A 42,428-nucleotide genomic window follows, 5' to 3' on the forward strand; every position below is an offset into this window, starting at 1 on the left:
AGTGACATGAAAAGAGGCTTAAGCCTCTTTTTTTATTTTGTTGAGCGCGTTTTTTCTAGAGTGAAAATATTCAATGCGATCAAAACAAACCCACAGGAGCAATAACCCAATCAGATGAGGCTGTGTTAGCCTGCAATACCATAACGCGGATTATTGGCCAGGTCTTCCTGTTTTAAGCCTGCATGTTCAACTGCTGCGATAGCCGTGTTATAAGCATACATGGCACAGACACCCATAAAGCGTTTCAGTTTACGGTCGATTCCATCGAAATCCTGTTCAGCAGCTGCACTGACATGGCTTTTAAAATTCAGTTCGGCATAAGTCGGGTTAAAACGTGTTCCTGAAATCCCGTTTTGTAAAGAATGGTTTACATCCTCTAATGTATTACCGATGCACGAGTTAATACCCATACCAGTGATGACAACACGTTTCATCTACAGATCCTTATAGTTTATCTCTGGGTCAGAGGGAGATATTTGGCCTTGTAAAAACAGCGAAATATGGCGCTGACACCTGTTTCACGATGGTGAACATCATAGCAGAAAGGTTTTTGAAATCTTATGGCAAATGTTATGCCGTGTGACAGTGAATTGAGTTCATAAAGTGTTGAGTGGGGCTTTTACCAAATGAAACAGAATAAGGTTGAGATAAATGCTGACTACACCTAGTATTTATACCAAATACAAGCACGTGCATGCTGAGGTGGAAAATGGGAAATGCTAATAATAAATCATCTAATGGTCTGATTTCGAATGCGTTTGGAGTGGCGAAAAAGTTCAGCTCAACAGGATTGGATCTGTTACATCATGTCGCACCTGATTCGGTTACTAAAGTCGGTAAAGTTTTAAATAATAATTCTATAATTGAGGGTTCAGCCAAAGTGAAAAGTCCGTTTACAGCAAAAAAATATGAAAATCCAAAGCAGATGTTGCGTGAGCATCTCCCGAATGTTTCCCGTCAGTTATTGGGCCGTCGCTTTAATACCGTCAATAACGTGGCACATTTTGTTTCTCCGCAGCTTACTGAAAAAGTATCGGATTATTTCTTTGACCATTTAAATCATTTCAGTAACCAGATGAGTTCAGTTGATGCCATTCTGGATGAAGCAGGTGCACGAGAGCTGGAAGAGCTGACTCAGGACATAGACCGCTCAAAGCGTCTTTCTCAGGCTTTTGGCGAACAGAATAAATGGATTGCCACGCTACAGGGTGCAGTGACTGGTACCACAGGTGTCGTGGGAACGGCAATTGATATTCCCGCGTCGTTATTACTGGCTTTACGTACCATTTATCAGGTTGGCCGTTCTTATGGTTTTGACCTGAGTAAAGAAGATGATCAAGAAATCGTCCAGCATATTTTTAAACAGATTGATCTCAGCCTGATTGCAGAAAAACAGACCTTGCTGCTTGGTCTGAAAGCCATCAGCAATACCCTTAAAACTCATGATCTTTCTCAATTACAGAACATGCTGGGCTCGGATAATGATATCGAGGCTCTGAAAAAATGGCTCAGTAAAGAAGATGGCAGCATGAAATGGGACTGGATGAACCATATGTCGAAGTTTTCTATTCTAGAGCAGTTAACCAGGCTGACTCCACTGGCTGGTGCGGGAATTGGTGCAGTATATAGCCATCGTTTTGTGGATGATGTGAATCAAAAAGCTCAGGACGTTTTCTCGCATGCGCGTCAGTATCTGTTACAGCATCAGGATACCAGTTTATCGCCATATTCAGCTTATGAAAAAGCGATGAGTCTGTTAGAGCAGGCTGCACCGAAATTACTGGAAAAAAATGATGCGGAGGAGGTTACTCCTGCCCCAGACAAGCCAGTTTTAGATAAAGAAATTACGCTTGAAGGAAATGATCATATCACTCAGGTGAAGCTGGTTAAAAAACAACAACAGGATTTGAGTCCTGAAGATGCTGAAGTGAAAGAAGATGAAAAAGTCAGAGAAGGGCTGGATAAACTAACAGATCAATTGGTTGAGCCGGTAGCAGATAAACACATGCAGCAGCCTGCAATTCCTAAAGATGCTTTTGATGCGGATGCCGCCTTGGACGAAGAGTTGGGCCTGCCATCAGAAAATACTGAAAGTATTGAAACTGTTACTACAGCAGAAAATATCAATGCGGCGGAACAGAAGGATCAGGCAGTGGAGGCTGAGCAGCCGCAAGCTACCGAGAAAGCTGAAGATGTTACAAAAAATACCGCTAAAAAATCAAAAAACAAGCAGTAAATGATGCTGTAATGAATAGTGTAAGTCTTGAACTTATCGGACTTTGTCTGGCACAGATATATTGACCGATTTTCCATCTTGACTTACAATTGCATGCCCTCAAAAAGTAGTAGTTTTTTGGGGCTTTTTATTAACGGGAGAATTGCCACATGGCAACAACAAATCAGTTGATCCGCAAGGGTCGTACGACTTTAGTTGAAAAATCTAAAGTTCCTGCGTTAAAGGCTTGTCCACAACGCCGTGGTGTTTGTACACGTGTTTACACAACTACACCTAAAAAACCTAACTCAGCAATGCGTAAAGTTTGCCGTGTTCGCTTAACTTCAGGTTTTGAAGTTTCTAGCTACATCGGTGGTGAAGGCCATAACCTACAAGAGCACAGTGTTGTTCTGATCCGTGGTGGTCGTGTTAAAGATTTACCAGGTGTACGTTACCATACCGTTCGTGGTTCTTTAGACTGTGCTGGTGTTAAAGATCGTAACCAGTCTCGCTCTAAATACGGTACTAAACGTCCTAAGAAATAATTGTTTAAGAACAATTTTCTAAGACTGTAGAACCGTAATCCTTTATCGTCTCGCTTGTCTGATTTCTTCATTTAATTTTGTGAAAATTCAAGCGACGTGTAGTAAGGCCAGCGAATGCACATGACACTTTGTGCTACTGCTGGATTAACCTGAAGTGTCATATATATAGGTAGTTTAAAATGCCAAGACGTCGCGTAGTTGCTGCTCGTGAAATCCTTCCGGATCCTAAGTTCAGCAGCCAAACAATCGCTAAATTCATGAACCACGTAATGCAAGATGGTAAAAAATCTATTGCTGAAAGTATCGTTTACGGTGCTTTAGAACGCGTTCAAGAAAAATCTAAAGTAGACCCGGTTGAGTTTTTTGAAGCTACGCTTGAAAAAGTTCGTCCTATGGTCGAAGTAAAAGCACGCCGTGTTGGTGGTGCTACTTATCAAGTTCCTATGGAAGTACGCCCATCCCGTCGTACTGCTCTAGCGATGCGTTGGTTGGTAGATGCTGCTGCTAAGCGTTCTGAAAAAACTATGGCTTTACGTCTTGCTGGCGAGTTGCTTGATGCATCTGAAGGCAAAGGCGCAGCGGTTAAAAAACGTGAAGATGTGCATCGTATGGCTGAAGCCAACAAAGCCTTCTCTCACTACCGTTTCTAAGCACATAAAACAGGCCCTAATCAGGAAGATGGCAACACTGCTTTCACGCAATTGTCATCAAAGCGCTTTAAGTTGCTAGCAGCTTAAAGCGTCCTGTTTTAAACAACAAAATTTAGGAATGCTAGAAATCATGGCACGTCAAACCCCAATTTCTCGTTACCGTAACATTGGTATTTCTGCGCACATCGACGCAGGTAAAACAACTACCTCTGAACGTATTTTGTTCTATACAGGTGAGAGCCACAAACTAGGTGAAACTCACGAAGGTTCAGCAACGACTGACTGGATGGAACAAGAGCAAGAACGTGGTATTACCATTACCTCAGCAGCTGTAACATGCTTCTGGAAAGGTATGGCTAACCAGTTCGACCAACACCGTATTAACGTAATTGACACCCCGGGACACGTTGACTTCACGATTGAAGTTGAGCGTTCTATGCGTGTTCTTGACGGTGCGTGTATGGTTTACTGTGCTGTAGGTGGTGTACAGCCTCAGTCTGAAACTGTATGGCGTCAAGCAAACAAATATGGCGTTCCACGTCTTGCATTTATCAACAAGATGGACCGTACTGGCGCGAACTTTTTCCGCGTTATCGAGCAAATGAAAACTCGTCTTGGTGCGAATCCAGTACCAGTCGTTGTTCCAGTGGGCGCAGAAGAAAACTTCACTGGTGTTGTTGACTTGATTGAAATGAAGTCAATCATCTGGGATGAAGCTTCTCAAGGTATGAAGTTTGAATACGGCGAGATTCCTGCTGAACTTCAGGCGACTGCTGAAGAGTGGCGTACTAACATGGTTGAAGCTGCTGCTGAAGCATCAGAAGAACTCATGGATAAATACCTGGAAGAAGGTGATCTTTCTAAAGAAGACATCGTTGCAGGTTTACGTACTCGTACATTAGCTTGTGAAATTCAACCGGCAATGTGTGGTTCAGCATTCAAAAACAAAGGTGTTCAACGTATGTTGGACGCGGTGATTGAATTCTTGCCAGCACCGACTGACGTTGCAGCGATTAAGGGTATCCTTAACGACAAAGACGAAACTGAAGCGTCTCGTGAAGCGTCTGATGATGCACCGTTCTCTGCGCTTGCGTTCAAAATCATGAACGACAAATTCGTAGGTAACTTAACCTTCGTACGTGTTTACTCTGGTGTTCTAAAAGCGGGTAGCCCGTGTTATAACCCGGTGAAAATGAAGCGTGAACGTGTAGGCCGTATCGTACAGATGCACGCAAACGATCGTCAGGATATCGAAGAAATTCGTGCAGGCGATATCGCAGCGTGTGTAGGTCTTAAAGATACAACGACTGGTGATACGCTGTGTGATGAAAATGCAGTGATTACACTTGAGCGTATGGAATTCCCAGAGCCAGTAATTGCACTTGCAGTTGAGCCTAAAACTAAAGCTGACCAAGAAAAAATGTCTGTTGCTTTAGGCCGTTTGGCAAAAGAAGATCCATCATTTCGTGTACGTACTGATGAAGAATCTGGCCAAACCATTATTGCTGGTATGGGTGAGCTTCACTTGGACATTATTGTTGACCGTATGAAGCGTGAATTCGGTGTGGAAGCAAACATTGGTAAACCAATGGTTTCTTACCGTGAAACGATCAAAAAATCGGTTGAACAAGAAGGTAAATTCGTACGTCAAACTGGTGGTAAAGGTAAATTCGGTCACGTATACGTACGTTTAGAACCGCTTGCTGAAGATGCTGGTAAAGATTACGAATTCGCTGAAGAAGTTGTAGGTGGTGTAGTACCTAAAGAGTTCTTCGGTGCGGTTGATAAAGGTATCCAAGAACGTATGAAGAATGGTGTCCTTGCTGGTTATCCAGTAGTTGGCATCAAAGCGACATTGTTCGACGGTTCTTACCACGATGTCGACTCTGACGAATTGTCGTTCAAAATGGCAGGTTCTTATGCCTTCCGTGATGGTTTCATGAAAGCGGATCCTATCCTTCTTGAGCCAATCATGAAAGTTGAAGTAGAAACGCCAGAAGACTATATGGGCGATATCATGGGTGACCTTAACCGTCGTCGTGGTATGGTTCAAGGTATGGACGATCTGCCTGGCGGTACTAAAGCCATTCGCGCTGAAGTTCCACTGGCTGAGATGTTTGGTTACGCAACTCAAATGCGCTCTATGTCTCAAGGTCGTGCGACTTACTCTATGGAATTTTCTAAATATGCTGAAACTCCACGTAACGTGGCGGAAGGCATTATTGCTAAATTCCAGTCTGGCGGTAAAAAAGGTGACGACGAGTAATCTTTGGATTACTATAAGCCCAAACTAATTTATAGTTAAAAACCAAGTGCTCATGCAGCGATCCTGCATGAGTAATTCAAAAAGGAAGATCTCATGGCTAAGGCTAAGTTTGAACGTAATAAGCCACACGTTAACGTGGGCACAATCGGTCACGTTGACCATGGTAAAACAACTTTAACAGCTGCGATTGCAACTGTATGTGCGAAGAAATTCGGTGGTGAAGCTCGTGACTACGCTGCAATTGACTCTGCACCAGAAGAAAAAGCACGTGGTATTACTATTAATACTTCACACGTAGAATACGATTCTCCAACTCGTCACTACGCTCACGTCGACTGCCCAGGTCACGCCGACTATGTTAAAAACATGATTACTGGTGCGGCTCAAATGGATGGCGCGATCCTGGTATGTTCAGCGACTGATGGCCCTATGCCACAAACTCGTGAACACATCCTGCTTTCTCGTCAGGTTGGTGTTCCATACATCATCGTATTCCTGAACAAATGTGACATCGTTGATGACGAAGAGCTGATCGAACTGGTAGAAATGGAAGTTCGTGAACTTCTTTCTACATACGACTTCCCGGGTGACGACACTCCGGTAATCCGTGGTTCTGCTCTTGCTGCACTGAACGGTGAATCTGGCCAGTACGGCGAAGATGCTGTAGTTGCACTTGTTGAAGCGCTTGATACTTACATCCCAGAGCCAGTACGTGCAATCGATCAAGCATTCTTGATGCCAATTGAAGACGTATTCTCTATTTCTGGTCGTGGTACAGTAGTAACTGGTCGTGTTGAGACTGGTGTTGTACGCGTTGGTGAAGAAGTTGAAATCGTAGGTATCAAAGACACCGTTAAAACAACTGTAACTGGTGTTGAGATGTTCCGTAAGCTTCTAGACGAAGGTCGTGCGGGCGAGAACTGTGGTGTTCTTCTTCGTGGTACTAAGCGTGAAGACGTACAACGTGGTCAAGTATTGGCTAAACCAGGTTCAATCAAGCCACACACTAAATTCGATGCGGAAGTATACGTACTTTCTAAAGAAGAAGGTGGTCGTCACACTCCATTCCTGAACGGTTACCGTCCACAGTTCTATTTCCGTACAACTGACGTAACTGGTGCGATCCAGTTGAAAGAAGGTGTGGAAATGGTTATGCCTGGCGACAACGTTGAGATGTCAGTAGAACTGATCCACCCAATCGCAATGGACCCAGGTCTGCGTTTTGCGATCCGTGAAGGTGGTCGTACAGTAGGTGCTGGTGTAGTTGCTAAAGTAACTGCATAATCACTGATTGTGTCAAAAAAGCGCTCCTGTGGAGCGCTTTTTTTATCTTTATATTCATAAAATTCAGCCTTAATCTCCAGCTTAAATTGTCTGACAGTTTATTAAAAAGCTGTCCTTAAGTGATATTTTACTGACCTTAACTGCACTTATGAGAAAAATTCCACGCAGTAAGATAAATCTAAGAATTCCAAGATTATATTTTCAGGTCTAAAAGCACTTGAATGGAGAAGGGCATGAACGCTAAAGTAAAAATTACCAATCGGGCTGGTGCAAGCTTTCCAGTACGCCAGATGAATTTTGAGTTTGAACAGGTCCCAGAATATTGGATGAGTGGTTCGGCAGGTCTGACCCACTTTATGACAGCACTCTCGGCATTATTTCCAGCAGGTGAAAAATTTTTTATTGATTCGGTTCGTGCTGTACGCCAGCATCCCGCCATTAAAGACAATGAAGCCCTCCAAAAAGAAATTTCTGCTTTTATTGGTCAAGAAGCCATGCATACTCAAGAGCATGTCGGGTTTAATGCGTCGGCTCAGCGTTATGGTCATGATGTTGATGCGCTTGATCGTCAGACAGACCGGGTGATTCAAACAGTACGTAAGTTTTTTGCTGTACTTGGTAAGCCATTTGGGATTAGTCAGGAAATGGTTGATCTGACCGCAACTACGGCTCTTGAGCATTTTACTGCAACAATTGCCTCCCAGTTGCTGAGTAATGAGCATATTCAGGAGCTGATGAAAGATGAGACCATGAAAACCATGTGGCTGTGGCATGCGATTGAGGAAAATGAGCATAAGGCCGTGGCCTATGATGTATTCGAGGGTGTTTTTGGTAAAGGTTCTAAATCCTATCTATTGCGTACCAGTTCCTTAGTGGCTGCGATGGTGACTTTATTTTTTGTACATAGCTATTTTATCTTGCGCTTATTAAAAGAAGATCAGCATCTGAATATATCGGCATTGAAAGATATTTATATTTTTGGTTATAGCCCATCCAAAGGAATTATTGCGGGTATGACCAAAGAAATGCTGATGTATTTTAAACCGGGATTTCATCCTAATGACCTGGATAGCCGGAGTTTACTGAGTAGTTGGAAGCAGAAACTCGGTTTATAGAGTGAAAAGCTGAAGAGCGATTGAGATCGCTCTTTTTTTTACTCGATTTTTTAAATAAAGTTTCTATAATGCGGAGGTTGATTTTATATAAGATGAACGAAGATGATTCGTTTAATGCAAGTTGCTGATCTGGAGCGCGTTAGCCAGATCGAAAGTCTGGTTCAGTCGCACCCTTGGACTTTCAATCAATTCAAAGAAGCAGTCAGGGCCTATCAAAGTACTGTGATTGAGCAGGCAGGACAAGTGGTAGGCTTTTGTATTTTGCAGCCGGTTGTGGATGAAGCCAATCTGCTGTTGATGGCAATTGATCCTGCACAGCAGGGCAAAGGCCTGGGTTTTGAGTTATTAGACCAGTCGATTGCTTTGCTGAAAAATAATCCGGTACAGATTTTTTTAGAAGTTCGTGAGCGTAATGTCGCTGCCATCAAGCTGTATGAAAAGTCTGGTTTTCATCAGATTGATTTAAGAAAAAATTATTACCCAAATCCAGATGGCACACGTGAGCATGCAATTATCATGGTCAAAGCCTGTACGGATGACTTTGCCAGTCTATTTAAATCATAACAGCAAAAAAGATACTATTTAATGATCTGATGATTCCATCCGCTGGGCAAAGTCGTCATCAAGGAGTTTCCCAAGTGTTCGATTTCTGTAGCACTTAATGGGCGATTCAGGCGACGCCATTGCCCATCAATCAGCAACTCTAAAGGCAGATAACGGGACTTATAATTCATTTTATAAGAATGTGGCACCCAATAGCCCAGATAAATAAATCGCAATCCGATTTTTTTTGCATGTTCAATTTGTTTCAGAATAGCAAATACACCGAGAGAGCGGCGGTTTTCATCGGGATCAAAGAAGGTATACACTGCTGAAATTCCATCATCCAGCAGATCACAGGCGGATACCGCGATCAGGTGTTCACCTTGCCATAGTTCCAGAAAGAAGCTCTCTGCGCAGCTTTGCAGCAGAAACTTTTCAAACTGGTCTCGACTTGGTGGATACATGTCGCCATCAGCATGGCGCTCATGAATGTAGCGTTCGTATAAAGCATAGTGGAGATCGCTGGCCTGATCGGGGCTGGTAATTCGCATGCTCAGATCTTGATTACGTTTCCAGGCCTTTTTTTGAGAACTATTCATCTCGAATTCATGCACAGGAACGCGACAAGACAAACATTGACGGCATAGATGGCATTCGGGCCGATAAACAAAATCACCACTGCGACGGAAGCCGGTACGCGAGAGTTCAGACAAGGTCAGGACGTCAATGCGGTGCGAAGGATCGAGAAAAACCATGCGTGCTGATTTATTTGGTAAATAGCTGCAATCGTGTGGCGGCGTAATATAATACTGTAAATCGTTCAGTAGGGACTTAGGGTGATAAGAGTTCATGGCAAGTACCCTCTGTTTATTTTCATTCGATTAAGCGCGCGTTCTGCGCTATTGTTTTACTTGAAAATACACCTTCCTGATAGCTTTTCCAATTGACTGCTGGCTGTTTGATTACATCTTGTAACGATTTAAGGTATGTCTGGCGAGAAATTGTACAGGCACCCAAGCTTAGCAGATGATCGTTGACCAGTTGGCAGTCGATCCAAGGCAGCTGGTTTTCCTGTCCGATCAGCATCAGGGTGTAAAAAGCCATTTTCGATACATCGGTTTGGGTACTAAACATAGATTCCCCAAAACAGCCTTGACCGATGGTCACGCCATATAAGCCGCCAACCAACTGTGTCTCATCCCAGACTTCAATACTATAAGCATAGCCGGCGGTAAACATCTGACAATAGCCTTGAATAATGTCTTCACTGATCCAGGTCTCATTGGCATAGCTGCGTGGTAAAGCGCAGGCCCGAATGACTTTTTCAAAGGCCTGATTGATGCTAATCCGATAATCCTTTTTTTTCATGCTACGAATCAGGGATTTACTCGGGTGATAATCCTGCGGACGAATAATGCAGCGCGGTTCCGGGCTCCACCAGCAAATTGGATCGCCTTCAGAAAACCAAGGAAATAAGCCATGACTATAGGCTTCATATAAGGTAGCAGGGGAGAGATCAGCACCAATACAGATCAGGCCTTCGCCTTCAGGATCAACTTCTACCGGATCGGGAAAAACAAACTGTGAAGGTATAAGGTAATGCATGCAAACACCTGATTTTAAAATAGTCTATTTTTATCATACATAAAAAAGCCGCCCAAGATGGACGGCTTTTGATTTTCTCATGGGTTAGGCTAGTTTGCCCATCGCATCGAGATATTTTTCTGCATCGAGGGCCGCCATACAGCCTGAACCCGCAGACGTGATTGCCTGACGATAAACGCTGTCTGCAATATCACCTGCTGCAAATACACCTGGAACCGAAGTCTGGGTCGCATTTCCAGCAGTACCGCTTTGTACCTGAATATAACCATCACGAAGCTCTAATTGGCCTTCAAACATGGTGCTATTGGGCTTATGACCAATCGCTACAAACATACCCGTCACATCAACGTTTTGAGTAGAATCATCTTGGGTTGATTTAAGACGAACTGAGGTCACACCAGATTGCGCATCACCTAGAACTTCATCGACCTGATGATTCCAGATAATGCTGATCTTGCCTTCTTTCTCTTTTTCAAAAAGTTGCGATTGGAGGATTTTTTCTGCACGTAGGCTGTCACGGCGGTGTACCAGCGTGACATGTGAAGCAATATTGGAAAGATACAGGGCTTCTTCAACCGCAGTATTTCCTCCACCGACTACCATCACTTTCTGGTTTTTATAGAAGAAACCATCACAGGTCGCGCAGGCGCTTACACCCTGACCCATAAAGGCTGCTTCTGATTCCAGACCTAAATATTGTGCTGTTGCACCTGTACAGATGATCAGTGCATCACAGGTGAACTCTTCCATATCACCTTTGAGAACAAATGGACGCTGACTCAGATCGACTTCATTAATATGATCATAGACAATTTCGGTCCCAAAACGTTCTGCATGGGCTTGCATACGTTCCATTAATGCTGGACCTGTCAGGCCTTCAGGATCCCCAGGCCAGTTATCGACTTCAGTCGTAGTGGTCAGTTGGCCGCCAAGTTGCAGTCCTGCGATTAAGGTCGGCTTTAAATTAGCACGCGCTGCGTAGACAGCTGCGCTATAACCTGCAGGGCCAGAACCTAAAATAATCAGTCGTGAGTGACGTGCGCTCATCAGCCGTATCCTTTTTTTATTTAGAAATTTATTGAATTATACGTGAAACTGTATAAAAGTTGTGTGAGATTAAAGTCGATATTGTTGATCAGTGAAATCGATTGGGGCTATATCGCGCTATAAAGAAGAGCTACACAATAATGCATCTTTTTTCACAGAACAGGTGCATAATATACATTTTATTGCGAAGCTTTTTTTCAAGCATAGAAGCAAAAGAATATTCATGAAGAATTGGTTACAGGACAGTATATGACAGCGGTGTCGAGTGCCTATGCACAGCGCTTAGTAATGACATTATTTTTAGTCTCATTTGGGATTTATCTGTTTCTTGCAACAGTGACCTATACGCCATTTGATCCGGGATGGATGCATATCTCTAGCGATACGCAGACCGTTTCCAATGCAAGTGGCGTTGCTGGAGCCTGGATTTCAGATCTGTTATTCGGCTTTCTCGGCTGGGCCAGTTTGCTGCTCCCTGTCTATCTGTTTGTGGAGGCAATACAGGTCTGGTGGCCGCACAGCTTCCTGAATCGTCCATTCCGCTATGCTGCCCAGTTCTTCCTGTTATTGACCAGTTCTGCGCTGCTGTTTCTATTCTGGCAAGTTCCTGCGGATACACTGGATAACTCTTCAGGCGGAATTATCGGCTACGAACTGGGTCAGAGCCTTGAGCAGTTGCTCACTGTTTATGGTGCTACATTCTTCCTGCTGGTGCTTTGGGTGGTGCTATTTACGCTGGCTTTTGGCGTGAAGTGGAACAAGACCTGGAGCAGTCTGAAAGCAACGCCTGCCTATTTGCAGGATCTCTTTTATCGCAATGTGCCAGAAGGCATGTCAGACTTTGACCGTACAGCGCCGGTCATCAAAAAAGAAGCTACCAAAACTGCTGCCCAGAAAGTCAGCGTGCCTGTGACTGCTGCACCGGAACATAAACTGGTTGACGTTGATCCTGTGGTGCGTGATCAGGTGGCGGAACGTTTATTTGATGATTTTGCACATAAAGAAGCGCAGCAGATACAGACAGAAGAAGTTCAAGCTGAAGCGCCGGTACTGCAGCCAGAACATGATGTTGCAATACCAGTTCCCCAGCATTCCGACCGTGTGGTCGCAACAGGGGAGGTGTGGCGTGCCTTGAATTCAAATGAAGACCAGCGCCATGCGCAGGATATTGATGCCTTGCTTAAAGCGGCAGAAGAAGAGCAACATCAGCCCGCGTTTGAAGCCCCGCATGCTTCTGCTTCTGGACAGCCAAGCCCGGCGCATCCTCATAAAACAGGGCTGGACTGGGATGATAACGCGATTTTTGATGAATTGCTGGCTGCTGTGCCTCAAGGGAAAACAGCAAGCGATGTACATAGCCCGTTTACGGCAGCAAGTAGCAATAAAACGTTAAGAGTGGTTGAGAATACACCGGGCACCGCTGCACCTGTAGCTACATCAATCAGCGGTGCCCGTCGCGTTGAAAATACTGCGCTGGACGTGGATTTTGATGATCTGGATGATTTGCTGGTTGCAGAAGATGAACCCAAACCAGTACGTGCATCCAGCTATGCACAATCTTCTGCCTTTGTGCAGGCACCGATTCAACGTGCAGAGTCCGTAGTCAGCTCTGCGGCAACAAATGCTGCAGTGCATGAGGCATTGTCTAAGGAAGAGTTTATCGATGCTTGGCAGGAAACTGCTGGAAAGCCGCAAGATGAAGACGAATTTGACTTTGATGCACCTCTGACCGATGCTGCCGGCCGTCCGATGTCACGCGCCATGCATGTGGCCGAACGCCGTAAAGATTTATCACCTTTGCCGGGTCTGGATTTGCTGGATGAGGTCGACCCTAACAAGAAAGTGAATTTTACCGAAGAACAGTTGTCGCGTTTATCCGAGTTACTGGAAATCAAGCTACAGGAATTTAATGTCAAGGCCAAAGTGGTGGAGGCTCAGCCAGGCCCAGTCGTCACCCGTTTTGAGCTGGATCTTGCTCCGGGCGTGAAAGCCTCTAAAGTCACGAATATTTCCCGTGATCTGGCACGTTCGATGTCCATGGCCTCCGTACGTGTGGTCGAAGTCATTCCGGGCAAGCCGTATATCGGCATTGAAGTACCGAACAGTACCCGTGAAATGGTACGTTTAATTGAGCTTTTGACCATTCCTGCCTTTACAGATCCGAACAGCATTCTTTCGATGGCAATGGGCAAGGATATTTCTGGCAATCCGGTGATTGCCGATCTAGGGAAAGCACCGCATATGCTGGTCGCAGGTACGACCGGTTCAGGTAAATCGGTAGCAGTGAACTCGATGATTCTATCGATGCTGCTCAAATATACGCCTGACCAGTTACGCCTGATTCTGATTGATCCGAAGCAGCTGGAACTGGCCAACTATAATGATATTCCCCATCTATTAACGCCAGTGGTGACGGATATGAAAGATGCGGTGAGTGCATTGAACTGGTGTGTTAATGAGATGGAACGCCGTTACAAACTGATGTCTTTCCTGAAAATCCGTAAGCTGAGTGACTATAACCGCAAGGTCGAAGAAGCAATTGCCAATGGTGAAGAGCTATTTGACCCAACCTGGAAAGCCAGTGAATCGGTCGCAGGAGAGCGCGCACCGCGCTTAATGCCATTGCCTTCAATTGTGATTGTCGCAGATGAATTCGCAGATATGATCATGCAGGTCGGTAAAAAAGCCGAAGAAATGATCACACGACTGGCGCAGAAATCCCGTGCTGCCGGTATTCACCTGTTGTTGGCTACCCAGCGTCCATCGGTGGATGTTATTACTGGTCTGATTAAGGCCAACATTCCAACCCGGGTTGCGTTACGGGTGAACTCCAAGATTGACTCACGTACCATTCTGGATGCAGGTGGTGCAGAAGATTTACTTGGTCATGGTGATATGCTGTTTCTTGGTCCCGGTAAAATCGAGCCGGAGCGTGTGCATGGTGCCTTTATTGCTGATGATGAGGTGAACCGGATCTGTGATGCCTGGCGTGAACGGGGTGCACCGAACTATGTGGATGAAATTCTGACGCCTTATGATGAAGAACCATCCAGCCGTGGCTTTGAAGATGGAGGCGAAGGTGGTTCTGATCGGGATGCCCTATATGACCAGTGTGTAGCCTTTGTACTGGAAACCCGTAAAGCTTCCACCTCTTCCTTGCAGCGCAAATTTAGTTTGGGTTATAACCGTGCTGCCCGCATTATTGACCAGATGGAGGAAAATGGCATTGTCAGCTCTATGGGTGCCAATGGTAAGCGTGAGATTCTGGTGTAAATCTGAAATGCTCAAGTACATAAAAAAAGCCTGCTTTAAAGCAGGCTTTTTTATTTATTATTCACATCAGGCAAATTTTTCTAAGACTGCCAGAAATTCGGCGCTTTGACGCGGAAAAGTTGCAATCACATCATGAATACGCTGACCTTCAGGATTCGTGGCATTAATATCACGACCATCAGCGACAAACTTGGTCAACAAGCGCTCATAGTCCAAAGGGCGCATATGTTTGAAGGCATGATAAAGCACATGAAAATCTGCATGAACACCCGCAGGAGGAAGCTGATTCAGGTAGGCAAATACACGCTCATCTGACCATTCTTCGTTAAAGGTCGCAGGTTGAGATAATGCCATCGCAATCTCCTCGATTTAATTCTTCGGCATGAAAAAGGCAAAATATTGAAGGCAGGGAAAAGCCATATTTTTCTGCCTGCCGCATATTCTGCCTTGAATCAATTTGCTTGACCAATCAAAAATCAGATTATCGCTCTTCAGGTAAATTGATATTCATTTCAAGCATTTCAATATTGGCCTCAGAGCGAACCTGCATTTGAATATGATTCTCATCCACGCCACGGACGTAGCGATTGACTACCTGCATGATTTCCGTTTTCATCTGGTCAATTTTGTCCTGACTTAAACGGCGTCCTAGACCCTGTTCAGATGCCACGATCACCTTTAAACGATCCTTGGCAGTCTGTGCGCTTGGGGCTTTTTCCTCGCTACTAAAAAGTTTACTCCAGAATCCTGCCATGTTTACGCTCCAAATAATCGTGCTAACCAGCCCTTCGGTTTTACCTCAATATGACGGTAAGGACGCTCTTCACCGAGGAAGCGAGCAACCAGATCATCATAAGCCTGACCTGCAGCAGACTCAGTGAAGTGAATCACAGGTTTACCTTCGTTAGACGCTTGTAATACGCTTGGGCACTCAGGAATCACGCCTAAGGTTGGTACACGTAAAATATCTTTTGAGATGTCATCAATCGTCAGCATTTCCTGTTTATCAGCACGTTCCGGGTTGAAACGGGTAATACATAGATGCTTACGGATACGACCTTCGTTTTGTTCTACTTTTTTAGTTTTACTGTCGAGCATGCCAATGATACGGTCAGAGTCACGTACTGATGAAATCTCAGGATTTGTCACAATGATGGCTTCATCTGCATGATACATGGCCAGAATCGCACCACGCTCAATACCTGCCGGGGAATCACAGATAATATAATCAAATTCCTGTGACAGCTCATCCATAACACGCTGAACACCTTCGTCAGTCAGGGCATCTTTATCACGTGTTTGTGAAGCCGGTAAAATATATAAATTTTCAATATCTTTATCGCGAATCAGTGCTTGTTGTAGTCGTGCTTCGTTATTCAAAACATTTACAAAATCATATACCACACGGCGTTCACAGCCCATAATCAAATCTAGGTTACGCAAGCCTACATCAAAATCGATTACCACAGTTTTGTGGCCACGTAGGGCTAAACCTGTTGCAAAAGATGCACTTGTTGTAGTTTTACCTACACCACCTTTGCCTGATGTTACGACAACAATTTTCGCCACCGAATCCACTCCTGTTATGGTTCAAATCCCCTATAAAAAATGGGGGTTATTTGGTGTTTATTTATACATTAAAATTGTAGAGCCTCAAATACAAGCTCTTGTTGATCATTCAAATAAATATGCACAGATTTTTTCAATACATGTGCTGGAATGTCATCGGCCACACAATAGGTTCCTGCAATCGAAACCAGCTCTGCTTCAAGTGCATGACAGAAAATACGTGCTGCATGATTGCCACCTGCACCTGCAATTACCCGGCCACGCGCACTACCATAGATATGAATATTGCCTGATGCAATCACTTCTGAACCGCTGTTGATTCCGGCAGTGATAATAATGTCACCTTGATGCTGCACAATACATTGGCCGGTGCGCAAGATTTCATCATGATAAGACGTCACATGGGCAATGACGGGTGCTGAATCTGCCTGCTGGTCATCGGCTGCTTCAGGTTTTACCTCAACCACCTGCTCCTTGCTGGCTTTAATCTCTTGCAGTTGGCGATCAGGGGGGAGCACCGGAAACTGAATGGCGCGAGCCTGATCGCCTAAAATACCTTCCGTCACAGCCATTGGCTGGACTTCCAGATCAATCAGCAATTGGATCAGGGCAATGAGTTCCTGGTCGACTGAACTTTCAATAACTGCCAAAGTACCCGGTGGAAATGCAGCCTGTAATTTGGGTGTAAGTTGCTGGCGGATGGCATTATGATCATTTGTGTCCAAGCTAATGCGCAGCGCATTGACCATTCTGCCTTTTATCCGTATGTCAGCCATAGTTCTTCCTTAATACTTCTGACCTGCTGGTTTATATCGAAGCAATGTTGTAAATAGTACAAATCCTAGAACAAATTTGAGTAATTCTCTAGCGATCCACGTTATTTTTTTAGACGAACAGTAGACGCCAATTTTCATGAATTCTATAAATAAAAACTCATTAACTGATTGACTGCTGATTTTGCTCATATTCTTCCAGGAGCTGTTGCCATTGCTTAATCTTGACCTGTTTGCGGATCGTTTCAATTGTTTCAAAAACAGCCGATTCGACCAATTTATCAATATGAGGACTGTGTTCAATCTGAATCTGGCTGATTTTATCGGAAATCAGGGCAAAAGTCGGATTGTCCTGTGAACCATCACGATATGTAAAGGGATCAATCAGCCCCTGAGTAATATTTTCTCCAAGACGTTGTCCAATGCTTTGAATTTGCTGTTCAATCCGACCGCCAACAATGGGGATCAGCCGAAGGAGCTGGGTGAGTTCAGGCGTATCTTCAATGGCCTGATTCACGATCTGGCCCACATTTTTGGCAATGCCTAAACGTTGGGCCTGTAATTCTCTTCCCAGAGACTCCTGCAAAATATCAGCCAGTGCAACAGCCAGTAATTTACGGTGCTGTTCAATTAGCTCATCAATTAATTGTTTATGCGAGGTGCTGGTGGTGACTTCCCGCTGGATACCATCCAGTACGGTTAACACTACCCGGCTGGAAAGCTCCTCCATCAGCAGGCTGTAGTAGAAATGACCACGCTTGTACCAGGAATCAGGAATCACTTTATAGCCATGCTTGTGCAGGTTATAGCCGATGGTCACAGCCCGTAACAGACGCAGGAAACGTAATTGCGGAATAATTGCCAGAACTTCGTACCAGTGCACAAAAGGGAAAAACCACCAGCGGCGATGATGATTTAATAGGCTTGCAATGAGCCAGCGTGCCAGAAGCTCAATGATCAAAAAAGTGGTAAACCAGCCTTCAGTAATAATAACCCAAGGCCGTAATTCACTTTTATAAAACTGTAAGATTTCAGGTACCTGAGCAAAATCAAACAGCCATTGACCAAAATCACTTACTAAAATTGCATTGGCACTGAGACAGAACAGATTGATCATGATCAGCGCCATCATGAAGATGTCGTAGAGCAGTGCAATTTTCCAGCCCCAAGAGCCCTTGCGGATAAACTTAAATGAGCTGGACACAGTGTCCGCTTTGTCGTTCTTCATAATCTCTCAGGCAGAAGCTGCTACAAGTGCTTGCTGCATTTGTTCAATTCGTTGATCCTTTTCGGACCAAATCTGGTCGACCCATTGCTGGAAACGGGCACGATATTCGGCATCATCCTCGTAATTACCGCCCAGCACCCAATCCGGAATGTCAATTTTTCTCAAATCCACGGCAATGCGCGGTACTTCACCCAGCCAGAATTCGCCATAACCTGGCACACCGTCCGGATAGACAATCGTCATATCCACCAGGGCATCAATCTTGTCACCTAAAATATTCAGGGCCAACGCCAGTCCACCGGCCTTGGGTTTGAGCAAATGCCGATAAGGTGATTTTTGCTGCTCATGCTTTTCATGGGTGAAACGCGTGCCTTCCAGATAATTCAGCAAGGTAAAGGGCTGACTGATCAATTGCTCGCAGGCCTGACGCGCTTCTTCAATATCGCGATATTTCAGGGCCGGGTTTTTGGCAATCTGTTCTTTACTGTGCCTTTTCATCATCGGGAACCCAAGGATTTTAAACGCTTGGCCAACAAATGGGATAAAAATAAGTTCCCATTTTGTAAAGAAGCGGGTAAGTGGCATCCGGGTCAGGCCAAAATACTGGTTGACGGTGGTATCGACCCAGCTTTGGTGGTTGCAGGTCATCAGGTAGCGCCCCTGCATATTCAGGTCCAGAGACTCATCAATCGTGATCTGCCAGTCGGTATTTTTCAGGACATGGTCAATCAGCCAGTTATTGACCGCCAGCCAGCTGTTGGTGATCTTGATATTGGTTTCATCCACTTTGGATGATTTTTTGAATAATTTGGTCAGACCTAGTGCCAGTACCGGAGGACCATGAAAGAAAGTGCTTCCAGTCATAACTGAAGTGACAGTCAGGCCGCGTGCCAGTTTTTTTAAAGTCATTTTTTGCTTGCTATTCGATGACATATACAAACAGTTCCAGAGATGAATCATTTAAATTTCATTATATTTTGAACAATATAGTAGGAGTTGAGGAAATAGAAAAGGCCAGATCTTAAACTATGAAGAAACTGTGGTGAAACTTGTTGTTACAGTTACATATGAACATTACAAAAAGTTGCTAAAAAGTTTATTATTAACAAAAAATAAATGGTTATCCCATTATTTTTAAATCATTATCTGATTTATACGACAAAGACAAACAAGGAGGCATGCGATGCGTGCACTAGTAATTTCAGCAGTTGTGGCAGGGGCGGTAGCGCTGACAGGCTGTCAATCTACAGGTAATAATATTGGTGGCGTTGAGTATGATAAAGCTGCTCTAGGTACGCTTATCGGTGCTGCAGCGGGCTATGGTGTGTCTAAAGGTAACGCAAACACCAGCCGTCAAAACAACCGTGCGGCTGCAATTGGTGCAGTTGTTGGTGGTGCAGCGGGTGTTTATCTTGACAGCAAAGAGAAAAAATTGCGTCAGCAAATGGCTGGAACGGGTGTAGAAGTTGGCCGTAATCCGGATGGTTCTGTTGGCCTGATCATGCCGGGTAATATTACTTTCGATACAAATAAAGCAAATATTAAACCTAACTTCTATGCAACTTTAGACAAAGTTGCCCAGACGCTGGCGGAAGATAACAAAAGTGGTATTCTGGTAACAGGTTATACAGACAGCACGGGTAATGATTCTATCAATATTCCACTGTCGCAAGCGCGTGCTCAATCTGTAGCAAGCTACATGGCTTCACGTGGTATTTCAACTGCACGTATTAATGCGCAAGGTCACGGTTCAGCGAATCCGATTGCATCAAACGCAACTGCAGAAGGCCGTGAACAAAACCGTCGTGTAGAAATCAGCATTTACGCGATTCAATAATTCTTTATCAAACCTTGATGAATTGAAAAACCACCTTCGGGTGGTTTTTTTTATGACAGCGCATTGACTGCTAAAACACAATTTGGATTAGGCAAACGGCTGCGGAGATGACTATAATCGGAGCCGAATTTAGAAGAGGAAGTCCTATGTCACTCGCCAGTCAGTTAAATGACAAGCAACTTGAAGCCATGAAATATACTCAAGGACCCTTGTTAGTACTTGCCGGAGCGGGTTCAGGCAAGACCTCCGTGATTACCCGAAAAATTGCCTATCTGGTTAAGCATTGCGGAATTCCGGCTCACCGGATTACAGCCATGACATTTACCAACAAGGCGGCGCGCGAAATGAAAGAGCGTGTGACCAAGCTGTTAACTCGTGAAGAGGCCAAAGGTCTTTCGGTTTCGACGTTCCATACCTTTGGTCTAAATCTGCTGCGTCTGGAGCTTAAACACACACCGCTCAAGGCCAACTTCTCGATTCTGGATGCTGATGACTGTAAACGGATTCTGATGGATCTGATGCATCGTGACAATTTATCTGGTGCTGAAAGCAAAGAGCTGATCGCCAAAGCTATGAAGATGATTTCGGACTGGAAAAATGATCTGATTCCACCCGAACAGGCGCATACCACCTGTGAAACGGCAGAAGATGTTCAGTTTGCGCATTTGTATCAGCTTTATGAGCGCAATTTGCGTGCCTATAACGCGGTTGATTTTGATGACCTGATCGTGATGCCAACGCGTCTTCTCCAGGAAAATGCAGAAGTCCGTGACAAATGGCAGAACCGGGTGCGCTATTTGCTGGTCGATGAATATCAGGATACCAATACGGCGCAGTATATTCTGGTGAAGCTGCTGGTCGGCGTGATGGGGCAGTTCACTGCTGTAGGCGATGATGACCAGTCAATCTATGCCTGGCGCGGCGCCAAGCCAGAAAATATGGCCTTATTACAACAGGATTTCCCCAACCTGAAAGTGATCAAACTGGAACAGAATTACCGTTCAACCAGCCGTATTTTAAAAGCCGCCAATACGGTGATTGGTAATAACCCGCATATTTTTGATAAAAAGCTCTGGTCAGACAAAGGCCATGGCGAGGTTATTCGAATCATTACTTGTCGTAATGACGATGATGAAGCCGAACGCGTGGTCAAAGACCTGATCACTCATAAGCTGATGAATGGCAAAAACTGGAAAGATTATGCGATTTTGTATCGTGGAAACTTTCAGGCACGTATTCTGGAAACCCAGTTACGCCAGATGCAGATTCCTTACAAGCTGTCTGGTGGCCAGTCTTTCTTCGCACGTGCAGAAATCAAGGACGTCATGAGTTATTTACGCGTGATTATTAACCCGGAAGATGACAGTGCATTTCTGCGTATTATTAATACACCAAAGCGGGCAATTGGTCCGGTGACGCTGGAAAAGCTGGGCCTGTTTGCACAGGAAAATAACCTGTCCTTGTTGGCAGCAGCCGGTGATCAGCGCCTGACCATGGCCATACCTAAAAAAGCCACCACACAGCTGGCTGAATTTTCTGACTTTATCAGTAATTTCACGCGTGAGTTGCTAGACGATGATGAGCCTGTACCGATTATCCGTCAGATGATGGTCGAAGCGGGGTATATCGACTATGTCAAGGAATCGGCCGCGACACCAGCCCAGGAAAAAACCAAGCTGGATAATATTGAAGTGCTGTACAGCAGTATTCAAAGCCTGATTAACCGTGCTGAAGATGTCGATGAAAAGAATATCGAAAGCGTCATCCGCAAGATGGTATTGCTGGATATGCTTGAGCAGCAGCAGGAAGAAGAAGACACCGACAAGGTGAATTTGTTGACCCTGCACGCCTCCAAAGGTCTGGAATTCCCCTATGTTTATCTGATCGGACTGGAAGAAGAAATTCTGCCGCATAAAAACTCGATTGCCGCAGAAACGGTCGAGGAAGAGCGCCGTCTGATGTATGTGGGGATCACCCGGGCACGTCAGGGGCTGACTATTACATTGGCCGAGCAGCGTAAAGCGGGCGGGCAAATGAAACAGATGACCCCGAGCCGCTTTTTGGATGAGCTGCCAGAAGATGAGCTGGAATGGCTGGGCCGCAAGAAAAAACTGGCCGGTAATATCGATCCAAAATTGCAGGCGCAGCAATATCTGGAAAATTTACGTGCCTTAATCAAGCGCTAGTTTTGTAATACTTAGTTTTTAATAGATCGTCACAGGAAAAGTAATTCATGAAAGTTCAGGTAAAAGTCCTTGATTCACGTCTGGGGCAAGAATGGCCAATGCCGACCTATGCAACGACTGGTTCGGCTGGATTGGACTTGCGTGCTTGTGTGGAAGAAACCACTCTTATTGAGCCGGGACAAACGGTTCTGGTAAAAACCGGCCTGTCCATTTATATTGAAGATCCGGCTTTTGCGGGTCTAATTCTGCCACGTTCAGGTCTAGGCCATAAGCACGGGATTGTACTAGGCAATCTTGTGGGGCTGATTGACTCAGATTATCAAGGCGAATTGATGGTATCGGTATGGAATCGTAGTCAAACTGCCTTTAGTCTGGAGCCAGGTGAGCGTCTGGCCCAGTATGTGTTGGTGCCGGTGGTTCAAGCGCAGTTTGAGCTGGTCAATGAATTTGAAGCCACTGAACGTGGTGCCGGTGGCTTTGGTCACACCGGTCAGGCTTAAATCACCTAAATAAAATGATCTGGTGAATTGTTTTAACCAGATCATTTTATGGTCAAAAAAATCAATAAACATATATCTCAATATATTGCTGATCAAAATCTTTTAACTAAGCCTTAAAATATAAAAAACAATAAAAATTATTTTCTTCTCATTTAATGAATATGATTTGTATAAAGAGAAATCTTATGACAGGAGAAAATATCTATTTAAATATATTTAATGTTTACTAAAAATATTTTTTCTAGACTTTTTTGTATATAAATCCCTCTATAAAAGCTGAATAACTATATTTGTATAATTGATTGTTACATTAAAATGAGCTAAAAGTATGCAGTCTTAAAACAACAATACTGTTTAAAGTCATAATGATTAAATCATTATTTTATCCTGCCAGCATTAAATTGATAGTAAAAAGAAGATTATATGGGATCTATGAATCATCCATTTCCTCTGCATATTTTTCGTGCCTATGACATCCGGGGGAAAGTGAGTTTACTTAGTACGGGTGTGATTGACGCGATTGCCCATGGCCTTGCCCAGCAATATCGTGCTGCTGCACAGACTCGGGTAGCAATTGGATATGATGCCCGGATCAGCAGCCCGGCCTTTGCCGAAATTCTTCAAGGTATTTTTGGTCAGTATTCGATAAAAGCCACCATTATCGGTTGCTGCTCCAGCCCGATGCTGTATTTTACGGCGCGTCAGTTCGACGGTAATGGCGTGATGGTAACGGCCAGCCATAATCCCAAAGAGGATAATGGAATTAAATGGATTATTTCCGGTGAACCGCCTTGCCCGCAGATGATTCAAAATGTGGCGCAACTGGCTAAACAGCATTGCCACAGCGAACTTGCCAACATCCCTCAACGTCCCCATTTGATTGCGCCAGAATTTTGCCTGCCATATCAGTATGCAATCTTGCAAGATATTCAGCTCAAGAAAAATTTTAAAGTCGTCCTGGATGGCCTGCATGGTTCGGCCGGTCGCTGTGCCAAGCTGGTACTGGAAAAGCTGGGTTGTGAGGTGACCGCTTTGCGCTGTGTGGCCAATGGTGAGTTTCCGGATCATGCGCCGGACCCTTCTCAGGAAGCACATCTGAAAACATTGTATCAGACGGTTATTCAGCAACAAGCCGATATAGGAATTGCCCTGGATGGTGATGGGGATCGTGTAGTTCTGGTAGATGAGCTGGGAAATATCATTAGTGCTGATCAGTTGCTGTGCTTATTTGCCAAAATCTGTTTGACCGGTTCAGAAGCAAAACAGTTTGTTTATGACGTGAAATGTTCGACCCTGGTTCGTAATACTGTGCAGGAGCTAGGCGGTGAAGCAGTGATGATCCGTACGGGAAGTTCCTTTTTACGTAAATATTTAGCTCATTCCCAGAATCAGGCTGTTTTTGGGGGAGAATATGCCGGTCATTATGTATTTAATGACGGACGGGGCTGTGGCTATGATGATGGGCTATATGCTGCGTTACGCGTCATAGAATATCTTGACCAGATGGGACAAAGTTTAGCTCAGGTATTACAGGCCTATCCCAAACGCTATGGTACAGAAGACCTCTATATTGCGACCCGTGATATTCAGGCCAATGAGCTTTTAGAGCTTGTCGAGCAGCAATCTCAACAATTCAATGCACAAATGAGTACAATTGATGGGATACGTCTTGATTTTGAGGACGGTTTTGGCATCATTCGGGCATCCAATACAGGTGAATATTTTACAGTACGCTTTGACGCCAGCAGTGCTCAGCGTCTGAATGAAATCCGTCATCTGTTTGTAAGCATGTTGCGGGATCGTTATCCAGAAATCGCGCAAGACATTTTAGATGCTCAATAAGGAGAGGCGAATGCCAAATCAGCAGACCGGCATCGACAAAGCACAAATTCTGACAGAAGCTTTGCCGTACATCCAACGCTTTACAGGAAAGACTCTAGTCGTCAAGTATGGCGGTAACGCAATGACGGATCCTGAGCTGGAAAGTTCGTTTGCCCGTGATATCGTCTTGTTGAAAACTGTCGGCCTGAATCCGGTGGTGGTGCATGGGGGCGGTCCACAAGTGGATTCCATGTTAAAACAGCTTGGGCGTGAATCTGACCGTATTGATGGGATGCGTGTGACAGACCCTGCCACCATGGAAGTGGTTGAAATGGTGCTGGGCGGTAGTGTCAATAAATCTATCGTGAATTTAATTAACCAGCACGGTGGCCGGGCAATTGGCCTGACCGGTAAAGATGGGAATCTGCTGCGCGCTAAAAAGCTGCTCATGAAAAAAACGGCAGATGATGGTTCGGTTGAGGAAATTGATCTCGGACTGGTCGGCGAAGTCGTTGGGGTAAAAACCGATGTCCTAGAAATGTTTACCAACAGCGACTTTATTCCAGTGATTGCTCCGCTTGGCGTAGATGAAGAAGGCAATACCTACAATATTAATGCCGACCTGGTGGCAGGCAAAGTCGCAGAAGCCCTGGGGGCGGAAAAACTGATCCTGCTGACCAATATCACCGGTGTACTGGATGAAAATAAAAAACTGCTGACTGGTCTGAGCACACAGGAAGTAGATCGCCTGATCGAAACCGGGGTGATTTATGGTGGTATGATTCCTAAAGTTGGATGCGCTCTAGATGCAGTCAAAGGTGGAGTGGTCAGTGCGCATATCGTCGATGGCCGTGTTCCACATGCCAGCTTGCTGGAAATTTTTACCGATCACGGGGTAGGAACCTTGATTACCAACCGTTCCAAGCCACATTGTGCTTAAGACATTATTTTAAAATTTTAAAGAGCCTCCCTTGAGGCTCTTTTTGATCCTATATTTTAGTCAAACTGGGCAAATTCTCCAACCTTCAGGTTTTGAATGCTTAGAGATCGAAAGTGCATGGCTCAATAAAACAACAGTAATATATCCCGCTTTCTGTCAATGCAGTGCTGCAGAGTATTACAGCGCTGATCTGAAAGAGATATTTGAAATGCGCTGAGGAGTCATGCACAATAACTTTTCTGAATTAATCAACAGCTGAACCAAGACCATGTGCCAATTGCTTGGAATGAACTGTGCGACTCCCACAGATATTACCTTCTCATTTCGTGGATTCTCCCAGCGTGCAGGTATTACTTCCGATCATTCGGATGGTTTTGGAATCGCTTTTTTTGAAGATAAAGCCTGTCGTCTGTTTGTCGATAACCAGTCTGCTGTCGAGTCACCGATTGCTGAGCTGATTCGTAATTATCCGATTAAATCCCGTAATGTGATTGCGCATATCCGTAAAGCGACCCAAGGTAAAATCAGCCTGGAAAATTCTCATCCTTTTAGCCGTGAGCTGTGGGGGCGGCAATGGATTTTTGCCCATAATGGTGATTTACATCATTTTTCTCCCGAGCTGAGTGGCCGCTTTACACCCGTGGGTAATACCGACAGTGAGTATGCTTTTTGCTATCTGCTGGATCAGCTGGTCAAACGTTTTGGCTACCATGAACCAAAGCTGGATCAGATCTTTGATTTGTTGCTTGAAATCTCACCACCCATTGCCGAGCATGGAACCTTTAACTTCTGCCTGTCAAATGGGCAAGCCCTGTTTAGCTATGCGGTAACCAAATTACACTGGCTGGTGCGGGAATATCCTTTTAAACCTGCCCAATTGATTGATATTGATGTCGAAGTGGACTTTAGTCAGGTGACTACTCCTGAAGACCGGGTCGCTGTGATTACTACGGAACCTTTGACCCAAAATGAGCAGTGGACAGCATTTCAGCCGGGGGAAATGATCCTGTTCCGGGATGGCGCCAGAGTTCGGTCTGAAGTGACCCATATTGCGCGTTTAGAACGTGAAAGACTGGATCCTTCTTTAAAGCGAATGACTAAAGCTGATTTATATTAGGGGGCTGTAGACAATTCGTTTATATGGATAAATATAGATATTTAAAAGCATCTTCAAAAATAAATTTAAAAAAACAGGAGTTACTCCTGTTTTTTTTATCAATAAAATGAAAAATATAATATTAAAAACCAATGGATTGATTAAAAAATACTTTATGATTCTGGTCGGGTTTAAAATGTATTAGTTATAAGAAACAAGGATTTATGTTAATAGTTCGCGATAATACCGAAAGCCGACTAATTTACTTGATTTTTATTTATAGGTATTCCCTATATGATTGTATTCATGTGATAAATCCTTAATATGAATAGGTGGTCGTAATGAAAATGAAATGGATTCCAGATTATAATACTGGTATCGATGTGATTGACGATCAGCATAGACGCATTCTTGATTATATCAATGAGATTGATGACCTAGATGCCGATAGTGATCGTGATCGGATTAAACAGGTTCTGGAAAATATTATTGATTATACCCAATCACATTTTACTTTCGAAGAATCTCTGCAAGAAGAAGCAGGTTATAAATATCGTGTACCGCATAAACGTGTACATGACCTGTTTATTAAAAAAATCGAATCTTATCGTGACCGTTTTGAAATGGGGCATTCGATTGAAGCGGAATTGCATGAAGTATTATCTAAATGGCTGATTAACCATATTCAGCATGATGATGCCGATTATGTGGGGGCAGTCAAAGAAAATATGATCGGGATTCTGAAAGAGAAAGAAAAGAAAAAAGGTAAAAACTGGTTTGCCCGTTTCTTCTCATAATCTGGAAGAACTCCGCATAGATTGAGATAAAAAAAATTAAAATTCTAATAATAAGTTCGCGCAGCAAATCACTGTCTTGGTGATTTGCTTTTTTGTTTTTGATTTTCATGGCCTCACAAGGCAAAATAGCGCTAGGTTTTTATAGGAATGCATCATGCAGGACAAAGCTATGTCAAAATGGTTATCACCGCTGATGGCTTTCTGTTTATCGTTTATTATCATCGCGACGCTCGCACCGATAACAGGTATACAGACTGATCGTCAGCTGGATTTCTGGATGCTCTGGTTAGGCACCATGCTGATTCTGGCGCTTCCCGTTTGCTATTTGGAAATTGCCTTAGCCAAACGCTCTAAAACCACCGCCGTGCAAGCGCTGTCAAGTTTGACCCGGGAAGCGGATGCATCACAAAAATGGCGTATTGTTGGCTGGCTTGGCGTGATTTTTATTCCATTTTTAGCCGGTGCCATACTTAATAACGCTAGTGGTTTACTCAGCGTTGCGGCGATTAACGTTGTGCCGCAAATACTGTTTGCAGGCCTTGCCGTATTCGCGTTGGCGCTCTCTTTGCTTCCCCGTCAAATTTTACTGCTGCTGAGTACCGTCGGGGTATTGGCTTCGCTGGCCTTTGCCCATATACAGGGAACGGCACTACCTGCCTGGCAAATCACCCCAATTGAATTTTCAGAGTGGGGCAATGCAACGGTACTGGCTTTGGTGGCAAGTGGTCTGGGAATGGGACTGTACTGGCAGTCCAGCCTTGCAAGTGTAAAAGAGCAATCTGTTGCAACTAAAACTGTACTGCCAATCTGGATCGCGCAATTGCTGGCCGTGGTGGCCTTTGCTTTCTTTGCTGTTAAGGCACAAATTTCAGCTTTGACCTTGTGCGCAGCAATTGTGGCTGCTGCCGCATTTATACTGCAAATGGCACGTGAGCAGTTGCAACAACGTCAGCTAAATATCGCCATGCAATGGCTGATTCTAAGTGTAGCGACTCTGATCTGGCTTATTCCAAATACAGCTCCGGTGTTTAATGGCTTGTTAATTATCTGGGGACTGCTCATCTGTCTGGTCTATGCCATTTTTGCGGGCTGGATCATGAAGATTAGTCATTTACGTAAGTCTATGAATTTCAGCAATGAAGCCTTTTATAATATCTGGCGTATTGCGGTGCGTGTCGTCCTGCCGCTTTCTATCATCATTGCATTGCTGGCTGTGATCGGGCAGTGGGTGTGATGAGTAAGGGCATGGTCTGGGTGGCTTATGCCGCCCCGGAACAGCAGTTTCATATTGCATTGCCTTTTCAGGCTGGAATGACTGCGCTGGATGCTGTTCAGCAAAGTGGAATTGCACAGCAGGCTACTTTGCCTGAGCCGCTGGTATTAGGAATTTTTGGAATGCGCTTGCAGAATCAGCAGCAGCCATTGGCTGCTGGGGATCGTGTAGAAATTTATCGTGTATTGACCATTAATCCCCAAGATATACGCCGTAAACGTGCAGAGAAAAATCCGGTGGGCCGTTATGCCAAGGGAAACCGTTTTAAGCAACTCAAGACATCTTCCTAGGAACTGACGACTGATTCGGTGTATTTGCTGGTAATTTGATAGATCAATTGAGTTAATCGGAAAACCCCTGAGAATTCAGGGGCTTTTTTATGAAAAACCGACTATAGTGGAGGTGCGTTTAAAATTGCTTCTTTAGAACCTGGTAAACCGGGTTGAGATGCTGGAATTGTTTCCAGACCTTCAATCCGCTGCACCACACCAGATTCATTAAAGTAGATTTTTAGATGCTGGCCTTGGGCGGCTGGGATCTTGGCCTTTTTGGCATATGTTCCCGGGGTATAGTTGTAGATGTAGTCCCAGCGTAAAGGATTCATTGGATCTGTCACCGTTGGGCTGCCGAGCAAGAAACGTACCTGTTGGTGATTCATTCCCACCTGGATTTTGGAAGCCTGCGCTTGAGTGAGAGGAGTACCCTGCGGTATATCTACTTTGTAGACACCTAATGCCGAACAGCCGACCAGCAGTGAGGTGACGAATAACGTCAACATGAGTTTTTGCATTTTGCTACACTATCCCAATTAATTATGATGCATTTGATCCAAGGATAGATCATACTGCATCTAAACTTTGTTGCCTATATTCCAACTTTGATTTTGTTGAGAGACCTTTTTACATGCCTATTTCAAACCAAGATTTACGAAAAGCTGGACTGAAAGTCACCCTTCCACGAATTAAAATATTAGAATTATTAGAAAACTCTAAACAGCATCATCTTAGTGCGGAAGATATTTACAAGACTTTACTCGAACAGGGAGAAGATGTCGGTCTTGCAACTGTGTATCGTGTGTTAACGCAATTTGAAGCCGCGGGAATTATTGAACGTCATAATTTTGAAAACAATCATTCCGTTTTTGAAATTATGCAGGAAGATCATCACGACCATCTGGTCTGTGTGAATTGTAGCAAAGTTGTTGAATTTATTAATGATACCATTGAAAAAGAGCAGCATGACGTGGCTCAGGAGTTCGGCTTCGAGCTAACCGGTCACTCGCTTAATTTATACGGTTACTGTGATGCCTATGAATGTCAGGAAGCTTACCGTAAAAAATAATCCCGGCTCAGCTTAAAATAAGAAAAACAGGCTTCATAAGAAGCCTGTTTTTCTTATGGCTCTTAAATGATCAGCTTTGACCATCAAAGGTGATATTGGAATTGGCACGCAATAAATGCTCGCCGCCTTCTTCAGACAGCTTAATTTGCAGACGCAGGTCGTTTGGTGAATCCGCATGTTTTAGGGCATCTTTATAGCTGATCTGTTTGGCTTTATATAAATCATAAAGTGCCTGGTCAAAGGTTTGCATGCCCAGCTCGCGCGAGCGTTTCATCAGGTCCTTGATCTCATGCACATCACCTTTACGGATTAGGTCTGCCACCAGAGGCGAGTTAATCAGAAGTTCGATGGCTGCCCGACGACCATTTCCATCCACTGTTGGAATCAGCTGCTGCGCCACGATGGCCTTCATGTTTAAGGATAGATCCATAAACAGCTGGCTATGACGGTCTGCTTCAAAGAAGTGGATAATCCGGTCAATGGCCTGGTTGGCATTGTTGGCGTGCAGGGTCGCAAAGACCAGATGGCCGGTTTCGGCAAAGGCAATTGCATAGTCCATGGTTTCACGGGAACGAATCTCACCAATCAGGATCACATCTGGTGCCTGACGCAGGGTGTTTTTCAGGGCGATTTCAAAGGAGTCTGTATCAATCCCGACTTCGCGCTGGGTGATGATACACCCCTTATGCTGATGGACGAATTCGATCGGATCTTCAATGGTAATGATATGGCCCTTGGAATTTTCATTGCGGTAGCCAATTAGCGAGGCCAGTGAGGTCGATTTACCTGTACCAGTGGCCCCTACAAAAATGATGATGCCACGTTTGGTCATTGCCAGTTCTTTAAGAATCGGTGGCAACTTCAGTTGGTCCATGGTGGGAATTACGGTTTCAATCCGGCGCAGGACCATGCCCGGCTGATCGCGTTGCTGAAAAGCGCTGACACGAAAGCGCGCAGTCTTGTCCGGATTGCTGATCGCAAAGTTACATTCACGGGTTTCTGCAAACTCTTTACGCTGTTTTTCAGTCATGATGGAGTTTAAAAGTTGCCCCACCGCAGCCCCTGGTAATTTTACCGAACCAATCGGCACAATCTGGCCATTAATTTTGATAGAAGGTTCGACATCGGCTGTAATAAACAGATCCGAGGCCTTTTTCTCTACCATATAATTCAGTAAGCCATTAAAGTCCATGCTCAAGCCCCCAATATAATGAACTGTTTTTTATAAGAATGATTCAGGCTGTTTGGCTGCTGTACGCGCTACTTGCGGGCTGATGATTCCTTTGGAAACCAGGGTTTTTAGGCTTTGATCCAGTGTGGTCATTCCATAGTTGGCACCTGTTTGAATCGCAGAGTACATTTGCGCGATCTTATTTTCACGGATCAGGTTACGGATCGCTGGAATACCGATCATGATTTCATGTGCTGCCACACGACCACCACCATTTTTTTTGAGCAGGGTTTGTGAAACAACGGCCTGTAAAGACTCTGATAGCATGGCACGTACCATGTCTTTTTCCTCGGCCGGGAAGACGTCAATCACACGGTCAATCGTTTTGGCTGCGGAGGTGGTGTGCAGGGTACCAAAGACCAGGTGACCGGTTTCTGCCGCGGTTAAGGCCAGGCGGATGGTTTCAAGGTCACGCATCTCACCGACCAGAATAATATCCGGGTCTTCACGTAGTGCTGAACGCAGTGCTTCATTAAAGCCGTGCGTATCACGGTGGACTTCACGCTGGTTGACCAGACATTTTTTCGACTGGTGTACAAATTCAATGGGGTCTTCAACCGTCAGAATATGGTCATAACGGTTATCATTGATATAATCGAGCATGGCGGCAAGGGTGGTTGATTTACCCGAGCCGGTGGGTCCGGTGACCAGTACCAGGCCACGTGGATATTCACTGATATCTTTAAAAATCTGGCCCATGCCTAAATCTTCAAGGGTCAGGACTTTTGAAGGAATGGTACGAAATACCGCACCAGCGCCACGGTTCTGGTTAAAGGCGTTGACACGGAAACGGGCCACACCTGGAACTTCAAAAGAAAAGTCAGTTTCCAGGTTTTCTTCATAATCACGGCGCTGCTTATCGTTCATGATGTCATAAACCAGCTTGTGTACTTCCTTATGTTCCAGTGCAGGCAGGTTAATACGACGTACTTCACCATCTACACGGATCATCGGCGGCAAGCCGGCAGATAAGTGTAAATCTGACGCACCATTTTTAGCAGAAAAGGCTAACAGTTCTGTGATATCCATCAGGTCCCCAATTTCATTAAAATATTATTTATTTTGCTAGAATAATAAGGCTTTCCGTCAGCTTAACCAACCCTTAGTTGGCGAGCAAGGAAAAAAAATCAGGACAAAATGAGAACCTCATCAATGAATATGCTGCAACAGTCACGAAATCAGGTTTTAGCTCAGATTCAGAGCGCATGTACCCAGGCCGGACGTGAACCGGATTCGGTACAACTTTTGGCGGTCTCCAAAACTCAGCCAAGCGCTATCCTGGCGCAGATGTATGAGGCCGGACAGCAGGCCTTTGGTGAAAACTATCTGCAAGAAGCACTGGAAAAAATCACGGCTCTAAAAGCGCTGGACATTGAGTGGCATTTTATTGGACATGTACAGCGTAATAAAACCCGGCCTCTGGCAGAACATTTTGCCTGGGTGCATGGGGTGGATCGTCTGATTATTGCCGAACGTTTATCCAATCAGCGTCGTGATTCTCAAGCGGCACTGAATATTTGTCTACAAGTAAATATTGACGGACAGGACAGTAAGGATGGTTGTCAGCCTGAAGAACTTAGCGAACTGGTGAAGCAGATCAGCCCATTACCGAATATACGCTTACGCGGCCTGATGGTGATTCCTGCTCCTGAAAATACCCGGGCCTTTGCAGATGCCAAAGCCTTATTTGATGTGGTAAAGACTCAGCATGCCCATCCTGAGGACTGGGATACTTTGAGTATGGGCATGTCTGCCGATATGACCGAAGCGATTGCAGCTGGCTCTACCATGGTTCGTGTCGGAACAGCGCTGTTTGGTGCGCGTCCTAAAAAGGCTGAATAAAGCCGGTCAGATTCTTTGGGCAAAAAAGCGTTATTGCAGGGTATTGGATAACGCTTGGTTTCTTTGTGGTTCAAGCCATTTGGCCATGAGCCAGGCAAAGAGGATTAAGCCACACATGCTGCCGAGTAGCGCTAATACAGCACCACCGAGACCATAAGCCAGCGTTGCAGGCACAGTCCCTAAAATAAATAACAGTAATGGAAAATGGGTGGCATAGAGCGTATAAGAAAAATTTGCAGACTGCACCCAGACCGGATGATAGCAGCTCTGCTGCTGTTGTAGCTGCACCAGCCAGCAGACAAAGGCCAGTCCGATGCAAATATTAAAAGGCACAAAATAATGCGTGGTGTAAAATTTTGTTTGTTCAATCACCTGAAATTGATAGGCATCCAGACAGGCAATGATCAAGGCTACAGCTAACAGGGCGGATTTAATGGCTTGTAAGCGGTCTAAAAAATGGAGCTGGAGATGACGGTGTGCACTGGCGAACGCTGTCAGCCAGAGCAGAAAATAAAACAGAAACTGGATATTCAACACCGACAGCGTAGTGAACAGAAGTAGAAAGACGATTTTGGCGAGTTCAGAGGTTTTCAGAAAAGGCAGAAATCCGGCCAGCACATAGAACCAGACTTCAAAACTCAGACTCCAAAGGGGTGCGTTGGCAGATACGGTGGGGCCAATAAAGCCATTCAGAAACAGCAGCGAAGCGATAAAATCTGGAGCTGTAATGTCATAGTCAGTCCGGATCATCATGCCAAAACTGTTCTGAAAATGATGGCTTTGTGAAGCAAAAAACCAAGGCGCCAGCATATATAAAACCAAGCTTAAAGCAGAAGCAAACAGAAAAGGCGGTAAAATCCGGCGACAACGCTGCCGCGCATAATGCCGTACATTAAACTGACCATAGCGTCGGGAATGGTTCTGGATGGAAGTGCCGATCAAATAGCCACTCAGTACAAAAAAGATCATGACTGCGGCCTGACCCAGCAGACGCACCCATGAATACAGGCTGAGATCAAAAGGGGCGATAAAGGCCTGAAAGCAGTGACTAAATAGGACTATTATCGCACTGATGCCTCGCAAGCTCTCTAGCTGTAAGCTGAAATAGGGCGAGAGCTGGTTCGGCGGATGGGTCATCTTTAACCTATAATTTCGATTGTACTGGCACCGGCACCGACCGGTTTGACCTGAATCTGTACCGGAATGCGTTCATGCATTTCCTGCACATGCGAAATCAGTACCACTTTACGGCCCTGACTCTGCAAATGATCCAGAGCATTCATTACCATGTGCAAGGAGGCCGGATCCAGCGTACCAAAGCCTTCATCAATAAACAGGGATTCCAGTTTCATCGAGCCGGAGGCCATATTGGCAATCGCCAAAGCCAGCGCCAGTGAAACCAGGAAAGTTTCCCCCCCGGATAAAGAGAGCACCGGACGCACTTCGCTGTTCATGTCCAGATCAATAATGGCCAGACTTAAACTGTCTGGAATCCGGTACAGCTGATAACGCGGTGCCAGCGGCTGTAACTGCTGGTTAGCGTATTCCACCAATATATCCAGATGATGCTCTTGGGCAATTTTCTGGAATTTGCTGCCTTCCTTGTGTCCGATCAGGTCATAGATCCGACCCCAGCGGTATTCTTCAGCTTTGACCTGTTCAATCTGATGCTGGTGTCTTTGCAAGGTCACCTGATTATTGGCATGAATCCTTAGCTTGGTATCGACTTCATTAAAGGCATTTTGTTGTTCAGCCTTTTCCTGAGCCAGTTTATTTAAGTGTAGTTCAACTTCTTCAAAGCTCAGTTCAGGCTTGGATTTCAGATGATGCTGATATTGTTCTTCCAGAATCTGCCAGGCCGTTTTGGCATTTTCTACAGTCTGATGCTGTAGCTGTAATTGCTGGCGGATTTGCTGGTGCTGTTGCAGATTAATATTTAGGCACTGCTGGATATGCTCATGATTAAAATCAGGATGCCGACTTTGCCAGTGTTGAATCGCCTGCTGACATTGTTCAATCTGCTGCTGCAGTTGCTGAATCTGGGTGCTGATACTTTGCTTTTTCAATTCAGCCTGTTGCAAGCGCTGCTCATGTTGCTGGGCAGTAAGCTGTTGTGCCCGTAGCTGCTCATCCAGTATGTGTTGCTGCTGTTCCAGATGGTCACGCCATTCCTGTGCCGTGCGATAGCTTTGTCCGGCATGACTGAGGGTCAGGCTATTCAGCTGTTCACGTAATGCTTTACCCTGGTGAAGCGCTGTATCCAGCTTTTGTTGTAACTGCCCATCATGATGCTGATGCAGAATCAACTGATCACGTGCTTTTTCAAGTTGCTGATTGAGGTTTTGAATGTGGGTTTCTAGGGTTTTAAACTCTTGGCATTGCTGCTGGCGCTGTTGCAGTTGCTGAGACAGCTGCTGACAGCTCGAGCCAGTATCCTTGACCCAGGCATTTTGCAGGGACTCGGGCAAATGGGCCAGCACAGGCCGAATCATCTGTTCTAGCTGGAGATACTGCTGCATGCTCAAATGCAGCTGATCCAGTTGTTGTTGTTGCTGACGCCAGCGTTTCCAGTCACCTTGCTGAGTCTGGAGTTGTTGTGCAAGCTGCTGTTGTTCTTGTTGAAGATGAATCGCATGCTGGCCAAGCTGCTGTTGTAGCTGCTCGGTATTCTGGTTTGCATTCACTTGCCAGCCAAAGTGTCGCATCTCTTCATGAAGCTGGGCTTTTTGCTGTGCCAGTGTGGTGGTGAGCTGTTGATTGCGCTGCTGTTGTTGCTCAATCAAGGTATGTAATTGAGATTGCTGGATCTGTGCCTGCTGCCATGCATGAGTCTGTTGCTGCAACTTTTCTTGGGCTTCCTGAAGCTGTTGATCATGCAGCTGCTGCAAGGTATTTTTCAGTAACTCCTGATGCTGCACAAAAGGGTGTTCATGACTGCCACAAACCATACAGGCTTCATCAGGTCTTAGCTGGGCGCGCAATTCCTGCACGCTCTGGGCCTGTAACAGGCGTTGCTGCGCGAGCATCTGTTGCAGTTGTTCAAAGGACTGTTCGGCTTCTTGGCGCTGTTGTTGTAACTGAAGCAGTTCCGTGGTGAGTTGCTTTAAGGTATTTTGATGCTGCTGTAATTGGCTATTCAGTTGCTGGCTTTCAGCCTCAAGTCCAGCCATTTTCTGGGCAGCTTGGATCAGGCTTTCTAGTTTTAACTGTTGGATGCTGGCTTGCTGTTGCTGGCCTTGCAATTGCTGTAATTGCTGTTCGAGCTGCTCCAGATCGGTATAGCGCTGCGTGAATTCTTGCAAATTTTCAGCTAAGCGCTGTTGCTGCTGTTGCAGTTCAGCGGGGCCAGCTTGAAAAACTGCCGGAGACTGCTGCATAAATTTTTCACGCAGTGCCTGATATTCTTGCAAACGTTGCAGGGTGGCCTGCGGCTCATGATCAAAAGCCGCTAAAAATTCCTGTTGTTCGAGTTGTGCCTGAATCTGCTGAGATTGCAGCTGAAGCTGTTGTAACTGTTGTTCGGTCTGGCGGATTTGCTCCTGTACAGGCTGAATCTGCCGGGCTTTATAAGTCTGTTGCTCTGCTGCAAGCTGTTTATACTGCTCACCCACTGACTGTAGCTCATGATCCAGTTTTAATCCCTGATCGAGATAGGGTTTGATCTTTTGAAATTCTTGCTGCTGTCGTTGTTGCTGTTGCTGCAATTGAAGCAGCTTCTGCTGCTGAGTGTCACGTTGCTGCTGAATCGCTGAAAACTCGGCAACGACACTGTGCTGCTCGGCCAGAAAATGGCTACGCTGATTTTGGAGCTGTTGTTGCTGGACAAATTGTTCCCGGATCTGCTGAAACTGGTCCAGCTGTTCCAGCAGCTGTTGTTGGGGTGCCATCTTCTGCTCGGCATCCAGCTGAACCATATAAATTTCTTTTTTGGCCTGAATTTCAGTATATAAATAATGCTGCTGACGATGCCATTTTAGATCATTGTCCAGCACTTTTTCACTCTGGTTAAAATGCTCAATCACCTGTTTTAAGGCAGTATGTTGCTGCTCTAAGGTGGCAATATCTGTTTCGGATAATAGCTCCAGATAGCCAATCTGTTTTTCTAGATCAGCCCGTTTCTGTTTAACTTCACTATGTTTTTCAAATGCTTTTTGGCTGACCAGACTGAAAATCTGTGAGTTGGTCAGATATTCCAGTAAATCGGCACGCTCATTATCCTTGGCTTTTAAAAAGGCACCGACTTCAGACTGAGCCAGCAGAACCGCACGGGTAAACTGCTCAAAACTCAAGCCCACCAGTTTTTCAATCAGTGGGGTGCATTCCGAAATTTTCTGGTTTAACACCCGCTGATCATCCAGACAGGTAATGGCCCGTTCTACTTTTAAATTACCATCGACTTTCTGCCGGGCACGACGGATTTCCCAGCGTGCCGTATAGCGTTTCTGATCCAAAGCGATAAATTCAAGCTCGGCAAAACCCTGTACGCAGCCACGGCGCAGAATATTCTTGCTGTCCTTGATGGAGACATCCTGGCCGCCCGCATCTTTCAGGCTACCGGTTGCACCTTTCAGACGCGGAATTTCGTTATATAGTGCCAGACACATGGCATCGAGCAAGGTGGACTTGCCGGAGCCGGTTTTTCCGGTAATGGCAATCAGGCCAGCATAAGCCAGCGGGCTGGATTCAAAATCAATATGATGAGTGCCAGCCAGCGATGCCAGATTATTCAGGCTCAGACGGATAATTTTCATGGCTGATCCTAAGCTTGTTGTTTTTGGGCAAGTTCATGCTGAGCTTCGACCAGCAGCTGCTGAAAATCCTGCTGTACCGAAGGGTCCTGACGATAGCCCATTTTTTCCCAGATATTAAAAAATAGTGATTCCGGCGTTGGAGGCGCCAGATCAATTTTGGAACTATCCGCCGGATCTTCTGCCTGACGCTGATAAACCCGGCTGATCCTGAGCAGACGATAACGATTGACTGGCAGCGCCTGTTCAATCTGCTGACGTAAATCGACTGGCGGCGGAGCATCGGTTGTGTATTCAATTTCCAGAAAATGCCGGGCAGCGAGATGTTCAATTTCACCCGCAGGTAGCGCCTGGATTTTATTCATCAGATTGTCCAGATTTTCCCGGATTCTAAACAGTTCTACCGTACGCGGTACTTGCAGGGCTGCAAACTGAAAGCGCTGTTCAGCCTTTTGCTCGGGATCAATTTTGACCTCAACCACCTGATGCGAATAGTGAATTTCACTAAAAGACAGGGGAATCGGTGAGCCACTATAACGGATATGCGCTTGGCCTACTTTTTGCGGCTTATGCAGATGACCAAGTGCTACATAGTCGATAACTTCATCAAACAGCGCCGTTGAAAGCGCTTCTTCATTGCCCACTATAATCGGGCGTTCAGAATCTGAGGTTTCACCACCTTGCATATGCGCATGTGACATTAAAATCAGTGCCTGATGGGGCGCCTTACGTGCTTTGGCTTCTGCGATCAGCTGTTGATGCAGATAACTAATGGCATTCTGACTGTTATGAGTGTGCTCGTTAATTCCGGTAATTTCAGCGCTGCGTAAATAGGGCAAGGTCAGACACCAGGCCACAATCGTTCGGTTCTGGTCATAAATTGGCACCAGCAGACGGTCCAGATCAAGCTGATTGGTCGAGGTTCGGCCGACAATCCCCACCGCTTTGGCATTAAATTTGGTCAGTAAAGGCTGTACCTGTTCAATCCGGTAACCTGAATCATGGTTACCGGCAATCATCAGGGTTTGCATATGGGGTGCCAGCTCATGCGCATCAGCAAGAAACTGATACAGCTGTCGTTGTGCACTTGAAGCCGGATTGATGACATCAAAAATATCCCCGGCAATCAGCAGGGCATGCGGCTGTTTGATCTTGATTTGTTCAAGTAGCCAGGTCAGAAATTGCGTATGTTCAAATTCACGGTCATGGTTATGGAAGAATTGCCCCAAATGCCAATCAGAAGTATGAAGAAAATGAACTGCCATGTATACCAACCTTTATTTTTGCCTTCCTACTATAGAAAAAAGCGCCAGTAAAAGTCTACTTGAAAAATACTTTCTTGTTTGCTTGTAAGCCGTTGAACTTGGTCGTAGAGCCTGCTGAGTTTGCCTGCCATCGTTGAGACAGCTTTTAAGTATAGGCCGGGTCTCATCTTTATTCAGCTTCAGGTTGTTTTTACTTTCATTCATTGGGGGAGGCCGGTTTGAAAAATTTACCCTTTTAGAGCGGTTTTTATACAAACTAGGCAAAGCAGACTTGAAAAATAAGGACTGATCCTTATGTTAGCTCTTATAAAACAGTCCCTGATTCATCTGGTCAGAGTGACAAAATGCAGCGCCTAAACAATAAAAACCGACGATTCGAGTGATAGTGAAATCGTCGGTCAAAAATTGTGCAGATGAAAATTTTGGCTGCTGTTCAAAATTTCCACCTACACTGAACTTATTGCTTTAGCGAAGTGAACGAAAACTTGTGGATGCCAGTCCAAATTTTCGAACCTTGTACCCTATATAACGTCATGATCTTGGCTGAGGTTGACAATAAAATGAAAAAAAACTTAATTTTTTTTATACTAGCTTGTTAATCGTCTTTGGGTTCTTCTAATGGTGCCGCTAACTCGCTATTTTCTCTGGTTTTTCTTCCTGTGCTTTGTCTTTACCTGTATTTGCGGTGTGCTGGCAGCCTTGATGCCAACCGGCATGGGCGCCATCTTGACCATTGTGCCTTATCTGGTGGCGATGATCTGGGTTCTGTTCAAATTTTTAAAACAGCAGCGCCGTGCGCCCTCTGCAACCGAACGTAAAAAATTTAGCTTGGGCTTCAGTCTGATTTACTGGGGCTATAATCTGGCGTTTTTAATTTTGGGGATTGTGATTGCGACGCGTTCCAATCCGAATGCCTGGCAGGATTTTTTGCTGTATTTGCAACAGCCGCAATTTGTCAGCATTGTCGTGATTATGTTCCTTCTGATCGCCATTCCACTTTATTTGCTGACCTACTGGTTTTATGGCAAACAGGCACAGCGTATGGCAGCTAAAATTTCTGGTTTATAGTTGCCATTCAACCGTTATGTGCAAGAAAACCTTAAATATGTGAGTGGACACGGAGGTCAAAGATTACTCATCCTGACAGGACGTCGTGTATAGATAAAAGACTTTGGCTCTCTCAAAATTTGGATCTCGGCTATACACAGCCATTTGCAGGATTTTATGAATAATGAGGTTATCCAAGGTAAATATAAGCCTCTGCAACTCCTATCTTGCTAAACCAGGATGTTTAAAGGGTTAGTAAAATTAAATCTATAAACTAACGCAACTATCAACCAGACCGCAGGCTATTTTAAATATTCAGATGGTTTGAGCGCAAATCTTTATTTAATAAATAAAATGAGCCAAAGAGCAATAGCCGAAATATTCTGGATGGCCTGATTTTTCATTTACTGATTAATATTTTTATACTCGACATTTTGATAGGTGAGCAGCGTATACTCTGAATCACGACAAGAAGAATAGTGCAGGATCGGTATGTATAAACCAGTCGTATTGATGACAGGTGCCAGCGGTTTTATTGGCAGCCATCTGGTAAGATTTTTACTGGTACGGGATTATGCGGTGATCGGTCTGACCCGACAGAAAAACTTGCGCAACGCCCATCCGGATTTTCGCTGGGTTCATGATCTGGATGAATTAAAAAACCAGCAGATTGACTATGTGATTAATCTGGCAGGTGAAAGTATTGGTCAGGGACGCTGGACCACCGCCCGTAAAAAGAAACTGAAGGATAGTCGTCTAAAGACCACCCGGCAACTTTTTGAGCATCTGGAAAGATATCAGATCAAGCCCAAACGGATTATTTCAGCCTCTGCTGTGGGCTACTATGGCATTGATCCTGAAGAGCAGTGGGATAGGGTGTGTACAGAACACAGCCCGGCACAAGACATTTTTATGTCCGAGCTATGTGCCGAATGGGAGCGTTTGGCCTTATCTTATCCTGAGCAGAACACCAAGATTATTCGTCTAGGTGTGGTGTTTGCTAAGGGTGGAGGAATTCTTCCGCAGATGTTATTACCCATCAAACTTAATCTGTTTGGCCGGATGGGTCATGGCCGCCAGCCGGTGACCTGGGTGCATCTTCAGGATGTCATGCGGGCCATCGAATTTTTGATGCAGGAATCGACTCAGCCCCAGATTTTTAACCTGGTGGCTCCAGAAAAAGTCAGTCAGGCTCAATTTGCCCGGATCGCAGCACAGGTGCTGAAGCGTAAACCTTTATTGCCGTTACCAGCTTGCAGCATGAAAATGCTGCTGGGCGAGCAATCCCAACTGATTTTAAATGGACAGTATGTTCAGCCTAAAGCTTTACAGGAGGCTGGTTTTACTTTTAGTTATCCGACTCTGAAAGAGGCGCTACTGGAAGTGTTAAACCGCTAAAGCCTGCGTTTCTAAACGCTGTGCCGGATTATAAGGCTCTGGATCAACAAAAGTCGGCTGTTCCAGCATGAGCTGGGCCAGAAGTTTCCCCGACGCAGCGCCCATACATAGGCCATTACGGAACTGACCGAAATTGATCCAGAGATTGTCCAGATGCGGCATTTTGCCAATATAGGGAATGCCATCGGGTGAGCTGGGCCTTAAACCGGCCCATTGTTTCACCACCGGAAAATCAGCCAGCTCCGGTACCATCTCCAGACAGGCAGCGAAAATATCCTGACGGATTTCGGTTGAAGGGGAGATATCAAAGCCCACCTGACGCATACTGGAACCGCACAGTACATGACCATCACGGCGTGGGATCAGGTACATGACCTTGTGCATGCACATGCTGGGCAGCCAGTGCTCTGGTGTTTTAAATAGCAACATCTGGCCCTGTACCGGCTGTACCGGAATGTCAAAGCCGAGCTGTTCCGACCAGTAAGCTGACCATGCGCCGGTTGCAATCACAAACTGATCTGCCTGAAAACTCAGTCCATTCTCGCTTGATATCTGTTGAACATGACCTTGCTGTATATCGAGTTGGCTGATTTTACAATGTTCCTGCCAGATCACACGGGGATGCTGCCTCAAATAGCTGATGATCGACTTTAGCAGTCGGGGATTGCGGATATTGGCCAGTTCAGGAAAATAAAGAGCCTGTTTGAACTTCGTCTGATCTACTCTGGGATTGATCTGTCCGAGCTGCCTTTGATCGAGAAGTTGCGCCTGCTGCTGCGGGTCCTGATATTGCTCGGCATAACGCAAACCGATTTCAAAATCGGACTCATCAAAAATCAGCATGCCCGTGTTATGAATCTGAAAATCAATTCCGCTTGTCGGTTGCAGTTTTTGATTCCAGGTCTGATACAGCGGTTTGGCATGGCGAGCCAGAGTATTGACGGCATTCGGGTAACGCCAGGGATACATGGGGGAGAGAATGCCGCCTCCGGC

At 45.2% G+C, this 42,428-nt stretch carries 37 protein-coding genes and 1 pseudogene; 21 read left to right on the forward strand and 17 right to left on the reverse strand.

The genetic code is table 11. The features are described 5' to 3' along the window. Window positions 1-128 precede the first annotated feature (128 nt). Window positions 129-434: pseudogene (locus tag E2K52_RS03345) on the reverse strand (beta-ketoacyl synthase N-terminal-like domain-containing protein); the annotation flags it as partial. Between the two features lie 275 nt (window positions 435-709). Here E2K52_RS03345 and E2K52_RS03350 point away from each other — a divergent pair. The 7 genes from E2K52_RS03350 (at window position 710) to rimI (ending at window position 8,639) form a co-directional block, all read left to right on the forward strand. After that, window positions 710-2,236: an EcsC family protein gene (locus E2K52_RS03350; protein WP_151203687.1), complete on the forward strand. Its 1,527-nt coding sequence runs from the start codon at window positions 710-712 to the stop codon at window positions 2,234-2,236. Between the two features lie 149 nt (window positions 2,237-2,385). Further along, a complete protein-coding gene (rpsL, locus tag E2K52_RS03355; RefSeq protein ID WP_002050319.1) occupies window positions 2,386-2,760 on the forward strand; it encodes a 30S ribosomal protein S12 in 375 nt (124 codons plus the stop codon). Between the two features lie 179 nt (window positions 2,761-2,939). Next, window positions 2,940-3,410 (forward strand): 30S ribosomal protein S7, encoded by a 471-nt coding sequence (gene rpsG, locus E2K52_RS03360; protein WP_151203689.1) that lies wholly within the window; start codon window positions 2,940-2,942, stop codon window positions 3,408-3,410. Window positions 3,411-3,540: 130 nt separating this feature from the next. Beyond that, window positions 3,541-5,676, forward strand: coding sequence for an elongation factor G (fusA, locus tag E2K52_RS03365; protein WP_151203691.1), 2,136 nt, complete (start codon window positions 3,541-3,543; stop codon window positions 5,674-5,676). Window positions 5,677-5,769: 93 nt separating this feature from the next. Beyond that, on the forward strand, window positions 5,770-6,960 hold the full coding sequence (gene tuf, locus E2K52_RS03370) for an elongation factor Tu (RefSeq protein ID WP_151203694.1): 1,191 nt from the start codon (window positions 5,770-5,772) through the stop codon (window positions 6,958-6,960). Window positions 6,961-7,193: 233 nt separating this feature from the next. Beyond that, window positions 7,194-8,075, forward strand: a complete 882-nt coding sequence (locus E2K52_RS03375; RefSeq protein WP_151203696.1) for a metal-dependent hydrolase — start codon at window positions 7,194-7,196, stop codon at window positions 8,073-8,075. A 102-nt stretch (window positions 8,076-8,177) separates the two neighbouring features. Further along, a complete protein-coding gene (gene rimI, locus E2K52_RS03380) occupies window positions 8,178-8,639 on the forward strand; it encodes a ribosomal protein S18-alanine N-acetyltransferase (RefSeq protein ID WP_151203698.1) in 462 nt (153 codons plus the stop codon). A gap of 14 nt (window positions 8,640-8,653) precedes the next feature. On the opposite strand, the gene E2K52_RS03385 is transcribed toward rimI, so the two are convergent. The 3 genes from E2K52_RS03385 to trxB all read right to left on the reverse strand — a co-directional run bounded on the left by E2K52_RS03385 (window position 8,654) and on the right by trxB (window position 11,270). Further along, window positions 8,654-9,469, reverse strand: a complete 816-nt coding sequence (locus tag E2K52_RS03385; RefSeq protein ID WP_151203700.1) for an arginyltransferase — start codon at window positions 9,467-9,469, stop codon at window positions 8,654-8,656. A 22-nt stretch (window positions 9,470-9,491) separates the two neighbouring features. Continuing rightward, window positions 9,492-10,223 (reverse strand): leucyl/phenylalanyl-tRNA--protein transferase, encoded by a 732-nt coding sequence (gene aat / locus E2K52_RS03390; RefSeq protein WP_151203702.1) that lies wholly within the window; start codon window positions 10,221-10,223, stop codon window positions 9,492-9,494. A gap of 84 nt (window positions 10,224-10,307) precedes the next feature. Beyond that, window positions 10,308-11,270: a thioredoxin-disulfide reductase gene (gene trxB / locus E2K52_RS03395; RefSeq protein ID WP_151203704.1), complete on the reverse strand. Its 963-nt coding sequence runs from the start codon at window positions 11,268-11,270 to the stop codon at window positions 10,308-10,310. 249 nt (window positions 11,271-11,519) lie between these two features. On the opposite strand from trxB, the gene E2K52_RS03400 reads away from it, so the two are divergent. Further along, complete coding sequence (locus tag E2K52_RS03400; RefSeq protein ID WP_151203706.1) at window positions 11,520-14,543, forward strand: DNA translocase FtsK; 3,024 nt, start codon at window positions 11,520-11,522, stop codon at window positions 14,541-14,543. Between the two features lie 66 nt (window positions 14,544-14,609). Here E2K52_RS03400 and E2K52_RS03405 read toward each other — a convergent pair whose 3' ends face one another. The 6 genes from E2K52_RS03405 to E2K52_RS03430 all read right to left on the reverse strand — a co-directional run bounded on the left by E2K52_RS03405 (window position 14,610) and on the right by E2K52_RS03430 (window position 19,046). Continuing rightward, window positions 14,610-14,897 carry a PA4642 family protein gene (locus E2K52_RS03405; RefSeq protein ID WP_151203708.1) on the reverse strand — a complete coding sequence of 96 codons (288 nt, stop codon included), beginning with the start codon at window positions 14,895-14,897 and terminating at the stop codon, window positions 14,610-14,612. Between the two features lie 127 nt (window positions 14,898-15,024). Continuing rightward, window positions 15,025-15,297 carry a cell division topological specificity factor MinE gene (gene minE, locus E2K52_RS03410; protein ID WP_151203710.1) on the reverse strand — a complete coding sequence of 91 codons (273 nt, stop codon included), beginning with the start codon at window positions 15,295-15,297 and terminating at the stop codon, window positions 15,025-15,027. Between the two features lie 2 nt (window positions 15,298-15,299). Further along, window positions 15,300-16,112 carry a septum site-determining protein MinD gene (minD, locus tag E2K52_RS03415; protein WP_151203712.1) on the reverse strand — a complete coding sequence of 271 codons (813 nt, stop codon included), beginning with the start codon at window positions 16,110-16,112 and terminating at the stop codon, window positions 15,300-15,302. A 68-nt stretch (window positions 16,113-16,180) separates the two neighbouring features. After that, a complete protein-coding gene (gene minC, locus E2K52_RS03420) occupies window positions 16,181-16,888 on the reverse strand; it encodes a septum site-determining protein MinC (protein ID WP_151203714.1) in 708 nt (235 codons plus the stop codon). 160 nt (window positions 16,889-17,048) lie between these two features. Beyond that, window positions 17,049-18,113 carry a preprotein translocase subunit SecA gene (locus E2K52_RS03425; RefSeq protein WP_151203716.1) on the reverse strand — a complete coding sequence of 355 codons (1,065 nt, stop codon included), beginning with the start codon at window positions 18,111-18,113 and terminating at the stop codon, window positions 17,049-17,051. Between the two features lie 6 nt (window positions 18,114-18,119). Continuing rightward, the gene (locus E2K52_RS03430; RefSeq protein WP_151203718.1) at window positions 18,120-19,046 is read right to left on the reverse strand and encodes an acyltransferase; all 927 of its coding nucleotides are present in this window, start codon (window positions 19,044-19,046) and stop codon (window positions 18,120-18,122) included. Between the two features lie 250 nt (window positions 19,047-19,296). Between E2K52_RS03430 and E2K52_RS03435 the strand changes: the two genes are divergently transcribed. The 9 genes from E2K52_RS03435 to E2K52_RS03475 all read left to right on the forward strand — a co-directional run bounded on the left by E2K52_RS03435 (window position 19,297) and on the right by E2K52_RS03475 (window position 28,853). Further along, complete coding sequence (locus E2K52_RS03435) at window positions 19,297-19,950, forward strand: OmpA family protein (protein WP_151203720.1); 654 nt, start codon at window positions 19,297-19,299, stop codon at window positions 19,948-19,950. Window positions 19,951-20,096: 146 nt separating this feature from the next. Beyond that, window positions 20,097-22,136, forward strand: coding sequence for a UvrD-helicase domain-containing protein (locus E2K52_RS03440; RefSeq protein WP_151203722.1), 2,040 nt, complete (start codon window positions 20,097-20,099; stop codon window positions 22,134-22,136). A 47-nt stretch (window positions 22,137-22,183) separates the two neighbouring features. Further along, window positions 22,184-22,636 (forward strand): dUTP diphosphatase, encoded by a 453-nt coding sequence (gene dut, locus E2K52_RS03445; protein ID WP_151203724.1) that lies wholly within the window; start codon window positions 22,184-22,186, stop codon window positions 22,634-22,636. Window positions 22,637-23,059: 423 nt separating this feature from the next. Next, window positions 23,060-24,478 (forward strand): phosphomannomutase/phosphoglucomutase, encoded by a 1,419-nt coding sequence (locus E2K52_RS03450; RefSeq protein WP_151203726.1) that lies wholly within the window; start codon window positions 23,060-23,062, stop codon window positions 24,476-24,478. A gap of 10 nt (window positions 24,479-24,488) precedes the next feature. Beyond that, window positions 24,489-25,397, forward strand: a complete 909-nt coding sequence (gene argB / locus E2K52_RS03455) for an acetylglutamate kinase (RefSeq protein ID WP_151203728.1) — start codon at window positions 24,489-24,491, stop codon at window positions 25,395-25,397. 268 nt (window positions 25,398-25,665) lie between these two features. Further along, window positions 25,666-26,514, forward strand: coding sequence for a class II glutamine amidotransferase (locus E2K52_RS03460; RefSeq protein ID WP_151203730.1), 849 nt, complete (start codon window positions 25,666-25,668; stop codon window positions 26,512-26,514). A gap of 320 nt (window positions 26,515-26,834) precedes the next feature. Next, on the forward strand, window positions 26,835-27,290 hold the full coding sequence (locus tag E2K52_RS03465; RefSeq protein WP_151203732.1) for a bacteriohemerythrin: 456 nt from the start codon (window positions 26,835-26,837) through the stop codon (window positions 27,288-27,290). Between the two features lie 154 nt (window positions 27,291-27,444). Continuing rightward, window positions 27,445-28,524, forward strand: coding sequence for a hypothetical protein (locus E2K52_RS03470; protein WP_151203734.1), 1,080 nt, complete (start codon window positions 27,445-27,447; stop codon window positions 28,522-28,524). Then, window positions 28,524-28,853: an RnfH family protein gene (locus E2K52_RS03475; RefSeq protein WP_151203736.1), complete on the forward strand. Its 330-nt coding sequence runs from the start codon at window positions 28,524-28,526 to the stop codon at window positions 28,851-28,853. The genes E2K52_RS03470 and E2K52_RS03475 overlap by 1 nt, the downstream gene beginning before the upstream one ends. A gap of 101 nt (window positions 28,854-28,954) precedes the next feature. On the opposite strand, the gene E2K52_RS03480 is transcribed toward E2K52_RS03475, so the two are convergent. Then, the gene (locus E2K52_RS03480; RefSeq protein WP_151203738.1) at window positions 28,955-29,353 is read right to left on the reverse strand and encodes an outer membrane protein assembly factor BamE; all 399 of its coding nucleotides are present in this window, start codon (window positions 29,351-29,353) and stop codon (window positions 28,955-28,957) included. Between the two features lie 113 nt (window positions 29,354-29,466). Between E2K52_RS03480 and fur the strand changes: the two genes are divergently transcribed. After that, window positions 29,467-29,904: a ferric iron uptake transcriptional regulator gene (gene fur, locus E2K52_RS03485; RefSeq protein ID WP_151203740.1), complete on the forward strand. Its 438-nt coding sequence runs from the start codon at window positions 29,467-29,469 to the stop codon at window positions 29,902-29,904. Between the two features lie 70 nt (window positions 29,905-29,974). Here fur and E2K52_RS03490 read toward each other — a convergent pair whose 3' ends face one another. Together E2K52_RS03490 and E2K52_RS03495 are read right to left on the reverse strand one after the other, a co-directional pair. Further along, entirely contained in the window at window positions 29,975-31,096 is a 1,122-nt protein-coding gene (locus E2K52_RS03490) for a PilT/PilU family type 4a pilus ATPase (RefSeq protein ID WP_151203742.1), read from the reverse strand. Window positions 31,097-31,126: 30 nt separating this feature from the next. Continuing rightward, complete coding sequence (locus E2K52_RS03495) at window positions 31,127-32,164, reverse strand: type IV pilus twitching motility protein PilT (protein ID WP_151203744.1); 1,038 nt, start codon at window positions 32,162-32,164, stop codon at window positions 31,127-31,129. A gap of 123 nt (window positions 32,165-32,287) precedes the next feature. On the opposite strand from E2K52_RS03495, the gene E2K52_RS03500 reads away from it, so the two are divergent. Continuing rightward, a complete protein-coding gene (locus tag E2K52_RS03500) occupies window positions 32,288-32,977 on the forward strand; it encodes a YggS family pyridoxal phosphate-dependent enzyme (protein WP_151203746.1) in 690 nt (229 codons plus the stop codon). Between the two features lie 30 nt (window positions 32,978-33,007). Here the strand turns inward: E2K52_RS03500 and E2K52_RS03505 are convergent, their stop codons facing one another. The 3 genes from E2K52_RS03505 to E2K52_RS03515 are packed head-to-tail and all read right to left on the reverse strand — an operon-like array spanning window position 33,008 to window position 38,990. Then, the gene (locus tag E2K52_RS03505; RefSeq protein ID WP_151203747.1) at window positions 33,008-34,114 is read right to left on the reverse strand and encodes an acyltransferase family protein; all 1,107 of its coding nucleotides are present in this window, start codon (window positions 34,112-34,114) and stop codon (window positions 33,008-33,010) included. Window positions 34,115-34,116: 2 nt separating this feature from the next. Then, a complete protein-coding gene (locus E2K52_RS03510; protein WP_151203749.1) occupies window positions 34,117-37,728 on the reverse strand; it encodes an AAA family ATPase in 3,612 nt (1,203 codons plus the stop codon). A gap of 8 nt (window positions 37,729-37,736) precedes the next feature. Further along, window positions 37,737-38,990 carry an exonuclease SbcCD subunit D C-terminal domain-containing protein gene (locus E2K52_RS03515; RefSeq protein WP_151203751.1) on the reverse strand — a complete coding sequence of 418 codons (1,254 nt, stop codon included), beginning with the start codon at window positions 38,988-38,990 and terminating at the stop codon, window positions 37,737-37,739. A 618-nt stretch (window positions 38,991-39,608) separates the two neighbouring features. Here E2K52_RS03515 and E2K52_RS03520 point away from each other — a divergent pair. Next, window positions 39,609-40,058 (forward strand): ABZJ_00895 family protein, encoded by a 450-nt coding sequence (locus E2K52_RS03520; RefSeq protein ID WP_151203753.1) that lies wholly within the window; start codon window positions 39,609-39,611, stop codon window positions 40,056-40,058. 471 nt (window positions 40,059-40,529) lie between these two features. After that, window positions 40,530-41,435 carry a TIGR01777 family oxidoreductase gene (locus E2K52_RS03525; RefSeq protein ID WP_151203755.1) on the forward strand — a complete coding sequence of 302 codons (906 nt, stop codon included), beginning with the start codon at window positions 40,530-40,532 and terminating at the stop codon, window positions 41,433-41,435. On the opposite strand, the gene E2K52_RS03530 is transcribed toward E2K52_RS03525, so the two are convergent. After that, on the reverse strand, window positions 41,424-42,428 hold a 1,005-nt coding region (locus E2K52_RS03530; RefSeq protein WP_151203757.1), incomplete at its 5' end, for an NAD(P)/FAD-dependent oxidoreductase. The two genes, E2K52_RS03525 and E2K52_RS03530, sit on opposite strands and share 12 nt — an antisense overlap.

Source organism: Acinetobacter sp. RF14B (genome assembly GCF_006864105.1).
Lineage (GTDB): Bacteria > Pseudomonadota > Gammaproteobacteria > Pseudomonadales > Moraxellaceae > Acinetobacter > Acinetobacter lwoffii_C.

What these genes read in the sequence shown, in the direction of transcription:
- fusA (WP_151203691.1), top strand. Translation starts at nt 3,541, where the DNA reads ATGGCACGTCAAACCCCAATTTCTCGTTACCGTAACATTGGTATTTCT.
- E2K52_RS03450 (WP_151203726.1), top strand. Translation starts at nt 23,060, where the DNA reads ATGGGATCTATGAATCATCCATTTCCTCTGCATATTTTTCGTGCCTAT.
- minE (WP_151203710.1), bottom strand. Translation starts at nt 15,297, where the DNA reads ATGGCAGGATTCTGGAGTAAACTTTTTAGTAGCGAGGAAAAAGCCCCA.
- E2K52_RS03480 (WP_151203738.1), bottom strand. Translation starts at nt 29,353, where the DNA reads ATGCAAAAACTCATGTTGACGTTATTCGTCACCTCACTGCTGGTCGGC.
- tuf (WP_151203694.1), top strand. Translation starts at nt 5,770, where the DNA reads ATGGCTAAGGCTAAGTTTGAACGTAATAAGCCACACGTTAACGTGGGC.
- rimI (WP_151203698.1), top strand. Translation starts at nt 8,178, where the DNA reads ATGATTCGTTTAATGCAAGTTGCTGATCTGGAGCGCGTTAGCCAGATC.
- E2K52_RS03425 (WP_151203716.1), bottom strand. Translation starts at nt 18,113, where the DNA reads ATGAAGAACGACAAAGCGGACACTGTGTCCAGCTCATTTAAGTTTATC.
- E2K52_RS03440 (WP_151203722.1), top strand. Translation starts at nt 20,097, where the DNA reads ATGTCACTCGCCAGTCAGTTAAATGACAAGCAACTTGAAGCCATGAAA.
- E2K52_RS03375 (WP_151203696.1), top strand. Translation starts at nt 7,194, where the DNA reads ATGAACGCTAAAGTAAAAATTACCAATCGGGCTGGTGCAAGCTTTCCA.
- E2K52_RS03405 (WP_151203708.1), bottom strand. Translation starts at nt 14,897, where the DNA reads ATGGCATTATCTCAACCTGCGACCTTTAACGAAGAATGGTCAGATGAG.
- aat (WP_151203702.1), bottom strand. Translation starts at nt 10,223, where the DNA reads ATGCATTACCTTATACCTTCACAGTTTGTTTTTCCCGATCCGGTAGAA.
- fur (WP_151203740.1), top strand. Translation starts at nt 29,467, where the DNA reads ATGCCTATTTCAAACCAAGATTTACGAAAAGCTGGACTGAAAGTCACC.
- dut (WP_151203724.1), top strand. Translation starts at nt 22,184, where the DNA reads ATGAAAGTTCAGGTAAAAGTCCTTGATTCACGTCTGGGGCAAGAATGG.
- rpsL (WP_002050319.1), top strand. Translation starts at nt 2,386, where the DNA reads ATGGCAACAACAAATCAGTTGATCCGCAAGGGTCGTACGACTTTAGTT.
- E2K52_RS03510 (WP_151203749.1), bottom strand. Translation starts at nt 37,728, where the DNA reads ATGAAAATTATCCGTCTGAGCCTGAATAATCTGGCATCGCTGGCTGGC.
- E2K52_RS03495 (WP_151203744.1), bottom strand. Translation starts at nt 32,164, where the DNA reads ATGGATATCACAGAACTGTTAGCCTTTTCTGCTAAAAATGGTGCGTCA.
- E2K52_RS03475 (WP_151203736.1), top strand. Translation starts at nt 28,524, where the DNA reads ATGAGTAAGGGCATGGTCTGGGTGGCTTATGCCGCCCCGGAACAGCAG.
- E2K52_RS03435 (WP_151203720.1), top strand. Translation starts at nt 19,297, where the DNA reads ATGCGTGCACTAGTAATTTCAGCAGTTGTGGCAGGGGCGGTAGCGCTG.
- argB (WP_151203728.1), top strand. Translation starts at nt 24,489, where the DNA reads ATGCCAAATCAGCAGACCGGCATCGACAAAGCACAAATTCTGACAGAA.
- E2K52_RS03470 (WP_151203734.1), top strand. Translation starts at nt 27,445, where the DNA reads ATGCAGGACAAAGCTATGTCAAAATGGTTATCACCGCTGATGGCTTTC.
- E2K52_RS03400 (WP_151203706.1), top strand. Translation starts at nt 11,520, where the DNA reads ATGACAGCGGTGTCGAGTGCCTATGCACAGCGCTTAGTAATGACATTA.
- minC (WP_151203714.1), bottom strand. Translation starts at nt 16,888, where the DNA reads ATGGCTGACATACGGATAAAAGGCAGAATGGTCAATGCGCTGCGCATT.
- E2K52_RS03385 (WP_151203700.1), bottom strand. Translation starts at nt 9,469, where the DNA reads ATGAACTCTTATCACCCTAAGTCCCTACTGAACGATTTACAGTATTAT.
- trxB (WP_151203704.1), bottom strand. Translation starts at nt 11,270, where the DNA reads ATGAGCGCACGTCACTCACGACTGATTATTTTAGGTTCTGGCCCTGCA.
- E2K52_RS03515 (WP_151203751.1), bottom strand. Translation starts at nt 38,990, where the DNA reads ATGGCAGTTCATTTTCTTCATACTTCTGATTGGCATTTGGGGCAATTC.
- E2K52_RS03500 (WP_151203746.1), top strand. Translation starts at nt 32,288, where the DNA reads ATGAATATGCTGCAACAGTCACGAAATCAGGTTTTAGCTCAGATTCAG.
- E2K52_RS03520 (WP_151203753.1), top strand. Translation starts at nt 39,609, where the DNA reads ATGGTGCCGCTAACTCGCTATTTTCTCTGGTTTTTCTTCCTGTGCTTT.
- E2K52_RS03430 (WP_151203718.1), bottom strand. Translation starts at nt 19,046, where the DNA reads ATGTCATCGAATAGCAAGCAAAAAATGACTTTAAAAAAACTGGCACGC.
- E2K52_RS03350 (WP_151203687.1), top strand. Translation starts at nt 710, where the DNA reads ATGGGAAATGCTAATAATAAATCATCTAATGGTCTGATTTCGAATGCG.
- E2K52_RS03490 (WP_151203742.1), bottom strand. Translation starts at nt 31,096, where the DNA reads ATGGACTTTAATGGCTTACTGAATTATATGGTAGAGAAAAAGGCCTCG.
- rpsG (WP_151203689.1), top strand. Translation starts at nt 2,940, where the DNA reads ATGCCAAGACGTCGCGTAGTTGCTGCTCGTGAAATCCTTCCGGATCCT.
- E2K52_RS03465 (WP_151203732.1), top strand. Translation starts at nt 26,835, where the DNA reads ATGAAAATGAAATGGATTCCAGATTATAATACTGGTATCGATGTGATT.
- E2K52_RS03505 (WP_151203747.1), bottom strand. Translation starts at nt 34,114, where the DNA reads ATGACCCATCCGCCGAACCAGCTCTCGCCCTATTTCAGCTTACAGCTA.
- E2K52_RS03525 (WP_151203755.1), top strand. Translation starts at nt 40,530, where the DNA reads ATGTATAAACCAGTCGTATTGATGACAGGTGCCAGCGGTTTTATTGGC.
- E2K52_RS03460 (WP_151203730.1), top strand. Translation starts at nt 25,666, where the DNA reads ATGTGCCAATTGCTTGGAATGAACTGTGCGACTCCCACAGATATTACC.